This window comes from Actimicrobium antarcticum (assembly GCF_039536745.1).
In the GTDB taxonomy this organism is placed as follows: Bacteria; Pseudomonadota; Gammaproteobacteria; order Burkholderiales; family Burkholderiaceae_D; genus Actimicrobium; species Actimicrobium antarcticum.
On the sequence record NZ_BAAAZE010000011.1, the window covers coordinates 1 to 57671 of the forward strand.

Annotated in this window: 48 protein-coding genes, 3 tRNA genes and 1 pseudogene (1 of these 52 running past the window's edge); 21 read left to right on the forward strand and 31 right to left on the reverse strand. The window is 55.4% G+C overall.

The window, feature by feature from the left end; all coding sequences use genetic code 11:
• Positions 1-99 precede the first annotated feature (99 nt).
• The 10 genes from ABD720_RS14080 to ABD720_RS14125 form a co-directional block, all read right to left on the reverse strand.
• Positions 100-2049, reverse strand: a complete 1950-nt coding sequence (locus ABD720_RS14080) for a SurA N-terminal domain-containing protein (protein ID WP_344763991.1) — start codon at positions 2047-2049, stop codon at positions 100-102.
• 89 nt (positions 2050-2138) lie between these two features.
• Positions 2139-2215: transfer RNA gene (locus ABD720_RS14085), tRNA-Asp, on the reverse strand.
• 49 nt (positions 2216-2264) lie between these two features.
• Positions 2265-2340 (reverse strand) — tRNA-Val (locus ABD720_RS14090).
• 253 nt (positions 2341-2593) lie between these two features.
• Positions 2594-5005 (reverse strand): endopeptidase La, encoded by a 2412-nt coding sequence (gene lon / locus ABD720_RS14095; RefSeq protein WP_344763993.1) that lies wholly within the window; start codon positions 5003-5005, stop codon positions 2594-2596.
• 248 nt (positions 5006-5253) lie between these two features.
• Positions 5254-6522 (reverse strand): ATP-dependent Clp protease ATP-binding subunit ClpX, encoded by a 1269-nt coding sequence (gene clpX, locus ABD720_RS14100; protein ID WP_344763994.1) that lies wholly within the window; start codon positions 6520-6522, stop codon positions 5254-5256.
• A gap of 182 nt (positions 6523-6704) precedes the next feature.
• Complete coding sequence (gene clpP, locus ABD720_RS14105; protein WP_344763995.1) at positions 6705-7331, reverse strand: ATP-dependent Clp endopeptidase proteolytic subunit ClpP; 627 nt, start codon at positions 7329-7331, stop codon at positions 6705-6707.
• Positions 7332-7361: 30 nt separating this feature from the next.
• Entirely contained in the window at positions 7362-8714 is a 1353-nt protein-coding gene (gene tig / locus ABD720_RS14110) for a trigger factor (protein WP_344763996.1), read from the reverse strand.
• Between the two features lie 32 nt (positions 8715-8746).
• A tRNA-Leu gene (locus ABD720_RS14115) sits at positions 8747-8833 on the reverse strand.
• Between the two features lie 174 nt (positions 8834-9007).
• A complete protein-coding gene (locus ABD720_RS14120) occupies positions 9008-12097 on the reverse strand; it encodes an efflux RND transporter permease subunit (protein WP_344763998.1) in 3090 nt (1029 codons plus the stop codon).
• Complete coding sequence (locus tag ABD720_RS14125) at positions 12094-13266, reverse strand: efflux RND transporter periplasmic adaptor subunit (protein ID WP_344763999.1); 1173 nt, start codon at positions 13264-13266, stop codon at positions 12094-12096. The genes ABD720_RS14120 and ABD720_RS14125 overlap by 4 nt, the downstream gene beginning before the upstream one ends.
• Before the next feature lie 223 nt (positions 13267-13489).
• Here ABD720_RS14125 and hpnC point away from each other — a divergent pair, with 223 nt between their 5' ends.
• The 10 genes from hpnC to ABD720_RS14175 all read left to right on the forward strand — a co-directional run bounded on the left by hpnC (position 13490) and on the right by ABD720_RS14175 (position 26438).
• Entirely contained in the window at positions 13490-14320 is an 831-nt protein-coding gene (hpnC, locus tag ABD720_RS14130; protein ID WP_344764000.1) for a squalene synthase HpnC, read from the forward strand.
• A 166-nt stretch (positions 14321-14486) separates the two neighbouring features.
• Complete coding sequence (hpnD, locus tag ABD720_RS14135) at positions 14487-15320, forward strand: presqualene diphosphate synthase HpnD (protein WP_344764001.1); 834 nt, start codon at positions 14487-14489, stop codon at positions 15318-15320.
• Positions 15321-15329: 9 nt separating this feature from the next.
• Positions 15330-16649, forward strand: a complete 1320-nt coding sequence (gene hpnE, locus ABD720_RS14140; RefSeq protein ID WP_344764003.1) for a hydroxysqualene dehydroxylase HpnE — start codon at positions 15330-15332, stop codon at positions 16647-16649.
• Between the two features lie 650 nt (positions 16650-17299).
• Positions 17300-18574, forward strand: coding sequence for a glycosyltransferase family 2 protein (locus ABD720_RS14145; protein WP_425547981.1), 1275 nt, complete (start codon positions 17300-17302; stop codon positions 18572-18574).
• Positions 18574-19611 carry a bactofilin family protein gene (locus ABD720_RS14150; RefSeq protein WP_344764004.1) on the forward strand — a complete coding sequence of 346 codons (1038 nt, stop codon included), beginning with the start codon at positions 18574-18576 and terminating at the stop codon, positions 19609-19611. Before ABD720_RS14145 ends, ABD720_RS14150 begins: the two co-directional genes overlap by 1 nt.
• A complete protein-coding gene (locus tag ABD720_RS14155; RefSeq protein WP_344764006.1) occupies positions 19599-20594 on the forward strand; it encodes a hypothetical protein in 996 nt (331 codons plus the stop codon). Before ABD720_RS14150 ends, ABD720_RS14155 begins: the two co-directional genes overlap by 13 nt.
• A 444-nt stretch (positions 20595-21038) precedes the next feature.
• Entirely contained in the window at positions 21039-22355 is a 1317-nt protein-coding gene (gene wecB, locus ABD720_RS14160; protein ID WP_344764008.1) for a non-hydrolyzing UDP-N-acetylglucosamine 2-epimerase, read from the forward strand.
• Complete coding sequence (locus ABD720_RS14165) at positions 22345-23178, forward strand: YaiO family outer membrane beta-barrel protein (RefSeq protein WP_344764010.1); 834 nt, start codon at positions 22345-22347, stop codon at positions 23176-23178. Before wecB ends, ABD720_RS14165 begins: the two co-directional genes overlap by 11 nt.
• Before the next feature lie 4 nt (positions 23179-23182).
• Positions 23183-24022, forward strand: coding sequence for a hypothetical protein (locus tag ABD720_RS14170; RefSeq protein WP_344764012.1), 840 nt, complete (start codon positions 23183-23185; stop codon positions 24020-24022).
• Between the two features lie 550 nt (positions 24023-24572).
• Complete coding sequence (locus ABD720_RS14175; protein ID WP_344764014.1) at positions 24573-26438, forward strand: polysaccharide deacetylase family protein; 1866 nt, start codon at positions 24573-24575, stop codon at positions 26436-26438.
• 43 nt (positions 26439-26481) lie between these two features.
• Here ABD720_RS14175 and radA read toward each other — a convergent pair whose 3' ends face one another.
• Positions 26482-27864, reverse strand: a complete 1383-nt coding sequence (radA, locus tag ABD720_RS14180; RefSeq protein ID WP_344764015.1) for a DNA repair protein RadA — start codon at positions 27862-27864, stop codon at positions 26482-26484.
• A gap of 53 nt (positions 27865-27917) precedes the next feature.
• Positions 27918-28994 (reverse strand): alanine racemase, encoded by a 1077-nt coding sequence (gene alr / locus ABD720_RS14185; RefSeq protein ID WP_344764017.1) that lies wholly within the window; start codon positions 28992-28994, stop codon positions 27918-27920.
• Between the two features lie 157 nt (positions 28995-29151).
• Here alr and lplT point away from each other — a divergent pair, with 157 nt between their 5' ends.
• Positions 29152-30414 carry a lysophospholipid transporter LplT gene (gene lplT, locus ABD720_RS14190; RefSeq protein ID WP_344764019.1) on the forward strand — a complete coding sequence of 421 codons (1263 nt, stop codon included), beginning with the start codon at positions 29152-29154 and terminating at the stop codon, positions 30412-30414.
• Positions 30415-30436: 22 nt separating this feature from the next.
• Here the strand turns inward: lplT and ABD720_RS14195 are convergent, their stop codons facing one another.
• From ABD720_RS14195 to tsaB, 4 genes are read right to left on the reverse strand one after another with little or no spacing between them, the layout of a single operon-like run.
• Positions 30437-31426, reverse strand: a complete 990-nt coding sequence (locus ABD720_RS14195; protein WP_344764021.1) for a DUF1853 family protein — start codon at positions 31424-31426, stop codon at positions 30437-30439.
• Positions 31392-32327: a uracil-DNA glycosylase gene (locus ABD720_RS14200; RefSeq protein WP_344764023.1), complete on the reverse strand. Its 936-nt coding sequence runs from the start codon at positions 32325-32327 to the stop codon at positions 31392-31394. The genes ABD720_RS14195 and ABD720_RS14200 overlap by 35 nt, the downstream gene beginning before the upstream one ends.
• Positions 32328-32337: 10 nt before the next feature.
• Positions 32338-32766 (reverse strand): ribosomal protein S18-alanine N-acetyltransferase, encoded by a 429-nt coding sequence (gene rimI / locus ABD720_RS14205; RefSeq protein WP_425547982.1) that lies wholly within the window; start codon positions 32764-32766, stop codon positions 32338-32340.
• Positions 32767-32825: 59 nt separating this feature from the next.
• Positions 32826-33581, reverse strand: a complete 756-nt coding sequence (gene tsaB / locus ABD720_RS14210; protein WP_344764027.1) for a tRNA (adenosine(37)-N6)-threonylcarbamoyltransferase complex dimerization subunit type 1 TsaB — start codon at positions 33579-33581, stop codon at positions 32826-32828.
• Positions 33582-33705: 124 nt separating this feature from the next.
• Between tsaB and ABD720_RS14215 the strand changes: the two genes are divergently transcribed.
• On the forward strand, positions 33706-34125 hold the full coding sequence (locus ABD720_RS14215) for a thioredoxin family protein (RefSeq protein WP_344764029.1): 420 nt from the start codon (positions 33706-33708) through the stop codon (positions 34123-34125).
• A 23-nt stretch (positions 34126-34148) separates the two neighbouring features.
• Here the strand turns inward: ABD720_RS14215 and ABD720_RS14220 are convergent, their stop codons facing one another.
• Positions 34149-36407 carry a xanthine dehydrogenase family protein molybdopterin-binding subunit gene (locus ABD720_RS14220; protein WP_344764032.1) on the reverse strand — a complete coding sequence of 753 codons (2259 nt, stop codon included), beginning with the start codon at positions 36405-36407 and terminating at the stop codon, positions 34149-34151.
• A 116-nt stretch (positions 36408-36523) separates the two neighbouring features.
• Between ABD720_RS14220 and ABD720_RS14225 the strand changes: the two genes are divergently transcribed.
• The gene (locus ABD720_RS14225; protein ID WP_344764036.1) at positions 36524-37030 is read left to right on the forward strand and encodes a DUF1993 domain-containing protein; all 507 of its coding nucleotides are present in this window, start codon (positions 36524-36526) and stop codon (positions 37028-37030) included.
• 20 nt (positions 37031-37050) lie between these two features.
• On the opposite strand, the gene ABD720_RS14230 is transcribed toward ABD720_RS14225, so the two are convergent.
• Positions 37051-38028, reverse strand: coding sequence for a CapA family protein (locus ABD720_RS14230; protein ID WP_344764039.1), 978 nt, complete (start codon positions 38026-38028; stop codon positions 37051-37053).
• The gene (locus tag ABD720_RS14235; protein ID WP_344764041.1) at positions 38025-38468 is read right to left on the reverse strand and encodes a hypothetical protein; all 444 of its coding nucleotides are present in this window, start codon (positions 38466-38468) and stop codon (positions 38025-38027) included. Before ABD720_RS14235 ends, ABD720_RS14230 begins: the two co-directional genes overlap by 4 nt.
• 441 nt (positions 38469-38909) lie before the next feature.
• Between ABD720_RS14235 and ABD720_RS14240 the strand changes: the two genes are divergently transcribed.
• Positions 38910-39953, forward strand: coding sequence for a restriction endonuclease (locus ABD720_RS14240; RefSeq protein ID WP_344764043.1), 1044 nt, complete (start codon positions 38910-38912; stop codon positions 39951-39953).
• 30 nt (positions 39954-39983) lie between these two features.
• Positions 39984-40583 (forward strand): MarC family protein, encoded by a 600-nt coding sequence (locus ABD720_RS14245; protein WP_344764045.1) that lies wholly within the window; start codon positions 39984-39986, stop codon positions 40581-40583.
• Here ABD720_RS14245 and nhaR read toward each other — a convergent pair.
• The gene (gene nhaR / locus ABD720_RS14250; RefSeq protein WP_344764047.1) at positions 40565-41491 is read right to left on the reverse strand and encodes a transcriptional activator NhaR; all 927 of its coding nucleotides are present in this window, start codon (positions 41489-41491) and stop codon (positions 40565-40567) included. The two genes, ABD720_RS14245 and nhaR, sit on opposite strands and share 19 nt — an antisense overlap.
• A 124-nt stretch (positions 41492-41615) precedes the next feature.
• On the opposite strand from nhaR, the gene ABD720_RS14255 reads away from it, so the two are divergent.
• The 3 genes from ABD720_RS14255 (at position 41616) to ABD720_RS14265 (ending at position 44184) form a co-directional block, all read left to right on the forward strand.
• Positions 41616-42308: a Bax inhibitor-1/YccA family protein gene (locus ABD720_RS14255; protein ID WP_344764049.1), complete on the forward strand. Its 693-nt coding sequence runs from the start codon at positions 41616-41618 to the stop codon at positions 42306-42308.
• Positions 42309-42349: 41 nt separating this feature from the next.
• Entirely contained in the window at positions 42350-43114 is a 765-nt protein-coding gene (locus tag ABD720_RS14260; RefSeq protein ID WP_344764051.1) for a TerC family protein, read from the forward strand.
• 146 nt (positions 43115-43260) lie between these two features.
• The gene (locus tag ABD720_RS14265; protein WP_344764053.1) at positions 43261-44184 is read left to right on the forward strand and encodes a LysR family transcriptional regulator; all 924 of its coding nucleotides are present in this window, start codon (positions 43261-43263) and stop codon (positions 44182-44184) included.
• An 89-nt stretch (positions 44185-44273) separates the two neighbouring features.
• Here ABD720_RS14265 and ABD720_RS14270 read toward each other — a convergent pair whose 3' ends face one another.
• The 5 genes from ABD720_RS14270 to ABD720_RS14290 all read right to left on the reverse strand — a co-directional run bounded on the left by ABD720_RS14270 (position 44274) and on the right by ABD720_RS14290 (position 50189).
• The gene (locus ABD720_RS14270) at positions 44274-45002 is read right to left on the reverse strand and encodes an ABC transporter ATP-binding protein (protein WP_344764055.1); all 729 of its coding nucleotides are present in this window, start codon (positions 45000-45002) and stop codon (positions 44274-44276) included.
• 1 nt (position 45003) lies between these two features.
• Positions 45004-46974 (reverse strand): branched-chain amino acid ABC transporter ATP-binding protein/permease, encoded by a 1971-nt coding sequence (locus ABD720_RS14275; protein ID WP_344764057.1) that lies wholly within the window; start codon positions 46972-46974, stop codon positions 45004-45006.
• Between the two features lie 2 nt (positions 46975-46976).
• A complete protein-coding gene (locus ABD720_RS14280; RefSeq protein WP_344764059.1) occupies positions 46977-47867 on the reverse strand; it encodes a branched-chain amino acid ABC transporter permease in 891 nt (296 codons plus the stop codon).
• Positions 47868-48116: 249 nt separating this feature from the next.
• Positions 48117-49274 (reverse strand): ABC transporter substrate-binding protein, encoded by a 1158-nt coding sequence (locus tag ABD720_RS14285; RefSeq protein WP_344764061.1) that lies wholly within the window; start codon positions 49272-49274, stop codon positions 48117-48119.
• A gap of 711 nt (positions 49275-49985) precedes the next feature.
• The gene (locus tag ABD720_RS14290) at positions 49986-50189 is read right to left on the reverse strand and encodes a cold-shock protein (protein WP_009665193.1); all 204 of its coding nucleotides are present in this window, start codon (positions 50187-50189) and stop codon (positions 49986-49988) included.
• A gap of 599 nt (positions 50190-50788) precedes the next feature.
• On the opposite strand from ABD720_RS14290, the gene ABD720_RS14295 reads away from it, so the two are divergent.
• On the forward strand, positions 50789-51799 hold the full coding sequence (locus ABD720_RS14295) for an AI-2E family transporter (protein ID WP_344764063.1): 1011 nt from the start codon (positions 50789-50791) through the stop codon (positions 51797-51799).
• Between the two features lie 56 nt (positions 51800-51855).
• Here the strand turns inward: ABD720_RS14295 and ABD720_RS14300 are convergent, their stop codons facing one another.
• From ABD720_RS14300 to ABD720_RS14310, 3 genes are all read right to left on the reverse strand, one after another.
• Complete coding sequence (locus ABD720_RS14300) at positions 51856-52047, reverse strand: Thivi_2564 family membrane protein (RefSeq protein WP_344764065.1); 192 nt, start codon at positions 52045-52047, stop codon at positions 51856-51858.
• Between the two features lie 930 nt (positions 52048-52977).
• Positions 52978-53397, reverse strand: a complete 420-nt coding sequence (locus ABD720_RS14305; protein ID WP_344764067.1) for a DoxX family protein — start codon at positions 53395-53397, stop codon at positions 52978-52980.
• Positions 53398-53836: 439 nt separating this feature from the next.
• Positions 53837-54622, reverse strand: coding sequence for a dioxygenase family protein (locus ABD720_RS14310; RefSeq protein ID WP_344764068.1), 786 nt, complete (start codon positions 54620-54622; stop codon positions 53837-53839).
• A gap of 170 nt (positions 54623-54792) precedes the next feature.
• Here ABD720_RS14310 and ABD720_RS14315 point away from each other — a divergent pair, with 170 nt between their 5' ends.
• On the forward strand, positions 54793-55689 hold the full coding sequence (locus tag ABD720_RS14315) for a LysR family transcriptional regulator (protein ID WP_344764070.1): 897 nt from the start codon (positions 54793-54795) through the stop codon (positions 55687-55689).
• On the opposite strand, the gene ABD720_RS14320 is transcribed toward ABD720_RS14315, so the two are convergent.
• Complete coding sequence (locus tag ABD720_RS14320) at positions 55690-56598, reverse strand: AEC family transporter (RefSeq protein WP_344764072.1); 909 nt, start codon at positions 56596-56598, stop codon at positions 55690-55692.
• A 153-nt stretch (positions 56599-56751) separates the two neighbouring features.
• On the opposite strand from ABD720_RS14320, the pseudogene ABD720_RS19350 reads away from it, so the two are divergent.
• Positions 56752-57027, forward strand: a pseudogene (locus ABD720_RS19350) (IS21 family transposase); the annotation flags it as partial.
• A gap of 370 nt (positions 57028-57397) precedes the next feature.
• Here the strand turns inward: ABD720_RS19350 and ABD720_RS19355 are convergent.
• Both ABD720_RS19355 and ABD720_RS14335 read right to left on the reverse strand, forming a co-directional pair.
• Positions 57398-57574, reverse strand: coding sequence for a hypothetical protein (locus ABD720_RS19355; protein WP_425547980.1), 177 nt, complete (start codon positions 57572-57574; stop codon positions 57398-57400).
• 85 nt (positions 57575-57659) lie between these two features.
• Positions 57660-57671, reverse strand: partial view of an alpha/beta fold hydrolase gene (locus ABD720_RS14335; RefSeq protein ID WP_344764073.1) — the 3' portion only. The gene runs 999 nt beyond the window's last position; only the last 12 of its 1011 coding nucleotides appear in the window; the start codon falls outside the window, past its right edge — the gene reads right to left on this strand; its stop codon occupies positions 57660-57662.

Here is a 57671-nt window from a genome sequence, read left to right on the forward strand (position 1 = left end):
GTCAAAGCAAAGCCAGTACGCTATGTCGTTCGCGTCTTGAAGAAGGCGCTTATCTGAACGGCATTACCGCTCGGAGCGGCTTTTTTAATGGGGAACGAATTATTTCGCTGCGGTGTCTGTCGGCGCCAGATCATCGGCGGCGGTGCGGGCTTTGACCACCGGCTTCAGTATCTTCACTTTGGCTTTTTGCTTCAACACATCGATGTAGGCAAGCATTTCCTGTTGTGCCAGCGCATTGGCAATCTGGTCTTGCTCGGCCTTGCGACGCGCAGGATCGGTTTTGTCAGACTGCGCCACTTTGCTGATGCGGTAGATTGCATAACCCTGGTTGCCCAGGTCGGCACTGGCAATTGCCGGAAGCTTGCGGATATCTGCCTTCATCACGTTCTCGAAGCCGTTGCGATTGATCCCATCATTCTTGGTCCGCGACACCACTTTGGCAGCACCAAAACCAGCGACATCGTCAGCAGCTTTCAATGCCACCAGTTTCGCTTCGCCAGCTTTCTTTGCCAGCAAGGCAGATTCTTCGGCGATCACGCGTTCGCGCACAATGGATTCGACGTCGGCAAATGGCCGCTTGGCCACCGGTTTGTATTCCAGGATACGACCTGCAATCAAGGTGCTCGGTGCAACTTCGACGGCTTCGGTATTGCGCTTGTTTTTCAGTGCATCATCGGCGAACAGCGCCTTCAGAAATTTCGCATTGTTATACCGTGCATCGGGTGGTGCCAGCGGATTTGGCAGACGGGTCAAATTCGACACGGTTTCAATTTTCAGTTTGAGCTTGTCGGCGACTGGCTTGAGGCTATCTGCTTGCTCGTAGACCGTGTTCGTAAAGAGCTCGGCGACTTCCGAGTATTGCTTCGCGGCTTTCTGCTTCTTGATGTCGGCAACAATTTCCGGTTTGACTTCATCCAGCGTCTTGATGGTCTCCGGCTTGATCGCGGTGACTTCAATGATATGGAAACCAAAGTCGGTTTCAATCAGATCACTAATCTCGTTGGCCTTGAGTTTGAACACGGCATCCTCGAAAGGCTTGGTCATCATTCCCTTGCCAAAGAAATCGAGGTCGCCGCCTTTATCTGCGGTCCCGGTATCGTCCGAGCTGGCTTTGGCGATCTTTGCAAAATCTGCTGGTGTCTTGCGCACTTGCGACAGCAACTGGTCGGCCTTTACCTTGGCTGCTGCTTTGTCGGCTGCCGAGGCGTCTTTTTTCAGGCTCACCAGTATGTGACGGGCACGGCGCTGTTCTTCGATACCGAAGCGCTTCTTGTTTTGCTCGTAAAAGTCAGCCGCTTCTTTGTCGGTCACGACAATTTGTGCCGCCAGCAAATCGCTGTTGAGAACGACATATTCGGCTTTGGCCTGCTCGGGAACTTCAAACTGGCGTGAATTCTTGTCGTAGTAGGCTTTCAACATGTCTGCTGTCGGCTTGACCTGCGCAGCGTAGTCGGCCGGTTTGAACAGCAACTCCTGCACCGTACGTTCCTGCTCGTTGATGTCGGACAGGCGCGTGGCTACAGTTTTCGGCGCGAAAGCGGTGGACTGGACTGCGGCGTTCAACTGCTGGACGGCCATGTCTTGCCGTAACCGTTGTTCGTACATGGCAGGTGTCATGCCCTGGATCGCCAGCAATGAACGATAGCGTTCGCCGTCAAATTTGCCATCGGGACCAACGAGGCCTTCGATACTGGTAATGCTTTTCTGTAACGCGGCGTCTGCAACGCTCAGGTTCTTGCGCGCCGCTTCAACCGACAAGGCGCGCTGTGCAATCAGGTTATCCAGAATGCCCTGACGGGCGTCAGGCGTATCAAACATTTTCGGATCGAACTGGGCACCGAACATTTGCTTGAAGCGCTCCATTTGTTCGCGCTGTGCGGCTTCGTATTCTGGCTGGGTGATGGCCTGGCCACCAACTTTGGCGACCACGTTTTCAGCATCGCCAAAACTTTTATAACTGCCCAGACCAACCAGTGCAAACGACGGGACAATGATCAACAGCAGCAAAAACTGCATGAGGCGCTTATGAGTACGAACGAATTCAAACATGGTCAACCATTCAGAGACAAGTTGCGACTAATTCTATCGCAGGACACATATGAAAAAAGGCGAACTCGCGTTCGCCTTTTTGGATGTTTTGGCGGAGTGGACGGGACTCGAACCCGCGACCCCCGGCGTGACAGGCCGGTATTCTAACCAGCTGAACTACCACTCCTGATTACTGTGCTGCTTACCACGTGCTTCAAATACTGCCGATGGCTGCCTGGTGGGTGCTGAGAGGCTCGAACTCCCGACCTACGCCTTGTAAGGGCGCCGCTCTACCAACTGAGCTAAGCACCCAAATGAAGTTCGCTTAGCAAACCAACCGCATTTTTTGGCGTTTGTCACCACGCCAAGACTCGACATTTTAGCGTATCACTGACCGCTTTGCCAACCATAAATGTCGCGAATTTTCGATGGACGACATGAATCAGCAGATTCGCTACATTCAGGACAATCAAATTGCACACAATTTAATTTGCAGTATGACGTTGCATAAAAAAACGCTCTTTCGAGCGCTTTTTTTGTAGAGCTATTTGCAGCTGAACCAACGTCAGTGCGTCAGGATGGAAGGATCAACCGGATCCTTCTTTTGTGCAGCAACGGCGCTCAGCGCAGCTTCTTCATCGGTCAGCGGCACGGGCATTCTTTCCAGTGCGATTTCAAGTGCTTTATCGATCCAGCGCACCGGAACGATTTCGAGCTTGTTTTTCACATTGTCCGGAATCTCCGCCAGATCTTTCACATTCTGCTCGGGAATCATGACTATCTTGATACCGCCGCGATGCGCCGCCAACAGCTTTTCTTTCAAGCCGCCGATCGGCAACACTTCGCCGCGCAACGTGATCTCGCCCGTCATCGCCACGTCTGCCCGCACCGGAATTCCGGTGAACGAGGACACCATCGCAATCGTCATCGCCACACCGGCCGACGGACCATCTTTTGGTGTCGCGCCTTCGGGCACGTGAATATGGATATCGTTCTTCTCGAAGGCATCGAGCTTGATACCGAGGTTCTTGGCACGGCTGCGTACCACCGTGCGCGCCGCCTCGATCGATTCCTTCATCACATCGCCCAGCGTACCGGTACGAATGATCTGCCCTTTGCCCGCCATCGTGACGGCCTCGATGGTGAGCAAATCACCACCGACTTCGGTCCAGGCAAGACCGACTACCTGACCGATCTGGTTTTCCTTTTCTGCGACGCCGAAGTCGTAGCGGCGCACACCAAGGAACTTGTCGATGTTCTTGCCGGTGACGGCCACTTTCTTTTCCTGTTTCTTCAACAGGAGCATCTTGACGACCTTGCGGCAAATTTTCGAAATTTCACGCTCAAGCGCACGCACACCGGCTTCCCGGGTGTAGTAGCGAATGATGTCGCGAATCGCCGACTCGGCGATGCTGATCTCGCCTTCCAGCAAACCATTGTTCTTGATTTGCTTGGGCAACAGGTAGCGTTGCGCGATGCTGGTCTTTTCGTCTTCGGTATAACCGGACAGCCGAATCACTTCCATCCGGTCGAGCAGTGCCGGCGGAATGTTGTACGAATTCGACGTCGCCACGAACATCACGTCTGACAGGTCGAAATCGACTTCAACGTAGTGGTCGGAAAATGTGTGGTTCTGTTCCGGATCGAGCACTTCCAGCAACGCCGATGACGGATCACCGCGGAAATCCATGCCGAGCTTGTCGATTTCGTCGAGCAGGAACAGCGGATTACGGACACCGGTTTTCGCGAGGCTTTGCAAAATCTTGCCTGGCATCGAGCCGATGTACGTCCGGCGATGTCCGCGAATTTCTGCTTCATCCCGAACGCCACCCAATGCCATGCGAACGAACTTGCGATTCGTCGCGCGGGCAATGGACTGACCCAACGATGTCTTGCCTACGCCCGGAGGGCCGACGAAACACAGGATCGGCGCCTTCAGTTTATCGACCCGTTGTTGTACGGCGAGGTATTCCAGAATGCGTTCCTTGACCTTGTCGAGACCGAAGTGGTCGTCTTCGAGTACTTTTTCGGCATTGGTCAGGTCATTATTGACCTTGGATTTTTTCTTCCATGGCAGTCCGACCAGCGTATCGATGTAGTTGCGCACCACGGTCGCTTCGGCCGACATGGGTGACATCAGCTTGAGTTTCTTGAGTTCGCTTTGTGCCTTGGCCAATGCCTCTTTCGGCATTTTTGCAGCGACGATTTTCTTCTCGAGTTCTTCGAGATCGGCACCCTCTTCACCTTCGCCTAGTTCTTTCTGGATCGCCTTGACCTGCTCGTTCAGATAGTACTCACGCTGCGACTTTTCCATCTGGCGCTTGACGCGACCACGGATGCGCTTTTCGACCTGCAAGATGTCGAGCTCACCTTCGAGCTGGCCAAGCAAATGCTCATGGCGCTTCGCGACATTGAAAATTTCCAGGATGACCTGTTTCTGTTCCAGCTTCAGCGGCAGGTGCGCGGCAATGGTGTCTGCCAGTCGCCCGGCGTCGTCGATCCCTGCCAGCGATGTCAGAATTTCAGGTGGGATTTTTTTGTTCAGTTTGACGTACTGATCGAACTGTTGAACGATCGCACGGCGCATCGCTTCGACTTCGGACTCATCACCTGGCTCGGACTCGACAGGAGTCACGTCAGCAATGAAGTGGGAATCGAGTTCGCTGATGTGGTGTATGCGGGCGCGCTGCGCACCTTCGACCAGCACCTTGACGGTACCATCGGGCAGCTTCAGCATTTGCAGGATATTGGCAATGCAACCAATTTCATAAATATCATCGGCCGAGGGCTCATCTTTCGCAGCAGCTTTTTGTGCTGCAAGCATGATGCTCTTGCCTTGTTCCATCGCGGCTTCAAGCGCCTTGATGGATTTTGGCCGGCCAACAAAGAGCGGTATGACCATGTGCGGGAATACTACGACATCGCGCAACGGCAATAGCGGCAACTGAGTATGTTCAGTAAAAGTAGAAGTCGTCATGGCGAGCCTTATCAAAATCGTGTAATTGATGTTGGCGCGAGAACGGAAAACACAAGGCCGTTCCAGAACAAAAATCAGTGTCCAGGGAAAGACCGGGATGACTGCTTGCCTCGGCACAGTCTGCGAACAGGGTCGCCGACGGTGCCTCGGTGAGCATGAAACTGATCTGCGTCGGTTTCATATTACTTGGCGCGGCGTCAAAAGCAGATGGCAGAGCGGTATCACCATCTGCAATCAATCGATAAGATTTACTTAGCCCCGGAAACTTTCGGCTGCTCGTGATAAATCATCAATGGTTTGACGCCATGTGTGATGGTGTTTTCATCAATCACCACCTTGCAGACATTTTGCTGATTCGGCAGCTCGTACATCACGTCGAGCAGTGCATGCTCAAGAATCGAACGCAATCCGCGTGCTCCGGTCTTGCGTTGCAGGGCTTTGCGTGCGATCGCGTGTAGTGCTGCCGGACGCACTTCCAGTTCCGCGCCTTCCATTTGCAAGAGTCGCGCATATTGCTTGATCAAGGCGTTCTTCGGCTCCAGCAAGATCTGAATCATCGCGTCTTCGGTCAGCTCGCTCAGCGTCGCCACGACTGGCAGACGTCCCACCAACTCGGGAATCAAACCGAATTTGACCAGATCTTCCGGTTCGGTTTCGAGCAGCATGTCGCTGGCTGAACGCTCGCCCTGGCTTTTGACACTAGCCGAGAAACCAATCCCGCCCTTTTCGGAGCGATTGCTGATAATTTTCGCCAGACCATCGAATGCGCCACCGCAAATGAACATGATGTTGGTCGTATCGATCTGCACGAAATCCTGGTTCGGATGCTTGCGGCCGCCTTGTGGCGGGACCGATGCCATCGTGCCTTCGATCAGCTTCAGCAGCGCCTGCTGTACGCCTTCGCCAGAGACATCGCGCGTGATCGACGGATTGTCCGACTTCCGGGAAATCTTGTCGATTTCATCGATGTAGACGATGCCTTTTTGCGCCTTCTCGACATCGTAGTTGCAAGCCTGCAGCAGTTTCTGGATGATGTTTTCGACGTCTTCACCGACATACCCTGCTTCGGTCAATGTCGTCGCGTCCGCAATCACGAATGGCACATTCAACGTCCGCGCCAGTGTTTGTGCCAGCAGCGTTTTACCGGAGCCGGTAGGACCAACCAGCAAGATATTGCTCTTGGCTAGTTCGACATCATCTTTCTTGCCGAGATGGCGAAGACGTTTGTAATGATTGTAGACAGCCACGGACAGGATGCGCTTGGCGGTATCTTGTCCGATCACGTATTGCCCCAGCAACTCGCAAATCTCTTGCGGTGTAGGCAGCTCCGATTTCGGACCGGCAACCGATTCCACGGTCGACGCTTCGTCGCGAATGATGTCGTTGCACAGATCGATACACTCGTCGCAGATGAACACCGACGGACCGGCAATCAGCTTCTTGACTTCGTGCTGGCTCTTTCCGCAAAAGGAGCAATACAGCAATTTTTCGCTGGTAGAAGATTTTTTATCGGACATGGGGGATTGGTCTGGTGAAGTTTGTTTGATCTTACCCGCGAATTCAAAATCCGTCACGGCAGGTGGTAATAATTCCGTCGATCGGCATACATGCGTAGCGTCAAAACAAAACGCCCGAACGGGCTAACGTCCGGGCGCTTTTTGCTCCGACTTGGGCGTATCGCGTGCTGACTCGCTGAATGTTACTCGCGCGTGGTCAGTACCTTGTCGATCATGCCGTATTTTTCAGCTTCATCTGCCGACATGAAGTTGTCACGCTCGGTGTCCTTGCGGATTTCCTCGATAGTACGTCCGGTTTTTTCAGCAAGGATACCGTTCAGACGTTCACGCAAATACAGGATTTCTTTGGCCTGGATTTCAATATCGGTCGCCTGGCCCTGTGCACCACCGGAAGGCTGGTGAATCATGATGCGGGAATTCGGCAACGAAAAACGCTTTCCCTTGGCACCTGCTGCCAACAGGAACGCGCCCATCGACGCGGCCAGTCCGGTACATAGGGTTGACACGTTCGGCTTGATAAACTGCATGGTATCGAAAATTGCCATACCAGCCGATACCGAGCCGCCAGGAGAGTTGATATACAACGAAATATCCTTGTCCGGATTTTCGCTCTCCAGGAACAGCAGTTGCGCGACGATCACGTTGGCCACGCTATCGTTGACCGGGCCAACGAGAAAAATGACACGTTCTTTCAACAAGCGCGAATAAATGTCATATGCCCGCTCACCGCGCCCGCTTTGCTCAATCACCATCGGCACCATGCCAAGCATCTGGGTATCCAGAGCGGGGTTTCTCATCATCATTGTCATCTGCTTTCCTTTGGAGAGCACACAGCCGTTTTAAGCTTGTGCGTTGTTGCCCATCAATTCATCGAATGCAACGGATTTCTCCGTGACTTTCGATTTTCCCAAGACGTAATTGACGACGTTTTCTTCCAATACAAGGGCTTCAACTTCGGCCAGACGCTGACGGTCGCTAAAATAGTACTTCAGCACTTGTTGCGGGTCTTCGTAGCTCTGTGCGAAATCTTCGACTTGCGCTTTGACCTGCTCAGCGGTGGCTTGCAAGCTGTTGGTCTTGACGACTTCGGCGAGGATCAATCCAAGGCGAACGCGACGCTCGGCCTGGGCTGTGAACAGTTCCGGCGGGAACGGCATGCTTTTCACGTCCATGCCGCGCTGCTGCATATCCTGGCGGGTCATGTCGACCAGACGCTCGACATCTTGCTCGACCAACGCTTTTGGCACATCCAGTTCAGCCGACTTGATCAGCGCATCCATCACGCTGTCTTTGGTCTTGGCTTTGGTGCGGCCACCAACTTCACGTTCGAGATTGGTTTTGATATCGGCGCGCATCTTGGCCAGATCGCCATCTTCCACACCCAGCGTCATTGCGAATTCAGCGTCGACTTCAGGCATGTGCGCCCATTCGAGTTTTTTCAGCGTGATCGTGAATTCGGCGGTTTTTCCAGCGACATCCTTGCCGTGATAATCAGCAGGGAAAGCCAGCGGGAATGTCTTGGACTCACCGACTTTCAGGCCGGTGATGGCCGCTTCGAATTCCGGCAGCATGCGGTTTTCACCCAGCACGAATGCGTAGTCATCGGCTTTGCCACCCTGGAACTCGACGCCATCGATCGAGCCCGTGAAGTCCACAGTGACGCGGTTTTCTGGCTGTGCGGTCTGATCGGCACCGCCGTCGCCGTGCGCGCCCTGCTCGCCCTTGACGTGGAAGTGTGCGCGTTGTTTGCGCAGGATGGCGATGGTCTTGTCGATTTCAACGTCGGTCACTGCGGTGACGGTTTTTTCGACTTCAGCGGTAGCCAGATCGCCGATCTTTACTTCCGGATAGATTTCGAATGTGGCATCGAATGTCACGGAACCTTCAACGGCGCCTTCGCCATTGGCTTTTGGTTCGATACGCGGATAGCCGGCAACACGCAGATTGTTTTCGTTGGCAGCGTCATTGAATGCGCGGCCGACCTTGTCGTTCAGTACTTCGGTTTCCACCTGGTAGCCGTATTGGGCAGCGACCATCTTCATTGGCACCTTGCCAGGACGGAAGCCGGGAGCTTTTGCGGTTTTGGCACGCGCCTTCAGGCGTTTTTCTACTTCTGCCTGGACATCCGCCAATGGGACCGTAATGGTGATGCGGCGCTCAAGTTTTTCGAGGGTTTCGACAGCAGTTGCCATGTGAATCGTCCAAATAATAATAAAGAATTCTGTGGTGCGAGGAGGGGGACTCGAACCCCCACACCATTACTGGCGTCAGGACCTAAACCTGGTGCGTCTACCAATTTCGCCATCCTCGCGGGAATGTGCGCCTGCCAAAAGCAAAGGGCGACCCTCACATGAAAATCGGTCGCCCTGCACTGCCTTCGCCAGAGGCCGTTCAACTTCAACGCCCGATTTTACTGGATTTTTTTACACCTCGCCGTGATTTTTGGCCCATGTCGGCAGATGCGCACCAGTTCGTACGCGTCAAATCAACTCGGCACCGGTTTTTTTACTCTGAACCATGCAGCATAGAGCGCCGGCAGGAACAACAAGGTCAATGCCGTTGCCACGATCAGTCCGCCCATGATGGCCACGGCCATCGGACCCCAGAACACCGAGCGAGATAGCGGAATCATCGCCAGCACTGCAGCTGCCGCGGTCAGGATAATTGGTCTGCAACGTCGCACCGCCGACTCGACGATCGCATCCCATGGTGCCGAGCCTGCAGCGATGTCCTGCTCGATCTGATCGATCAGGATGACCGAGTTGCGGATAATCATGCCGAACAGTGCAATCACACCGAGCTGGGCAACAAAACCGAACGGACGGTGCAGCAGCAGCAGTGCCATCGCCGCGCCGGCCACACCCAACGGTCCGGTCAGAAATACCAGCAGTGAGCGCGAGAAACTGTGCAGCTGGAGCATCAGCAACGTGAAGATAATGAAGATCACCAGCGGCACGTTGGCTGCAATCGACTCCTGTGCCTTGCCACTGTCTGCTGCAGCGCCGGCCAATTCGATCTTGTAGCCCGCTGGCAGCGCGGCACGCAAGGCGTCGAGCTTCGGATTGATCTGACCCGACACGGTCGGCCCCTGAATGCCATCGCTGACATCGGATTGCACCGTGATCGCCCATTCCCGGCCTTCGCGCCAGATCACGCCCGGCTCCCAGACAAATTGGGCTTTGGCGAGTTGCGACAACGGTACCGATTTGCCACTGGCAGTCGGTATGTTGGCCTGATCCAGTGCCGAGATGGTCGAACGCTCATCCACGGGTTGGCGAATCGCGATGTCGATGAGGCGATTACCATCACGGAACTGGCCGATCGTGGAGCCGGTCAATATCGTATTGGCAGCCCGCATGACCGCCTGGGATGTCACGCCAACGGCACGCAATTTTTCCTGGTCGAGGTCAATACGCAAGACCTTCACCGACTCGTTCCAGTTATCGTTGACTCCGATCGCATTCGGATTGGTGCGCATGATTTCCTTCACTTGGTCAGCGATGGCACGCACCTTGGTGACTTCGGTCCCGGTGACCCGGAACTGCACCGGGTACGGTACCGGCGGACCGTTAGGCAACAACTTGACGCGACCACGCACCTCCGGGAAATCGCTCTTGAAAATCGCCACGATTTTGAGGCGCAACGCTTCCCGGGCTTTCAGGTCTTTGGCCAGCACGACGATTTGCGAGACGTTTGTTTGCGGGAAAATCTGATCCAGCGGCAAGTAGAAACGCGGACTTCCGGTGCCCACGTAGCTGGTCACGCTGTCGACGCCGTCCTGCTTCTGAATGAATGCCTCGAACTTTTTGGCCTGCGCTTCGGTCGCCTTGAACGCCGAGCCTTCGGGTAGCCACAGTTCGACCATCAGCTCCGGCCGACTGGAGTCCGGAAAGAACTGCTGCTCGATGAATTTGAATCCGAACACGCCTAGCCCGAACGCACCCAGCGTCAGCAGGATCGTGATCTTGCGCCATTCGACACACCAGTTGACGGTCTTGCGAAAGCGGTTGTAGAACGGCGAATTGAACAGTTCGTGATGGGCATCGGCACCCGTTGCAGGCTTGACCTTGAGCAGCACGTAACCAATGTACGGTGTAAATATGACCGCAACCAGCCATGAAATAATCAGCGCCAGCGCATTCACCGAAAACATCGAAAACGTATATTCACCTGCCGCAGATTTCGCGAGCCCGATCGGCAGGAAACCTGCTGCCGTAATCAATGTTCCGGTCAGCATCGGCATCGCCGTCGAGGTATAGGCGAAGGTGGCCGCGTCGAAGCGCGAGAAACCTTCTTCCATTTTTCGCACCATCATTTCAACGGCAATGATGGCGTCGTCGACCAGCAAACCCAGTGCGATGATCAGTGCACCCAGTGAAATCTTGTGCAGGTCGATATCCAGTATGCGCATGAACAGGAACGTGATTGCCAGTACCAGCGGAATGGTCAGGCCCACTACCAGGCCAGGGCGCATGTCGAGCCGGAACGGTTTGGTATGCAATCCGAGCGCAAGAAAGCTCACCGCCAGCACAATCAATACCGCCTCGACCAGCGTATGCAGGAATTCACTGACTGATGAAATGACGGCCTTCGGCTGATCGGCGACGCGCGACAGTTCCACGCCGACAGGCAATTTGGCCTTGACCGCTGCAAGGGTGGTGTCAAGACTCTTGCCCAGCTCAATGATGTTGCCGCCCTTCTCCATTGAGATGCCGAGCCCGATCACTTCCTTGCCGTTGTAACGCATCTTGTCCTGCGGCGGATCACGGTATTCACGGCGTACCGTGGCAAAGTCTCCGAGCTTGAACGTGGTGCCATTGGCGCGCAGGTCGAGATTTTCGAGATCCTTTACTGTCATCAGTGCGCCGGTCACACGAACCTGCAGGTTGTCGGTCGGAGTGACCAGGACACCTGTTCCCTCAACCGAGTTCTGTGCGGCCAGCTGGGCAATGACGCTGTCAAAGCTGATGCCCAACTGGGCGAACTTTTTCTGGGAAAACTCGATGTTGATGCGCTCATCCTGCACGCCAAACAGTTCAACTTTTGCGACCGATTTCACGCGCAACAATTGCTGTCGCACGAAGTCGGCATAGTCTTTCACTTCGGCATAGGTAAACCCTTCACCAGAGAGCGCAATGATCGACCCGTAAGTGTCACCGAACTCGTCATTGAAAAAAGGCCCATTGACGCCTGCCGGCAAAGTGGCACGGATGTCGCCGATTTTTTTTCGTACCTGGTACCAGGCGCCGGCGGTCTCTTTGGGTGGCGTGGATTCGCGCAGCTGCAGGATGATCAGTGTTTCGCCAGGCTTGGAATAGCTGCGAATCTTGTCAATGTACGGTGTTTCCTGCAGCTTTTTTTCCAGCTTGTCGGTGACTTGTTCCGCCATTTGCAAGGCAGTGGCACCTGGCCAGGCGGCGCGCACCACCATCGCCCTGAAAGTGAATGGCGGGTCTTCGTCCTGACCAAGACGGCCATAACTGAGCATGCCACCAATGAGCAGCACCGCCATCAGGTAACGCGTTAGCGGGATATGTTCCAGCGCCCAGCGTGACAGATTGAAACCGCCCTTCATTTTGCGGCTCCGGCGCCTGTCGTGCTGTTGGCCGGACTCGTGCTGGTGCCCGCTGCACCGCTATTGCCACGCAAGGCCGCATCACGTACTGCCAGATCATCATCAAGAATCGTGACCTTCTGGCCAGGCTTGAGCAAATTCGCACCGGCGATCACGATGGTCTGTCCGGCCGTCACTCCGCCCGCCAGCAAAATATCATTCCCGGACGGCATGGCGACCTGCACCGGTGCCAGTTTGACTGCGCCGTTGTCTATTACCCAGACGGCGCTTCCCGCTTGCTGCCTCACCAGTGCGGTCAGCGGCACGCGGATCATGGCATTCGGAATCGTGCTGGTGAACGCGACATAAGCCGTCATGCCGAGCTTGATATCGGCTGAATCCGTCGGCAAAGCAATCTTGGCAGTGAATGTACGCGAGACCGGATCGGCAACCGGCGACACTTCACGCAAGGTTCCTGCAATGACCTTGGTCGGGTCAGCCCACAGATGCACGCGGATGTCACTGACCTTGCGGAGTAACTCGACTTGCCCTTCCGGAATACCGATGACGACGTCCTTGTCACGACTTTGGGCCACCCGCACGACCGTGGTGCCCGACGCCACGACCTGGCCTGCTTCGGCATCGATGCTGGTGACGACACCGTCGACATCCGACACCAGCGTTGCATACCCGGTCTGATTCGATTGGTTGCGGGAAGCCGCCGTCGTCTGGTCGACGCCGGACTGGGCCGCCTGGTAAGCGGTTTGTTTGGCGTCGAGCACCGCTTGGCTGACGAAGTTTTTGGCGCGCAATTCTTCGTACCGCTGGAGTTCTGCCTTGGCCAGATCACGATTGCTCTGGGCCGTTTTCAGCGCAGCGCCAGCTTGAATTTGTGCCAGTTGCAGATCCTGCGGATCCAGCTGCATCAATACCTGACCACGCTTGACCAGCGAACTCACCTCGACCTTGCGCGAAATAATCTTGCCACCAACCCGGAAGCCCAGGCGTGATTCGATACGCGGGCGCACATCACCAGAGAACTCCGCCACGGTATTGACATTACCGGCACTGAGTGTGAGGGCACGTACCGGTCGGATGTCTTCCACTTTTTCAACCGGCTTGGAACATGCTGCCAGCAGGACAAGCGCGAGGGTCAACACGATAGAGGTTGAGACGGCAGATTTCAGCATTGCGGCAGAAGAACCAGAAGAAGCAGAATTCAAGCGGGAGGCCAAAGCGGTTTCCTTTACTATTCGGACAGAAAAAAAGGCAGACTAGGTGCCAACCCGGGACGCGCTACGCGCAAGCTGCGTCAGAGCGGCGCAAATTACTGACTTCCCGGTTATTAATTATAAAAGCACACCTCGAATTTTCATATGCATTTTTACCAAGCAACTTTGCGAGTAATGCCGGATGGCTGTCGATCACTACGAAAATTTCCCTGTCGCGTCAATACTGCTGCCGGCGCGCCTGCGCCCGCCCGTGGAGGCGATCTATGCATTTGCCCGCAGTGCCGACGACCTGGCCGATGAAGGCGATGCCGGCCCCGATGAGCGCCTGACTGCTCTCGCTGGCTACGAACAGGAACTCGATCTGATCGTAGCCGGTGGCGAATCCGACAACAGGATGTTTCGCAAACTGAAGGCGGTCGTCATCGACTGGCATTTGCCCGTCACGCCGTTACGCGACCTGCTCTCGGCGTTCAGGCAGGATGTGGTGACGACGCGCTATGCCGACTTCAGAACCTTGCTCGACTATTGCCGGCGCTCTGCCAATCCGGTCGGCACATTGATGTTGCATTTATACGGTGCAGCCGATGAACGCAATCTTGTGCAATCCGACGCCATCTGCTCGGCACTGCAATTGATCAACTTCTGGCAGGACGTCGCCGTGGACTGGAAAAAATCGCGCATTTACTTGCCGCTGGAAGACATGGCGCGCTTCGGCGTCGGCGAGATGCATCTGGACGCGCAACGCGTCGATACGGCGTGGCGTGAACTGATGGCCTTTGAAGTAACACGCGCCCGGGCCATGCTGCTGGCAGGCGCTCCGCTTGCCCTGCGGTTGCCGGGCCGGATAGGCTGGGAGTTACGGTTGATCGTTCAGGGTGGATTGCGGATTCTGGAGATGATCGAAGAGGTTGGCTACGACGTCTTCAGGCAGCGACCGCAGCTCGGCAAACTCGACTGGCTGCGACTGGTGTGGCGGGCATTACGCATGAAGTCGCACCCCAACGGGCCGTAGAAACCGGTCAAGTCGACCGGTTGGCATGCGCATCTGACGCACCACCCGGTCTTGCACGCTCGCAGTCATCAGCGTTTATCTATCGACTTGGCGTGTCGTAGTGATTGTCGGTATTGTCACACTCGGCTAGCATAGCGGCTTCGATTCTTGCCTGGCACCATTCTCCATGTCTCCTGACGATTACTGCCAACAGAAGGCTGCGCAAAGCGGCTCCAGTTTTTATTACAGCTTCCTGTTCCTTCCGCCAGAACGCCGGCGCGCCATCACGGCGCTATATGCGTTCTGCCGCGAAGTCGACGACACCGTCGATGAATGCACGGATATTGGCATCGCCAGGACCAAGCTGTCCTGGTGGCGCAGCGAGATCGGCGCAATGCTGGCAGGGACACCGACGCATCCGGTGACGCTGGCATTGCAACCGCACATGGTGCCGTACAAGCTCGATGGCCAGCATTTACTGGCAATTATCGACGGCATGGAAATGGACCTCGATCAAACCCGCTATCTCGATTACATCGGCCTGCAGCGGTATTGCTGGCATGTGGCAGGGGTCGTCGGCATTCTGTCGGCCAGTATTTTTGGTTATCAGGACAAGCAGACGCTGGCCTACGCAGAGAAGCTGGGACTGGCCTTCCAGTTGACCAATATCATCCGCGACGTCGGTGAAGATGCGCGGATCGGCAGGATCTATTTACCCGTCAATGAGCTGCAGCAATTTGGCGTGACTGCAGCCGATCTGCTCAATGCCAGGCACAACGACAAATTTGAAAACCTGATGCGATTTCAGGTGCGTCGCGCACAGGATGCCTATGAGGAAGCTTTCGCTTCTCTGCCGCAGGTGGACCGTCGCGCCCAGCGCCCTGGCCTGATCATGGCGGCCATTTACCGTGCCCTGCTGACCGAGATCGAACGGGACGGTTTTCATGTACTGAGCCAGCGCATCTCGCTCACGCCAATCCGCAAGCTCTGGCTGGCGTGGCGCACCTACATCCGCGGCTGAGACATACCGATGGCCATCCACACTGCAGTCATCGGCTCGGGCTGGGCTGGCTGCGCCGCTGCAGTAACGCTGGCTGCTGGCGGACAGCAAGTCACACTGATAGACGCCGCACGGACTCCGGGCGGACGCGCCCGACAAGTGATGATCCATGACCAGGCGCTGGACAATGGCCAGCACATTTTGCTTGGCGCCTATCGGGAGTCGCTGCGCCTGATGCAAGTGGTCGGCATCGACCTTGCCTCGTCGCTGCTGCGAATGCCGCTACAGATGCGCTACCCGCCTGGTTGCGGAATGGACTTCGTCGCACCTCGACTTCCGGCTCCCTTGCATCTGATCGTGGCATTGTGGCGCGCCACCGGCCTGATCCGTGCGGACAAACTGGCGTTGATGCGATTCACTTCGGCGGCACGATGGATGGATTGGCAACTCGATACGGACTGCAGTGTGACCGAGTTGCTTGAGCGTTTCGAGCAGACCGAGCGATTGGTCCAATTAATGTGGCGACCGCTATGCATTGCCGCACTCAACACGCCACCTGAACGGGCGTCGGCACAAGTATTCCTGAATGTCCTGAAAGACAGTCTGGGCGCACGTCGCGCGGCCTCGGACATGCTATTGCCACGCTGCGATCTGAGTACGCTATTTCCGAAGCAGGCCGCACAGTTTGTCTTGCGACACGACGGCAAGGTAATGATGGGCGTGAGGGCGCATGCGATTGGCAAATGCAATGATGGCTGGAAGATCAGCTTCGCGTCCGACCAGCACGACGACGCAAAATTTGATCACGTGGTCATCGCCACCGACATCGATGCAGCTCGCGCGCTAATGAAACCCCACACAGACGTCACGGCGCTAAGCAACTTTACCCACGAACCCATCACCACTTGTTATCTGCAATATCCACCCGACTGCCAGCTGGACTTGCCGTTCTATGCGCTCGTTGATGACCCAAGCGTGCAGCATTGGGGGCAGTTCGTATTTGATCGCGGACAACTCAATGCTGACCAGGCCGGTCTGCTGGCGGTCGTTATCAGTGCGTCCAGCCTCGCCATCGAAACAGGTCACGCCGAGCTGACAACCGCACTGGCAACACAACTGGCCGACGTGCTGAAACGTCCCGATCTGGCAACTCCGCTCTGGACCAAAGTCATTACCGAAAAACGTGCAACTTTCAGCTGCACTCCCGGCTTGCCACGCCCCTCCATCCTCACCGCACTGCAGGGTGTCATCCTCGCCGGTGACTACACCGCAAGCCCGTATCCCGCCACGCTGGAGTCAGCGGTTCGCAGCGGCATCGCAGCGGCCAGGCTGCTGCTCGAACTGCACTAGCCAGACCACCGCTTTCGGCATTGCCCAGTGCTCCGGCACCCGAAATGCCATCGCAGCACTCTCCACACCTGCTCCAACAGCAATTCAACGCGCCAACTTTGCTGCGGATTTCTCGCGCGCGATTCTAGCTGGATTCGCAAGGAATTAGGTCGTACACAACTTGCTTAAGTTTCAACTTCACTTGTTTCTTGTCAAGGAATTTAGCCGCACGCCGAATACACTTTTCCCAAGTTTTGGCCATGCATCAAAGCAGATGCGTAGCGGTCACGACTTACTTTTCATAGAAAACAAAATTGGGATAAGTGATAAAAATGCGTCTTTGCTCGAAACGACCTATTGCCTTTTTCACAAAGGCATTGCATTGGCTAGTGCTGATGCTCGGCATCCTGCTGTACCACCCTGCGCAAGCACAAACACACGTCCAACCTTCACGTGCGATGACGCAATCGCATACGATCCCTAATGAAGACACCACATCCGGCAAACAATTCATTGCCGTCGCGGATAACTCCGGCACGTCCGGCAATCCCGGCAATTTCAGTCGGGCCAAACCCCTCGACCTGAATCGCTCGCAAAGCGGCAATTCAACATTGGACGTCATCGATAACCTTCCACCCAGAACGATCGGTGTGAGTGACGTCATGCCTGTCATGAACGATCGGCCGTTGGTGTCAATGATGGCAGTAGTCCTGTTCGTGATCGTCGTCATCATGATGATTTACGGTGTGCGGCATTTTGCTTTCACGATCAGTCGGCTGTTCGGCAGGCAACGCCATCCGTACATCGATATCGAGGATGCCAACTGGCCCATGATTACCGTGTTCATCGCCGCACACAACGAAGAGAAAGTCATCGCCGGCTGCATTGAGGCACTGCTTGATACCAACTACCCGAAAAATCGACTAAAAATAGTTCCGGTCAACGACCGCTCTCTTGATCGCACCAGGGAAATCATCGACGACTATGTCGCCCGCTTTCCCGGACGCATCACGCCGTTTCACAGACTCACCGGCAAAGGGGGGAAATCTGCCGCACTGAAAGACGCCCTTCCCTATATCGAAGGCGATATCGTCATCATCTTCGATGCCGATTATGTTCCGGGTCGCGGCTTGCTCAAGCAACTGGTAGCGCCATTTTTTGACCCCGAGGTTGGCGCCGTGATGGGTCGTGTCGTGCCCATGAATACCGGTGCAAACCTGCTCACCCGCATGCTAGATCTCGAACGATCGGGCGGATATCAGGTCGACCAGCAAGCGCGAATGAACCTGAAACTGCTACCCCAGTACGGCGGCACGGTAGGCGGAGTGCGTTGCTCCGCTGTCAATGCAGTCGGTGGCTGGCACGACGACATCCTTGCCGAAGATACGGACATTACCTACCGGCTCATGCTCAATGGCTGGAAAACGGTCTACACCAATCGCTCCGAATGTTACGAAGAAGTTCCTGAAGACTGGGCAATTCGCATCAAGCAGGTAAAGCGTTGGTCCAAGGGACATAACCAGGTCATGGTGCGTTACTGGTTCCAGTTCCTGACCAGTCCCTATCTCAGTTTGCGTGAGCGTATCGACGGCATGTTGCTACTGCTCGTATTCATTGTTCCGCTGCTGCTGCTGACAGGGTGGTTCATCGTACTCGCGCTGTACTTTGCCAATGCGGGCTCCCTGCTCAATCGACTGATCCCTGCATTTGCGTTGATGGCGTTCAGTACGATGGGAAACTTCGCAGCATTCTTCGAAATTGCCATTGCAGTCCTGCTCGACGGCAACCGCAAACGCATTCGATTGCTACCCTTCAATCTGCTGTGTTTCTTCATCAGTCTGCTTGCCATTTCACACGCCTCCTGGAGTTTGTTTGTCGACTGGATATTCAAACGAGAAATGGTGTGGGACAAAACCGTACGCTATCGCCAACCGCCGGTGCCATGATGATGAATCCCACCCTCACACTGGTTCTGTTCTGCCTGCTGTGCCTTGCGATACTGTCATTGCCGTTCATACCGGCTGTCAACGAATGGCGCTCGCCTGCGGACTGCTCGCCATTGCCGATTGCAAGGCAATATGCCAATGAAATCGATTTTTTTTCGCGCAAGTTTCGCAACGATGTGGTTGCGCATATAGCACTTGACCAGGCTTCACCGACAAAGTTCGACTATGTCCCGGAATCCGCGGATCAAATGAACTGGCTGGACGGCTTGCATCCGATTATTGGACGGCAGCCCATCAGATCGGGATCCTCGATTCGATGCAACCGCCCACTCTATGTAGACGGGGACCTGGAATGCGGTCGCGACAGCAGCTTCGTAGCCATGCTGTGCGGCGGCGGAATTCAGCTCGGGCCATACAGCGAGGTGCTTGAATGGGCACATGCTGACGGCCTCATACAACTTGATACCGCCTGCGTGGCCTTGCGTCGACTTTCATCCAATATTGCTGTTGAACTCGCGGCGCAATGCTGTTTTGAAAGAATTAGTGCCCCCGTGATCCGCTTTGGACACCGAGGAAATGATGTTCCGGCGCCCGAAGCATTCGGCTATTTCCCCGCCGACCTGGGCACCTTGCCTGGTGCAATTCGGCGCACTGATTCACTGACATTAATCAAGGGTGACTGCACGTTACCTGCAGGGCACATCTACAAAGGCTCACTCGTGGTCACGGGTCGGTTAATCATCGGAAACCACACAACAGTCATAGGGGACATCAAAGTGAGAGAAGGCATCATCGTCGGGAACGCTGCCCGCATCATCGGTTCGCTGATTTGCGAAGAGCGCATCTATCTGCTGGATCACACAGAGGTGGCCGGACCGCTCATCTCTGAAACTGACATTGTCCTCGGCGCAGGGGCAGTCATTGGTCGCATCGACGCTCCGACGACCATCAGTGCAGAAAACATCATTGCAAAATCAGGAGCCGTCTCTCACGGCTCCATCTGGGCCAGAAATGTGGGGTTCGTTTGGGCATCCTGAATCGACCTCTACTTACGGCAATTGCAGCAATCGTAGCGGGCCTGCTATTGGCAGCCCCTGTACAGGCAGCACCAATGCCGAAGCTCGATCCGAAAGGATTTGTCGACGAATCCGGTGCCATCACGATCCTGGAAACCGGCAATATCATTGATCCCTACTTCACGCTTCAAGCGCTGTTGCTTGCGCGTGAGAATGGGTTGGATATTTCACCTCATGCCGAAAAATGGGCTGAATGGCTCATCGCCAGACAGCGGCCGGATGGCAGTTTTGATCGTTTTTGTCGTACTGGCCCGGTCTGGCTAGGATGCAAGTCGGCCGATGCCGATGACGCCTTGCTGGCGATCTGGATGAAGTTTCTGCGCACGATGCCAAAACAACTGAAAGAAAAGCCGAGCTGGCGCAAAAGCTACGACGCCTCTTCAAAAGCGCTTGGCCAACTCTACGACCCCCAACGCGGTGTCTATCTTGTTTCACCCGTCTTCCAGCACGGGCTCTTCATGGACAATCTGGAAGTCTGGTCGTACAAGACCATACGCGGTGGCGTACCGCAAAATATCGAAGCACGTGAATTTGCGAGAGCAATCCGCACCACATTCTGGGATGCAAAAGGACAGCGTTTTCTGGTGTCGACACAGCCTGAACAAAAATCGTTAAGCCATACCTTTTACCCCGAACACGTTGCACAAATTTTCCCGCTGCTGTTCGATTTCCCGCTGCTACCAACAGATGCATCCACCTACTATCGGCAGTGGATGAAAGACCACCGGGCAACCTGGCTACACCAGGTCAAATCCGACTATGCCTGGGGTTTGCTGGCGTTTCTGGCCTGGAAGCAGCGTGACAATGAATCTGCACAGTGCTGGTTGCGTGAAGCGCTTCCATACCAGCAGACGGGTCACTGGACGTTCACAGATGAAGTCGTCGCGCAGCTTTTGCAGGCCAAAGGAGTTATACCTGCAGCAGCAAAGGCCGCCTGTTCGTAACAAATCGTCGTACCAATAACAGGATCAGGCAATCGTGCAAATTCCGTCACTGGAGAACACGATTGCCGACATCTCGCTAAGAGCGGAATCAAACCTCCGCTACGTTGTCGGCCGATTTCTCTCAAAAAATCTCAATGAATCTATGTAGTGAATTACGTCTTTCATGTGTGTGAAGCTGCTTATTTTTACGACCCAGCGCGCCATTCCTGTTGGCAAGAATTTGGGATTTTTGACGTGCTCGTCCAGCATGACCATTTACGCTGAAAAACTGTTCCTGACTGAGTGCCGCAAAACTCCGCAAAGTTCAATTTATGTTGCCTGCAAATTCGATGTTAGCGCACAACGAACACCAATAAATAGCCGATCTGATATGCCCTGTACAGGCCAAGGAAAATGAGCGAATGACATTTGTCAAACAGGCCAAAAATCCCCGATGCTATAAAAGTGACGGCATTCAACAAAGCGAATTTGCGATCGAATGCTGCACCGGAAATCACGCTATTGCTCATCGAGCCCACAGGTTCCAGGCGTGATATCACCACCGACAACCTATCACCAGATTTCACTCAACACATGCGCAAACAGACCTTTCTCACATGTCTTGGCACCCGTCCCGAGATTATCAAAATGGCTCCGGTCTACAAAGCCCTGCAAGCACAAGGAAACCGCGTGCAAATCATCCATACCGGCCAACACGAGGCCGTCGCACACGAGCTCTATCGTTTCTTCGAGATGCCGCCCGACCTCGTAATCGACCTGCAACGAAAATCATCCACACTGGCGCATCTAACGTCGGCACTCACTGACGGTCTGGAAGCTGCCATGCGCACATTGCAGCCAGATGTCGTCATGGTCCAGGGCGATACGACATCGGCGTTCATTGGTGCCTTGATCGGTTACTACGACGACATACCGGTTGCCCACATTGAGGCAGGATTGCGGACCCATGAGCGGGACCCTTTTCCTGAAGAAAAAAACCGTGAAATGATCGGCCGACTAGCCCGCTGGCACTTCCCTCCCACCGACCAGGCACGCCGCAATCTGCTAGCCGAAAACATCCCCCCCGATCAGATTCATCAGGTCGGCAATACCGTCATTGATGCAGCGCTCTGGACACGTGACCGTTTGCACAAAACCTTTGGCCAGGACAACCCGGCACTTCCCTCAGTTGCGCAGGTCTTCCTAAAAAAACATGCTGATGATCGCTTGATCCTGATCACCGCCCATCGCAGAGAAAACTGGGGTCAGCCTATTCGGCAGATTGCCCAGGCCGCCGCGGCAATCCTGACAGACCATCCCGATACTGTAGTCATCTGGCCAGTGCATCCCAATCCGGCAGTACGTCTGGACGTAGAAAATGAAATTGCAAAATTACCGCAGTCAGTGCAGCGGCGTTTTTGCCTGACAGCTCCGCTGGAGTATCCCGCTTTGATTGATTTGCTGGTGCGCTGTCATTTCACCTTGACCGATTCGGGCGGGATTCAGGAAGAAGCGTCAGCCTTCGCAAAGCCGGTGCTTGTTGCACGCAATAGCACCGAGCGCCAGGAACTGGTGGACGTGGGTGGCGCTCGTCTGGTTGGTACCGATATCGACCAGATCCGTTTTCATGCGGGCCTTCTTCTCAGCAACGCCGACATCTACCGCCAGATGCAAGTCACGCAAAGCCCTTTTGGAGACGGACTGTCCGCTCAACGCATTGCCGCCATTCTCTCATCCAGCAACGCATTAACCACCCACGACGGAGCTTCGCTTGCCAACTAGCCGCCCCCCCTCTTTCCAGATGATAGGCTTGCTGCTCAGCGCGGTAACGATCCTGGTCGCTCCCGCCCACGCAGAGACGAACCAGACCGCGCCACCGGATATCCTGTTACGAACGCCAGTACGCAATGTTGAAGTAACGACTGGAACACAGCAACTTACGGGAGGCTATTCCGCCTGGCGCAACTTGACTGTGCGAGGTGTTCTCGAAAAAGACAATCAGGTTTTTCAGGGTGAAATTTCGTCCAAGCGCGAATACGATACCTCCGGCGTTTTCTTTGGTCTGACCGATACCGTTACTATTAATGATGATTGGTTCACCAGCGCCTCGATCGGTGCTGGCGATGGGGCCTTTTATCTGCCTCGAATACGCCTCGATGGTTTTCTCTACAAAAAGTGGCTACCCAAGAAGAATTTTATTACCTCCATCGGACTCGGCTACTACAACGCGCCCGACGGCCATGTCGATCGCAGCCTCAGTCTGGGCGGTGCTTATTATTTCGCACAACCGCTGGTAGTCGAGGCAGGTGTGCGATTCAATCGCAGCAGCCCTGGCAGCGTGTACACCCGCCAACAATACATCGCCACGAACTATAGTCCGGACAATCGCAATACATGGTCGGGCCGGGTAGCTTGGGGTAGCGAAGGCTACCTGCCACTAGCGGCGAACACCAATCTGGTTGACTTCAACAGTCAGGAAGCCAGTTTATCCTGGCGGCATCGACTCGATAGACACTGGGGCATCAGTATCAGCGTTAACCATTATCGCAACCCGACCTATGAGCGCAGCGGCGCTGATATCGGTTTCTCTCGCCAGTTCGACTGACCCCATGCAATCTCAAAAAGAACAACCGTCGCAAATGATGAGATTGCGTGATGCTGCCTTCGATGCAGCCGCCGTCGCCATCAGGGACGCTCGTAAACGCCACGCCGGAGCGCATCAGCACCGCGCGCTGCACAGGGTCACCGCCACACCGTATCTGATTGCCCAGGCGATACTGTTGCCGCTGTTGTTTTGCGCTGTACTGCTGTTCGCAGAACCGTATCTGATGGGATTCTGGCGAGACTGTATTGTGTTCTGGCTCACACGCCTAGACGTTCCGCTGCATGTCCTGCATCAGACATCAACTATCGATGGTTTGCACTTTGAGTGGAGTAATTCAGCAGCGGGCACCTACATGCCCAGCTTTACAATGATGCTCGGGTCAGCTCTAGTGACCCTGCTGGTATTTTTCTTCACTGGCAGTATGAGTAACAAATCCCTCCCACTCAAATATTTGATACGCATTGTCTGTGTCGTTCAGGGTATTGCCCTGCTATTTTTCTGGTTTGCACCATCGCAATTTCCCTACACGATTCCCGATCACATGCGCAATATCATCAGCATCGGTTACATGCTGATGCTGGCCATTCCCGTGATGCTCGCAATCGGGTACTACCTGCTGCATCTTAGTCTGCCGATCAAGATCATTCATACGGTATTCATTTTGAGTTATTTCATGCTGATGATTCCGCACAAGGTCGTGCTGCATACGTTGATCTTGTACAAAATGTCTCTGCTATACATGCCGGTTCTCTATATATGCCTGGGCGCGGTCTTCGATGTCTTGTTGTTCGTTGCGCTGTACTCATGGGCAGTGAGCATGTTGCCATCGAACGGAACCGATTGATTTAGCGCCACGCTTGATACCAACTTATATCCAATCCAACAATGTATCTAACTGGCACCTTTACCTTTCTGATAGTGCACTCCTGACCCACGGTAAGGTCATAAAAAAACGCACTGTGACTTAGTCGATTGAGCATTCGCAAACCGGCGCTCCTTGCAGATGATTACATTGACTCTGGATTGACGAGGCCTGAATCGATCTCAGTCTTGCAACATATTGATCAACCTGGTGCCACTCTGAAATTCGGAAAAAATGTCGGATATTTCTTTCATTCCTGTTTAAGGATGATCCAACTGATGGTTACACACTGGATCAGCGGCGCGTCCAGCGCGCGACAGTGTGTGTAGGACCGAATGAGGCGACTACTTTTCTGATGGAATCCGCCGCACTGGAATTTCGTGATGATCATTTACTGACATTGCATCAATGTAAATACAAGCTGACCCTTCCGAGAACCGGTCATGCCTATGTCTTGTATAACACTGCAATCGCTGGCTGATCTGCATTTTCCAGACATACCCAATGTTAGATTGAAGCAAGGATGTGACGTTTGAGACTCACCAAAAAAGCCCAGGCGCTAATCGCTGTGGGATTAGTGGTCGGCTGCCTGTTTGGCTATGCAGTATTTTCATCCCTGGATCAAAAGCGCACTCTGGCACTGCTGGTAGCCGACGGAACCAGTGACGACGTGGCACGTATATGGACGCAGGCTGCATTGGAAGAAGGCGTGCAGCTGGAGGTGGTCAGCGCCAGTCAGTTTTTACGGGCTCGCCACTCCGAGCAGAACCGTTACGCTGGCATCGTTGTGCCCGACACAATCCACCAGCGTGCCTCAAACTACCTAACGGACACACTCAGGTCTTACGTCAAGAACGGCGGAAAATTGATGCTCGTATTCGACGCCTTGACCTACGATCTCAATGGCGCCTATTCTGAATCCAGTGCCCGCTTGTCTGATGTAATCGGTGTCGACTACGCCATGTACGAAAAATTTGGCAAGGAAGTCGTACGGACGCGTCCGGTGATCGGCACGGCAGACTCCGTCATGCAGATCGGTATCCCTCCAGGACGCACAGAGATACAACAGCCGGTTACCCTCGGGACGACGAAATTTGATCGCTGGATGACGACCTACCGCTACAAGGAATTGCAGTACCCGCTATTTCAGACAGGAACGGTGGCAGAAGGCACCAAGGTCATATTGCTGACACCCGAGTCACAAGTCGTGGCGGCAAAACATACCTATGGCAAAGGCAATGCCCTGTTTGTCAATTTACCACTGGGTCTACTTAAGAACAGCACCGACGGTTTGTTGCTGCATTCTTTTTTGCGGTATTTTTCGGACGAGTTCGTCGGCTTGCCTCGACTCTTGTCTGCACCAGATGGTATCGGCGGCTTGATCCTGAATATCCATGTCGATAACGGCTCCGCGATTAAAAGCCTGGACACCTTGCAAAAAATGGGCATTTTCGAGCAGGGCCCATACTCGATACACTTCACCGCCGGCCCGGACGTCAACCAGATCGGCGACGGCTTTGGCATGGATGCTGCACACAACAAAATTACGCAGAAGTGGATACGCTATTTGCAGGCACGTGGCCACGCAATAGGAAATCACGGAGGCTGGATTCATAACTATTTCGGCACGAACATCAATGAATCCAATCGTACCGACTATGAAAAATTTCTGGTCCTGAATAACGACACGATGCAGGCAGTGACAGGCAAAGCAATCACGGAATATTCGGCGCCGATCGGCAATCAGCCTGACTGGGTGACCAACTGGATAGGCAAGCATGGTATGGAAACGTACTACACGACATCCAATCTCGGCATGGGTCCCACCCGCAAGTTTCGTGATGGTGTGCTCGTAGACAAGCTCACTTGGTCTATCCCCATCACGCCGTTCGGTCGCATTGCCTCGTTTGAAGAAGCCATGTTCGCCAAGCAACCTGCCGGACCGATGTCCGAATGGCTTGTTGCGCTCACCAATTTCGTGGCGGACAACAAGACCATACGGCAGATTTATTGTCATCCGATTGGCGTACCCTATTACAGAGAGTCGATGAATTCGCTGTTATACACAGCAAGAATCCTCAATGAGCGTCACCAGTTCAAATGGCGCACCATGACCGAGGTAGCGCGTTTCATGACACGTCGGGAAGGCGTTCAATGGCAGCTGACAGAACAGACCGGCAGGCTCGAATTGGATGCGCGACATACATCGTCCCTGGCAGAGATGACATGGCGCATTCCGGCCCGCCTCTGTGGTGACTTACGCATCACCCACGGCACCGGGAGCCTGACGCGGGAGCGCAGTGGCTGGCAGGTCACGGCTGGTAATGTACGCAGGCTGACCATCTCCTGCACCCAACCAACAGAAGAAAAAAAGCAGTCGACCGTGGCGCAACATTGAGGGAAACAGTCACCGCGGAGAGCTAAATCGCCGTAGAGACTCTTTACAACGACGCATCCCGAATTTTTTCCAGTGCCTCATCGATCCGTTCCACGGCGATGATGGTCAGACCTTCGACCTTGCCTTTTGGCGCGTTGGCTTTTGGAATCATGGCAATCGAAAAACCCAGTTTGGCGGCCTCGCGCAAACGTTCTTGCCCACGCGGCGCAGGTCGTATTTCTCCAGCCAGGCCCACCTCGCCAAACACCACCAGCCCGCGCGGCAACGGCTTGTTGCGCAGCGAGGATTGAATCGCCAGCATCACGGCAAGGTCGGCGGCCGGTTCGGTGATTTTGACCCCGCCGACAGCGTTAATAAAAACGTCCTGATCGAACGCTGCCACACCTGCATGACGATGCAGCACGGCCAGCAGCATCGCCAGCCGATTCTGATCCAGGCCAACCGACAACCGGCGCGCGTTTGGTGCGTGTGACGTATCGACCAGCGCCTGGATTTCGACCAGTAGCGGTCGAGTCCCCTCCTGCGTCACCATCACGCAGGAACCCGGCACCTGATTGTCATGTTGCGACAAAAATAGTGCAGACGGATTCGAAACGCCCTTCAACCCCTTTTCGGTCATCGCAAAGACACCCAGTTCGTTGACCGCGCCAAAGCGATTCTTGACTGCACGCACCAACCGGAAACTCGAATGGGTATCCCCCTCGAAATACAGCACCGTATCGACAATATGTTCCAGCACGCGTGGGCCGGCCAGAGCGCCCTCCTTCGTCACATGCCCCACCATGATGATGGTCACGCCGGTCTGCTTGGCGGTACGCGTAAGTTGTGCCGCGCATTCACGCACTTGCGCCACTGAACCCGGTGCCGAACTCAATGCATCGGAGTACACCGTCTGGATCGAGTCGATCACTGCCACATCGGGTTTATGCTCGGCCAGTGTGTACAGGATTTTTTCAAGCTGGATTTCAGCCTGCAGCTGCAAGTCTTTGGCATCCACGGCGAGGCGCTTGGCACGCAGCGCGATCTGGGCGCCGGACTCTTCGCCACTGACGTACAGCACTTTTTTGCTGCGCGACAGATTGGCCAGTGCCTGCAACAGCAAGGTGGATTTTCCGATGCCGGGATCACCACCAATCAGAACCACGCCGCCAGGTACCAGACCGCCGCCCAGCACGCGATCGAATTCTTCGATGCCAGTGCCAAAACGTGGTACCTCCACCGCTTCGATATCTGCCAGCGACAGCACTGGCGCAGTCTGGGCCAGGCTGACATGCGGCTGTTGCTGTGACAGGCGATTGACACCGGCAATATCGACCAGCGTCTCGATCAGGGTATTCCATTGGCCGCAGGACGGACATTGCCCGGTCCATTTGTTACTGATGCCACCGCATTCGCTGCAGGTGAAATTCGTTTTTGCTTTTGCCATTGGGTCCGTAAAAAAGTGAAAATCCAGCGCAATCAAACGTCTTTCAACGAAACTTAGCGCTCAGTCATGCGCACGCGCGGCGCAATCGCACACATCAATTCATAGCCGATGGTTCCGGCCGCTTGCGCCACTTCATCGATCGGCAATGCATCACCCCACAAGGTCACGCAACTTCCATGATGTGCCGTCGCAATCGGCGTCAAGTCCACCGTCAGCATGTCCATCGACACATTGCCTATCAATCTGGTCCGTACGCCATCGACCAGCACCGGCGTGCCCGTGGGTGCGTGGCGCGGATAGCCATCGGCGTAACCGCAGGCAACCACGCCTATCGTCATCGGTGCATCTGCGACGAAACGACTGCCGTAACCCACCGCTTCACCGGGGAGGATGTGCTGGATGCCGATCAACTCGCTTTGCAGCGTCATTGCCGAGCGCAATCCCAATCGGGCGGCGGGCTTCGCACTTGGGGTCGCGCCGTACAGCATGATGCCGGGCCGAACCTGGTTGGATACCAGGTCATGGTGCTGCAACAGCGCGGCAGAATTGGCCAGGCTCACGGGTGCATCGATTCCCAAACTGCCGATATGGAAACGGCGCAGTTGTTCTGCCATTGGCAATGCAGGCGGATCACTCTGATCCGCATTGGCGAAATGCGTCATCAGGGAAATCGATCCCACGGAACGATGTGAGCGCAGCCGCTGGTAAGCGGCTGCAAAATCCACCGGCATGAAACCAAGCCGGTTCATGCCGCTGTTCATTTTAAGATGCACATTGATCGGCGCCTCAAACCGGGTTTGCTCCAGCCATCCGATCTGCTGCGAACTATGGATGGCGACCTCGACACCATGCAACGCCGCCAGTTTGAAATCGATCGCATCGAAACAGCCTTCCAACAGTAGGATTGGCTTGGTCCAGCCGAGCTCGCGCAAACGCACCGCGGCGTCCGGTTCGACCAGGGCCAATCCATCCGCAGCAGCAAATCCGCGCATACCGCGCTCCAGACCATGACCGTACGCATTGGCTTTGACCACTGCCCACAAATGGGCTGCCGGAGCTTGCTGGCGGGCGACGTGGAGGTTGTGCTGCAAGGCAGCAATGTCAATGATTGCAACAAGAGGTCTTGGCATAAATTCACAAAAAAAGAGAGGTCCAACACGGGTTTGATAGTCCCCTTGCATTTTACCGGAGCGGACGTGCCGAACACTGTCGCAAATTCAGAGATCGCGGATATTTTCATGGTATAAAGCAAGCCGGTCTCACCTCGACAGCCCCTATAGAATGCGAATGAATCGCGGTTTTTACACAATCATGGCAGCCCAGTTTTTTTCTTCGCTAGCCGACAACGCGTTACTGATTGCCGCGATCGCACTTCTGACCGAAATGCATTCACCGCAGTGGATGACACCGTTACTCAAGTTATTTTTTGCGCTGTCCTACATTTTGCTGGCCGCCTTTGTCGGCGCGTTCGCCGATGCGTTGCCCAAGGGTCGGGTGATGTTCATCACCAATCTGGTCAAGATCGTTGGTTGCAGCCTAATGTTTTTCAAAGTGCATCCGCTGTTGTCGTATGCGGTGGTGGGCCTGGGTGCTGCCGCCTATTCACCGGCCAAGTACGGCATCCTGACCGAGTTGCTGCCGGCCGAAAAACTGGTGGCAGCCAATGGCTGGATCGAAGGACTGACGATCGCCTCGATCATTCTTGGCACCGTATTGGGTGGCTCGCTGGTGAATCCGAGCATCGCCGCTGCCTTGCTGCAATTCGACATGCCCATGGTCGATACCGGCGTCGACACACCGATCGAAGCGGCCCTGTCGGTCATTTCACTGTCGTACTTTCTTGGCGCGCTGTTCAACCTGAAAATCCCTGACACCGGTGCGCGCTATGCGCATCAGGAGCGCAACCCATTGCGGCTGGTGACGGACTTTGCGCGATGCTACACGACGCTCTGGAAAGACAAGCTGGGCCAGATTTCCCTGGGCGTGACCACCTTGTTCTGGGGTGCTGGTGCGACCCTGCAATTCATCGTCCTCAAGTGGGCCGAGAAATCACTGCACATCCCGCTCGACAAAGCGGCCATTCTGCAAGGCGTGGTCGCCATCGGCGTTGCCATCGGCGCCATCGCTGCCGCCCGCTTCGTGCCACTCAAAAAATCGCTGTCAGTGATGCCGCTCGGAGTCGCGATGGGCCTCGTGGTGGTCTCGATGACGATGGTCCATACGGTGTGGATCGCCTATCCGTTGCTGATTCTGATCGGCGCTTTGTCGGGCTATTTTGTGGTGCCGATGAATGCGCTGTTACAGCATCGCGGGCATGTGTTGATGAGTGCGGGTCACTCGATTGCGGTACAAAATTTCAACGAAAACCTGTCGGTCCTGGGCATGCTGGTGCTGTACGCCTTGATGATCAAACTGAACGTGAATGTCAACATCGTCATCGTCATGTTTGGGCTGTTCGTTTCCAGCATGATGCTGGTCGTGATGCGCAAACACAAACGCAATCAGCAAGAATTTGATTCGCTGTCACTGATCGGCGAACACAAGCACTGAGTGGCGTTGTTCGCTAGTGACTTTAGCTGGATATAAACGAGCGCTGCGCACGTTGTCCGGTGCGCTCGCGCCAGTCATCCGGGACAATAAAACCGCGCGCAGTTTCCTGCATCGACCCGGCACGTGATTCCTCCTGCACGGCACTGCTTGCCGGCTGCAGCAGCGATACCAGTACCGGCATCGGATTCTCCACAAAATGCTGTTGCAGCCCTTGCAGCATGGCCTCTTTATCCAGAGTCTGATCGGCGTCCACTTGCAGCGGCGCCAGCCAGGACAAACGCGGCAACAGCACGAACCCGCTCGCATCCAGTTGCACCGCGTCCGCCATCGAACACCAGAATCCCCGGCAGTGATCCGCAGTCAATCCGAGCGCGGGTCCGGGTTGATCCTCACCGTGATAGAACAGCCAACCCTTGACCAGCGCCTGGGCACGATCGATCGGCCCCGCCAAGTGCACCTGCGCAGCCGGATGCTGGCCGAGTGACAGCTGGCGATCCAGTATCTTGCGCATCTTGGTCAGCAGCGTATCGGCCCGGTTCGGCCCGACAAAATAATCACCATCCGCGCTGCCCTCCAGCAAATACAGTTTGGTGGCAAATTCCCAATGCACCAGCGCATCGCCATCGCGCAGCAGGTAATCGAATTCGCCGATGGTCTCGTTTCCGGCACGCACCTGAACGCCATGGGCGAGCAAATTTTCCTGACAGCCAAAATAGAACGCCAGCAATTTTTCGGCATAGCGACCGAGCCGCTCGTAGGGCCGCAATGCGAGGAATGCATGCAGCGGCTCAGGCGACTGATCGAGCTGGCACAACCACGTCTGCAGGTCCGACGACGGGACCAGTGTCGCGATCTTGTTCTGCCATTGCGGCGCGGCCGGATCAAGCAGATCGGGCGCATCGAGGAGCCATGCCAGAGCCCGCACGTGCGGGTCGCGCAGCATCGACCAGCGCGCATGGAAGCGCTGCTGAAAACGGTCAGACGGCAAGATCGCCAAAGTTGGCGTAGGCATCGGCGGCCATGCACAGATCACGCCATGATTTGGCTTTGTCGACTGGCTTGCGCAATAAATAGGCCGGATGGTAGGTCGCCACCACAGGCACATTGCCGTAGTGATGGAGCTGTTCGCGCAGGGCGGCAACCGATGTCTTCGGGTCACCACCCAGCAAGGTCAGCGCTGCCACCTTGCCGAGCGCAACGATGGTGACGGGTTTCAATAAAGCGATCTGGCGTTCCAGATACGGCTTGCAGGCCGCACTTTCTTCCGCAGTTGGCGCGCGGTCCTTGCCATCGCTATCAATCGGCCGGCACTTCACCACGTTGGCGATGAAGGTGTTTTCTCCACGCTTGAGCGCCATCGCCAGCAGCATGTTGTCGAGCAACTTGCCGGCGGGGCCGACAAACGGTTCGCCCTGTTTGTCCTCGTTGCGACCCGGACCTTCACCCACGAACAGCCAGCGCGCTTTTTCATCACCGACACCAAAGACGGCGTTGGTACGCGTCTGGCACAGGTGGCAGCGGGTACAACTGGCAACCGCTGTTTTCAGTTCCGGCCATGTCATGTCGGCGATACCGTCGTCGGCAATGTGCGTGACTACAGCCGTGGCAATTATTGGCAAAGAAGCGGACACAGAAGTTGGCACAGAAGCGGGCACAGGATCAGCAAGGAACGCTGGCGTGGGAACATCATCCCAGGCCGATGCGGCCTTGACCTGCGCGCTGGCAGGCAGATCTCGCGCGACCGGTGCGGCAGCGACCAAAACGATCTCCTCCACAATCGCAGCTGCAACGTGTTCAACCGCAGGCGGCGCCTCGGCCGTAACGGCGCCATCGCGACGCACCCACACCGGCCCGATACCGAGCTCTTGCAGGAATATGGCGCGTCGCTCGCTGTTCGCAGCGGGAGCATTCATGGTAATGACCTCATAGAACAAACCGCATCACGATGGCATCCTCGCGTCGGCCGTCGGCCGCCGGATAATAATTCTTGCGCTGACCGATATGCACAAAACCGTAACGCAGATACACCGCCATTGCCCGCTGATTCGATGGCCGTACTTCCAGCAACACCGATGTCATCTGCTGCTCGCGTGCCAGCAGCGTCACCTGATCCAGCAGGAAGCGCCCGACGCCGCGCCCATGCGCATCACTACGTACCGAAATATTGAGCAAATGCGCTTCGTCCACCGACAGCATCACCAGAAAATAACCCAGTAACACACCACTGCTTTCACGCAGCACGCCACCCTGATAACCGCTCTTGATCGAGTCAATGAAATTGCCACGGGACCAGGGATGCGGATAGACCACATTTTCGATTGCCACGATATCGGTGACATCGGTGTCGGTCATGCGTTCGATGGATAGGGCAGCGGTGTCGATACGCCCCAGGGAGGTCTGTACTGCCGCAGTCACGCTGCGACCTGCTGACGTTTTTGCAATCGTTCGGCGGTGGTCAGTGCCACGTTGTTGCGCAGGTAAATCGGCTGAGCATCGGCTGCTGCAACCGCGCCGCCAGCAGCCAGAATTACCCGCGCGAGTGTGGCGACTTGCGCTGCGTGGGGCATCAGGTCAGCGCGGGCATTGGCCATGAAATCTTGCCCGGCAAACTGCGCCGCATAGGCTGCCAAGCCATTGCCGCACGCGCTCACCAGACCCTCCGGCACAACCCCGGCAGGTGCCGACAACCTTGGTGCAATCACTGTCTGGCGCGTCGGCAGGAACTGGTATTGGGCCCAATACACTTCGCCCATCCGCGCATCCAGCACCGCCAGAACGGACGCAGCACCCGTCGCTTCGTGGCAGGCCAGCGCCAGCGCCTCCAGCGTACTGACCGCGACCGCAGGCCGGTCGGCGCCGTACGCCAATCCCTGCGCGGCGCCGCAAGCGGTACGCACACCCGTAAATGATCCCGGTCCGGCGCCAAAGGCAATCGCGGCACAATCCGCCAATGTCAGGCCGGCATCCTGCAGCAGTTGCTGGATCATGGGCAGCAAGGTCTGGGAATGGGTTTGCGTCCCGGCAGATTGCAGACTGTGTAATTGATCGTCGTGCAACAGCGCGACGGAGGCGATTTCCGACGAGGTGTCGATGGCGAGCAGTGTGGACGAGGGTGTCGCTGAAGGTGTCGCTGAAAGCGTCGATGGCAGTGCAGATGGAATAGGCATGGCCACATTTTACCGCGTGGGTCGCGGTTGGCGACAGCAATCGGTCACAGGATGCTGCCGTCAAAAATCCCGTGCGTCTCCGACATGCATTACGATGACGCCTTCACCCGATCCGAAGTGCTCCATGTCCATTCTCAACCTGAACGCCGACAACCAATCCGAACTGAAAGGCTGGCTGGCAACCGACGACTTGCTGGTCGCCTGCCTGTGTGCAGCGTGGTGCGATGTGTGCCGCGACTATCGGGCACAATTCGAGGCGCTGGCAGAGCGTCATCGCGACAAGCATTTTCTGTGGATCGATATCGAAGACCAGGCCGACCTGCTGGGCGATTTCGATGTGGAGAATTTCCCGACACTGCTGATACAGCGCGGCGCGCAAGTGGCGTTTTTTGGCAGCGTCCAGCCCGGCTTGCAACTCGCGGATCGGCTGGTACAGGCGCAGTCGGCCCGCTCGATCGCGGAGCTGGCGGTCATGACCAATCCCGAACATCGCCAGCTCCAGCACTTCCACCTGGCACGCCGCCTTGAAGAGGGCGCGGACTGATCAGCAGCCGCGCTGCGACGGCCTCAGATCAAGCGTAACGGCAGACTGCGCAAGCGGCGTCCCGTCAGGGTGAACACGGCATTGGCCACCGCTGGCGCAATCGGCGGCACGCCGGGTTCGCCGATGCCTTCCGGTGCCTCGGCGCTCTTGATGATAATGGTGTCCACCAGCGGTGCCTCATGCATCCGCAAGACCGGATAGTTGCTGAAATTATCCTGTTCCACCTTGCCTCCCTGCAGCGTGATTTCACCGTACAGCGCCGCGCTCAGGCCGAACACCACCGCCGATTCCATCTGCTGCGCAATGATGTTCGGATTGACGGCGATACCGCAGTCGACCGCGCACACTACCCGGTGTACGTGTATCGAACCGGCCTTGACCGAGACCTCCGCCACTTCGGCAACGATGCTGCCGAACGACTGATGCAGCGCGACACCGTGGGCACGACCGGCACCGGGACTGCCGGCTTTGTCAACGGCGGCATTGAGTACGGCGAGATGACGCGGATGGTTTTTCAGTAGCTCGCGCCGGAACGTGATCGGGTCCTTGCCGGCTGCCAGCGCCAGTTCATCGATAAAACTTTCCGTAAAAAACGCGTTGTGCGAATGACCGACCGAGCGCCAGTAGCCCAGCGGCACCGGTGTCGGCGCAATCACATGCGCAATATGCTGGTTCGCGAATTCGTAGGGCATATCGAACTCGCCCTCGGCGGTGGTCTTGTCGGGCCCGCCGCCGGGCAGGCCGAAGGTGCGCTGCAGGACCTGATGCGTGATCGAGCCGGAGGCGGACTTGTTGTCATAGCCAATCACGGTGCCAGCGGCATCCAGTGCGGCCGTGAAACGCGCCAGTGCCGCCGGTCGATACACGTCGTGGGTGATGTCTTCTTCACGACTCCAGATCACTTGTACCGGCGCGCCATTGGCTGCCATGGCAATCGCCACCGCCTGCGTGACCATGTCGACTTCCAGACGCCGACCGAAACCGCCACCGAGATACGTGACATGCAAACTGACTTTGTCTTTGCTGACTTTGGCGACGCTGGCGGCAGCACCAACCGCAACACTGGGCACCTGCGTCGATGCCCACAACGTGACTTTGCCATCGCGGACCTGAGCGGTGCAGTTGATGGGCTCCAGCGCGGCATGTGCCAGGAACGGTGCGCGATATTCGGCCTTGATGGTCTTGGCAGCCTGCTGCGCCAGCGCCGGGTCGCCACTGCTGAAATACGTAAAACCAGCTTCGCTATCGAGCTTTGCGTTCAAGTCCTTGAAGACATCGGCGGTGCTCAGTGTGGCATTCGGTCCGGCATGCCAGGTCAGCGGCAATGCCGCGATTGCCCGGTTGGCCTGCCAGTAGGTCTTCGCGATGACTGCCACGCCAGCCACGCCACCGGCCTGTTTTGAAAAATCGACCACCTGCAATACGCCGGGCATCGCCCGGATGGCATTCTCGACAAACTGGTCGACGCTGCCACCAATGACCGGCGACATCCGCACCGCCGCATACACCAGACCGGCCGGCCGTACATCCATGCCGAATACGGCGCTGCCGTCGACCTTGGTCGCCGAATCGCGTCGTGGCTGCGGCGTGCCGATCAGCTTGAACTCGGGAGGTTGCTTGAGCCGGATCGCGGCCGGCTTGCTGTTGACGGCCGCTGCGGCCAGTTCCCCATACGTCGCGTGCTTGCCATTGGCATGGCTGACCACGCCGGCATCGGTCATGCATTCGGACGCAGGCACATTCCACTGCTGCGCGGCGGCACCGATCAGCATCGCCCGTGCAGTGGCGCCCGCTTCACGCATCGGCCCCCAGGCATCCTTGATGCTCGACGAGCCACCGGTGACCATCAGCCCGAGTTCACGTGCCACCCTGGCGGTGGCCCATTGCGCAGACCGTTTGACGACGCCGTGGTCATCCGGATGGAACGGCAGGCCGTCCACCAGCATGGCAATATTCCCGAAAATCTTGTCGATCGGCGCCTGCACGATACGCACCATCGACAGGGGCACATCGAGTTCTTCGGCCACCAGCATCGGTAGCGCTGTATGCACGCCCTGCCCCATTTCGCTGCGCGGCATTGCCACTGTCACGGTACCGTCACGGGCAATCTTGACCCAGCCATTGAGGGCGATTTCTCCTTCGATGGTGGGCATCGGGTCGCTGCCGATCAGGCGCTGGCGCGGCGGCAGCAAGCCCCATCCCACCGTCAGCGCACCGGTCACGCCGAGCGCGCCGAGGAGGAAGTGACGGCGGGATTTTTTCGGGGGCTGGTTACTCGGCATGGCATCTCCTGGAACAATGAATTTTCTGTGCTGCATCCTACCGCACCTGCCTGCGGTCTGCGGAACGCACCTTGGCGCATTGCGCTATGATCCGAACACTTTTCCAGGAGCCTCCAATGACTATTTCCATGTACGCCGCGTCGGTGCCCGTCTTCAAACAAATGCTCGGCAGCCTGAGCGCGCTTCTCGACAAGGCCGAGAACCACACCACCGAGAAAAAAATCGATCCGAACGCGCTGCTGCAAGCGCGACTGTTTCCGGACATGTTTGCCCTGACCCGGCAAATTCTGATTGCTGCGGATTTCGCCAAAGGCAGCTGTGCGCGGCTGGCTGGCGTCGACGTGCCGAAATATGACGATACCGAGCAAACCTTCGCGGACCTGAAGGCCCGCATCGCAAAGACCGTGGCCTTCATCGATACGCTGACACCAGAACAGATCAATGGCAGCGAAGAGCGCGACATCTCCACTAGCGCCGGGCCGAACAGCAAGAACTTCAAGGGCCAGCCGTATTTGCTGCATTACGCGTTGCCGCAGTTCTTCTTTCACGCCACCACCGCGTACGCAATCCTGCGCCATAACGGTGTTGAGATCGGCAAGCGCGATTTCATCGGCAAGTTCTGATACTGCAGTAGACCTTCGCGTTACTTCAGAGTACAGGCCGTCGCTTCGGCCTGCCCTCGTTCCCAGCACATGCCGCCCAACTGCGGCGCCGGACGCGGTGTACCTTCCCGGTCCATCTTCGCCGATACGGTGCGCCAGCCACGCACCCCCTGTCGATCGAGCTCCATGCGCAGCAACCAGCCCGTCTTGTTGGCCGGGTCGCTGAAACCATCGAACACGAAATTCCCCAAACTGTAAATAATCGGCTTGCCCTGATACTGCTCGACATTCTGAATCACATGCGGATGCCCGCCCACGATGGCATCGGCACCGGCATCGATCATCAACCGGGCCAACGCACGCTGGCGCTGGCTGGCGGCGGGTTCATGCTCCCAGCCCCAGTGCATCACCGGAATCACCAGGTCAGCGTGATACTCGCTGCGTGCCAGACCGATATCGCGACGGACATGCTCGTCTTCGCTCCAGGCGATACCGGGTTTATCGGTGTCGGCCTCGAAACTGCGCGGGAAAAATTCGTTATAGCCGAGCAGCGCAATCCGCAAGCCATTGCGTTCGATGATCAGCGGTGTGTGTGCCCGCGCCAGATCACGACCGCCACCAAAATACCCAATGCCCTGGCGCTCCAGCAGATCCAGCATTTCCGCAAACGCCACCGGTCCGAAATCGCCTGAATGGTTGTTGGCCAGTGCCACCGCATCGAAGTGACGCTTGAGCACCGGTAGCGTGCGTGGATGGGCGCGAAAGGTGTAGGGCTTGTCGGGCTGCGCCTTGCCTTTGGTGGCGACGACGCATTCCAGATTGCCGATGCGGATATCGGCGGACTGCAGAATTGTTGCGAACGGTGCGAACGGGTCGCGACCACTTTTGATGACCTTGCCCGGCGTGTCATCGAGCATGATGTCGCCGACGAAGGCTATCGACACCACGGGCGCAGCGGCCGATACCGACGCGGACAAGACCAGTCCGGCCAGCAGCGCCAACAGAACAGACGGCTTCATGGCGTCACCTCCAGCAGCATGCATTGGTATTGCAGTTCCCGTTCCAGGTCGGGCGCGTAGATAAAATTACGTCCGGTCAGGGTCGCCGGCGATACCGACACGGCCGGCGTCATATACGTGGCCATGTGCAGCAGCGCGGGTTGGCGCATGGCCTGATCGTAGGTGTACAACTTGATGTAATCGACCTGGCGGGCGTCACCTATCATCACGGCCTTGAAGCGGAACCGGCCATTGATGTCGATGGCCTTGACGCGATACGGGTCGTCGGTTGGCGTCACGTCGAGCATGCGGGTGATACCACCCTGATCGATCTGGCAGCGCAGTACGGGGGCTGCCAACAGTGTGGCCGGGAGCATTACGCCAGCCATGCAGACGGCCAGCAAGACACGCCGGGCCGGGCGCGGGGAATCGGGGCGGTACTGGTCTGTGTGAAAGTTCAAGGTGTCCTCATGGTCCGGAAGTCGTGCGGGCTGCATCCATCATGCCGGTGTCAATCCAGGTGGCAAAGTATCGGGCAATCTCGCGCTGACAACAATCGATGTCGCCAACAGTTGAACGTTTAACCAGGAGACCATCCGGGAAAGCATCTTTGCAGCCCTGCGAGCGCGATCGCTGCTGCCGGTTCCGTCAACCGATGCTGTTATGGGATATTCAACACGGGATTGAGGGAAATGGATGCCGACGTCAGAATAGCGTAACTGCCTCGGCGTGCTGTCAGGCTTTCGTCAAGCCAGGCGTGTGCTGACGAACAAATCAACAATGACGGCGACACTGGCCAAAAATCTCGAATGCGTTGCCAATTGGAAATCTGCCACGCTGATTTCACTCAAAACGTCTCCAGCTATTGGATAATGATTAACCATTCCTCAACAAGGCCCTCCATGTTTCAGCGTCGAAGCGGTAACACGCTGTTTTTTATCGTCACTGTCCTGATGATCCTGCTAGGAATGGGAAATGGCCTGCTCGGCATCATTCTGGACAAAGTCTTTCCTGCCCTTGAGCCAGACGATATTGCGGAAATCGCACCCGCGTTACTGGTGTTGTGGCTGGTTACCCTGATGATCTGGGCCGCGCTACTGGTCGCACGCCTGCGCCGCAAATGGCCGCGGCGCCGCTCCGCCAGACTGCGCAAGCGCGTATCGCCCCGGCAACCGATGGAATCCACCATGCAAGGCCAGTGGAAACAAACCGGCATGAATCGGGCGTGGACCGAGGGCAACAATGACACACGGGAACGTATCGACAGAACCATGAGCAAGTCAGTCGACAAACAGAATGCCGTGACCGCTTCCACGCCTGCCCTTTCAAGACCGCTGGACTTCGACGGACTCAATGCGATCAGTCCCGACATTGCGCTGGCACGCCCCTCGGTCTGGAGTCTGGGTTTGCTGCAGGAGCTGGAATGGCATCGATTCGATCAAGTGTGCGCGAATTTTCTGGAAACGCTCGGTCTGGAAGCCAAGGCATTGGCGCAGGGCCCGGATAGTCAGGTCAGTCTGCAGATAGGGCAACCGGGCGTCGGACAAATGCATGCCATTGCGAAAACCCAGGCAGGCGCGGCAACCGTCGAGGTTGAACGCATACGCATGTTGGTCAGGACGCAAACCGGCTACCAACTGGACAAGGCCTTTTTTCTGAGCGCCAGCAGTTTTAGCCCCCAGGCACTCGCCGCCGGCCGGGACGCCCACTTGGTCCTCATCGATGGAATGGCCATGCTCGCGCAGATTCAGGCAATGCCACCGGCGCCGCGCGAGGCACTGCTGTCGCTGGCCACCCGTGGCGACTATCGCACACCGACCTGCCCCGCTTGCGCCAGCAAAATGGTCATGTGCAGCGGTGACTTCAAGTCATTCTGGCGGTGCTCCGAGTATCCGACCTGCAGAAGCCGCCTGACGCTGGCGGGCGACAGTACCTTGCCCCAATGATTTTTTAATGACTTTTCGATGTAGCTGACCATGACCAATACTTTTTTTCAGGCGTTCATTCTTTTGCTGTTGGTCACTGACCCGTTTGGCAATGTCCCGCTGTTTGTCAGTGCATTGCGCATGGTGCCGCGCGAGCGACGCTGGCGCGTGGTGGTACGCGAATGCCTGATTGCATTTCTGCTGCTATTGCTCTTCATGTTTTTTGGCCGACATTTCCTGGCCGCCTTGCAGCTTTCAGAAATCGCACTGCGCATTGGCGGTGGCGTGATCCTGTTCCTGATTGCATTGCGGATGGTTTTCCCGCAGCCAGGCGGGCTGTTGGGTGACACCGAATCCGATCACGAGCCATTTATTGTTCCGCTGGCCATTCCAGCCCTGGCAGGACCTTCTGCGCTGGCGACGGTCCTGCTGTTTTCTTCGGATAACACCTCGGAGATCTTGCTGCATGTGGCGGCGCTATCGGCCGTCGCCGTGGTCTGGCTAGTGGTGTTGCTGGGCGCAGAACGACTGCAGCAACTGCTTGGCCAGCGCGCCATGCTGGCCTTCGAACGGTTGATGGGCTTGATTCTTACAGCGATGGCCGTCGAAATGCTGCTGGCCGGGATACGCGCCTACGTACGTTCCTTGTGATCGCTGGTGAGGTCCTTGCCGTGAATCGCGGACAGGATCGCTTCGACGGCCGGGTGCTTGATCTTGCGCTCGTTTGAAATCGCATAGAACTGCTCTTTGACGCCGTGCAATGGCCCCACCGGAACAGCGCCGAATTGCGCGGCAACGTCTTCGGCCAGTGCCGACGGCGCGGCAAACAAGCCAAGTCCGTTGCGCCCGAATGTATTGAGCAGCGCATTGTCGTCAAACTCGCCGACCACATCGGCACGCACATCGTGTGCTTCGAGCCAGTGGTCAATGCGACCACGGATCGCGTTGTTCCGGGTCGGGAGCAGTAACGGCGCGCCCTGCAGGCTGCCCGGAAAACCCGACTGGTATTTTACTGCCAGCGCGGGCATGCCAAACAGCATCAATTCACTTTCACCGAGCAGGTGGCTGAACACCCGCAAGACAGTGCCGGAATGCACCGGGCGGTCTGTCAATACCACATCCAGCTTGTGCACCTTGAGTTCGCCGAGCAAGGCTTCGAACCGGTCTTCGTAGCACACCAGCTTGACCCGCTCCGGCAGGGCAAGCGCTGCCGCCAGCAAGCGCGAAGCGATCAATTTGGGGAGCGAATCCGAAATCCCGACCGTCAACCGCATGGTGCGACCGACATCCAGGTCCGCCAGCGCTTCTTCCATTTGCTCGCCCAGCGCAAAGATCTGTTCGGCATACCGCATCGCAATGCGCCCGGCTTCCGTCAGTACCAGACGTCGGCCTTGTGGCGCGAACAGGGATTTTCCGATCGACTTTTCCAGCAAACCCAATTGGGTACTGATGGTCTGGATAGCCACGCCGAGCCGCTCTGCTGCACGCGTGATGCTGTCTTCCTTGGCCACTACCCAGAAATAATAGAGATGACGAAAATTCAGGCCGGTATTTTTCATTGTTCTGCTTTAACGAAGTAAGGATTCCATTATCTTCTCTTTTTACGTTGCTGTTATAGGCTACGCTCAAGACGTCGGTAAATTATTTACTGGCGAGCGAATTTAAAATTGGAAGGGAAATAAAATGAACGATCGCAACTCTTTATTTGGCAACTCGTCCGCGAATTCCACATCGGTCAGTACGGTGATCGATAGTAATGCGCGTCGTGTGCTCCGCAACACCTATTTGCTGCTGGCCGCCTGTCTGACGTTCAGCGCTGTCACGGCCGGCACCACGGCAGCACTCGGCATACCGGGCCCCGGCATCCTGATTACACTGGCGGGCTATTTTGGACTGCTGTTTGCGGTCAATAAATTCCGCGACCAGGGACTTGGCGTGGTCTTGTTGTTTGCACTGACTGGCTTCATGGGATACACGCTGGGACCGATCATCAGCCGCTATCTAAGCATGCCGAATGGCGCCGAAACGGTGATGCTCGCCTTCGGTGGAACCGCATCCATCTTTGTCGCCCTGTCGGCCTATGCGCTGGTGACCAAGCGTGACCTGACGATGATGGGCGGATTCCTGACCATCGGTATTCTGGTGGCGTTTCTGGCGTCCCTTGCTGGCGTATTCCTGCAGATTCCGGCATTGTCACTCACGGTCTCGGCGGCGTTCGTGTTTCTGATGTCAGGGATGATCCTGTACGAAACCAATAACATCGTCCGCGGTGGCGAAACCAACTATGTCATGGCGACACTCAGCCTGTTCGTGTCGATTTTTAACCTCTTTACCAGCTTGCTGCAGATTCTCGGTTTTGTGAACCGTGACGACTAATGCCGGCCGTTTCGGATCATTGATTTAATAAGGAATTTTTAATGCTTGAACTGCTTTCTGACCCGCAAGTGTGGGCTGCCTTTGCCACACTCACTGCGTTGGAACTGGTGCTGGGTATCGACAACATCATTTTCATCGCCATCCTGGTCGACAAGCTGCCACTGGCCCAGCGAGAGTTCGCGCGACGGCTAGGATTATTCCTCGCCATGTTCATGCGTATTGGCTTGCTGATGATCCTCTCGTGGGTAATCGGACTGACCGCGCCGGTCTTTACCGCATTCGGGCAGGCGATTTCCGGCAGGGATCTGATCCTGCTGGGAGGCGGCTTGTTCCTGCTCTGGAAAAGCGTTGGAGAAATCCATCAGGCGCTGGAAGGAGCGGAAGGCGAAGCCTCTTCCGCAGTGAAAGCAACACTACAGGCGGTCATCTTGCAAATCATCGTTGTCGATATTGTCTTTTCGCTCGATTCGATCATCACTGCGGTCGGCATGGTTGACGAGATTGCGGTGATGGTGGCTGCGGTCATTGCATCGGTCGGTTTGATGATGTTTTTTGCTGGTCCGATCGGACGCTTTGTGTCAGCGCATCCGACCATCAAGATGCTGGCGCTGGCGTTCCTGGTGGTCATCGCTGTCGTGCTGATCGCCGAAGGATTCGGACATCATGTACCGCGCGGTTATGTCTACAGCGCAATGGCATTTTCGTTACTGGTCGAGACGCTCAATATCCGGATGCGGCGTAATGCAGCAAAGCCTGTCCGTTTGCATGCCGAATATGTTTCGGAACAACGCAACGAGAAATCCTGATGGCCTGATTGAAGCAGTCTGAAGCGGTACGTCGATTAGTCGGCGTGCCGCTTTTTTTTGTGCAGGTGAACAGATACGTCCGATAAACCAATTAACATTCGGCTCACGTGTTTCCGCCAACGATTACATTCACCTAGCCCAGCACCATGGATCAATTCAAGCAAATTTCTACCTTCGTTGACATTATTGCTAGGGGTAGCCTGTCTGCGGCAGCTCGGGCGGAAGGGATTGCACCGGCGATGATCGGAAGACGCCTTGATGCACTGGAGGAACGCCTCGGCATCAAGCTACTGCAACGCACTACACGAAAGATCGCATTAACACCCGAAGGCGCCAGTTTTCTGGAAGACTGCCAGCGCATCCTGGTTGAACTCGAACAAGCCGAGCTGGCAGTGGCAGCTGGCAGTGCACGTGCAAGCGGACATCTGATGATTTCTGCACCAGCAGGATTCGGAAGGCAGCATGTCGCACCATTGCTTCCGTCCTTTCTGACAGAACATCGCGAGGTGCGTCTGACCCTAAGCCTCAATGACAGAATGGTGGATCTGCTGGGAGAAGGAATCGATGTGGCAATCCGCATTGCCGCGCTGACCGATTCGAATATGGTGGGTGTCAAACTAGCCGAAAACAAGCGTGTCGTCGTCGCCGCACCAGCCTATCTGCAGCGACACGGAACACCACAAGCGCTGGATCAACTGAACAGTCATAACTGCCTGGCATTGAGCAGCGATGGAAGCCAGCGCGGCTGGACTTTCCGGCAAAACGGCAAAAACGTCATGCTCAAGGTAGCGGGTAACATGGTCTGCAATGACGGTGAAGTCTTGCACGACTGGGCACTGAGCGGAAAGGGACTGGCATGGCGTTCAATGTGGGAAGTTGGCAGTGAAATCGAGGCTGGAAAACTCGTCACTGTGCTCGATGAATTCGCCGCTCCAGGTAATGATATTTATGCGGTCTTTGCGCAGCGTCGCCACTTGCCGTTACGCATCAGGGCGTTCATCGACTTCTTGCGACACGCGTATCTGAAGCCTGATTACTGGCGTAAAAATGCGGTTAACCCTGCCGAATAAACGAAAAAAAGCCCGCATCACCGTATTGTTTCCAACACGTATGACGCGGGCCTCGACAGAACCGTGCGGGATTACCCCGCATTCTGATTTTAGTGCTGTTGACCGCCGCCCAGATACGCTGCCTGAACGGCAGGATCGTTTTTCAGCTTGTCTGCAGGACCATGCACTGAAATGCGTCCGTTTTCCATGACGTAACCATAGTCGGCCACGTTCAGTGCCGCTGCTGCGAACTGCTCCACAAGCAGCATCGTGACGCCTTCCTGTTTCAGGCGCAGGATGATCCGAAACACTTCCTCGACCAGAATAGGCGCAAGCCCCATCGACGGCTCATCCAGCAGGATCACTTCCGGGTTCAGCATCACGGCACGTGCCATGGCCAGCATCTGCTGCTCGCCACCAGAAAGCGTACCGGCCAACTGGTGCTGGCGCTCTTTCAGGCGCGGGAACAGCTCCAGCGCTTTTTCAAGATCATGCTTGACGTCACCACGAGGGCGGGACCCGGTGTAGCGAGGGAACGCACCCAGCAACAAATTATCGGTCACACTCATGGTCGAAAAAACCCGGCGCCCTTCCGGCGAATGCGCCAGACCGGCGCGGGCGATGCTGTGCGATTCAAGACCAGTGACATCCTTGCCAGCCAGAGTTACCGTACCCGCCTTCGGTTTGATCATGCCGGAGATGGCGCGCATCGTCGTCGTTTTACCGGCACCGTTTGAGCCGATCAGCGTGACCACTTTGCCTTTCGGTACATCAAGTGAAATCCCGTGCAGGACTTCCACTTTGCCGTAGGCTGCATGTAGGTTAGAGATAGTTAGCATGTCAGTTTCCCGCAAGAGTTGGCGTAGGCGCGGCAGCAGATTCTTCAGCGACGCTACCACCCAAATAAGCTTCAATCACTTTCGGATCTGCCTGTACTGCAGCGGGCTTTCCTTCAGCAATCTTTTGACCGAAGTCGAGCACCGTCACGGTATCTGAAATCGACATCACGACGTCCATGTGATGTTCGATCAAGATAATCGTGATGCCGTACTGTTTGATCTTGCGAATGATCGCGACCAGTTCCTTGATATCAGGCGCAGTCAGGCCTGCAGCTGGTTCATCAAGTAGCAACAACTGCGGATTCAGCCCAAGCGCTCGACCGATTTCAAGGACACGCTGTTTGCCATAAGGCAAATTGCGCGCTTCTTCATCGGCCAGCGCTGACAATCCGGCAAACTGCAAAATGCCGGCTGCCCGTTCACGCGCCCTGCCTTCTTCACGTTGATAGCGCGAAGTGTTCAGCATGACGTCGAGTATGTTACTGGTGAACGTGTTGTGCAATCCCACCAGTACGTTCTCGATTGCGGTCATTTCACCGAATAACTGCACATTCTGGAACGTCCGTGCCACGCCACCCAATGCAATCGAGGATGGCGTCTGGCCGGAAATCACCTTGCCATTGAATTCGACTGTACCAGCTGTCGGCTTGTAGATACCAGTCAGCACGTTCATCATGGTGCTCTTGCCAGAACCATTCGGTCCGATCAAGCCGTGTACGGTGCCTTTGGCGATAGTCAGGTCCACCTGGTTCAGCGCTTTCAGTCCACCAAACTGCATCAGCACGCTTTTCGCGGCAAGCAGTGTCGAACCGATACCTGCCGTACTAGGTGCCACTGCCCACGCTTTAGATTCATCGCCCTTCATGCCTGCATTGGAACCGTCGCGGACCGAACCCTTGACGAACAAGCCACGCAAGAAACCGATAATGCCGTCTTGCAGGTAGTACACAACGAACAAGGTCATCAAGCCGAACACGGTCAAGCGCCAATCGGTAATGTTTTCAAGGCGGTACGAGAAAATCGCCATTCCGACGGTCGCAATCACAGGAACCGCAACGTCACGAATCGTATTGCGTCCCTTGGCAAGCATGAATCCAGCACCCAGCACGCCCACCACAGCCGCTACGGTAGCAATCTTGCGGAAGAGTTCGATGTCGGCCAGCAAGCTAGGCAGCATCACAACGATCAACGCACCCAAGATCGGGCCCGTACGGGTTTTGCGACCGCCCATGATGACCGCCAGCAGGAACAGAATAGTCAACTCGAAGTTATAAGTATTCGGTGAAATATACTCTTCCGAATAGGCGTACAAACTACCGGCAAGACCAGCCAGCGCAGCGCTGATCACGAATGCATACACCTTGTAGCGATACACGGAGACGCCCATGCAATCGGAAGCAATCGGGCTGTCACGCAGTGCCTGGAAGGCACGCCCAAGGTGCGACTTCATGATCCGGTGCACCACAATCAATGACACCACCATCAACACGGCAACCAGGTAGAAAAATTCGACTTCGGTGACTTTGTGGCCAAAGAAAATTGGTTTGGCAACTTTCAAACCGAGTGGTCCTTCTGTCAGGAATGTCATTTCGTTGATCAGGATCTGGATGATGGTACCGAAAGCCAGCGTGACCATCGCAAGATAAGGCCCTGTGACGCGTAGTGCCGGTAACGCAAGTATCGCGCCGAACAACGCGGTCACGGCAATACTGGCAGGTGCAGCAACCAGAATAGGCAGACCGAATTTCAGATACAGCACGCCTGTGGTGTAGGAACCAATGCCGAACAGGCCCGCATGGCCGAGCGATACTTGCCCGGTATAGCCGACAACGATATCAAGGCCAAAAAGCAAAATGGCGTAGATCAGAATGGTTTCTGCAAGGTGAATGTAATACGGGTTGTGGAACACCAGCGGAAAGGCCGCCAGTGCAGCGATACCGATAACGGAAGCGACGAGTGTTTTCTTATCCATGGTCATACTTTCTTGATCGCTGCTTTACCGAACAGTCCTGCTGGCTTGATTGCTAGTACGAGCAACAACAACACCAAACCCGGAACTTCTTTGTAGCCAGTCGAAATATAGAAACCGGTCGTGGTCTCGGCAATACCGAGAATCAAACCACCGACGATTACTCCCATGCCGGAGGTCAGGCCACCAATAATGGCAACTGCGAATGCCTTCAAACCGAGCGCCGTACCCATCGTCGAACCGGTCAAGGTCAACGGTGCAATCAGCACGCCTGCCAGCGCGGCCGTGGCTGAGGATAGCGCGTAAGAAAAGGTAATTACGCGCGCTGTATTAATCCCCATCAGGCCGGCTGCATCACGGTCATTGGAGGTAGCGACAACTGCTTTGCCATAGATCGATTTGCGATTGAATACCTCGACGGCCAGCATCATCGCCAGCGCACCAAGCACGACGACGACCTGCATAGGTTGCACATTGGCGCCCATTACCTGGAATGGGGTCGCAGTCAATGGCGTTGGGAAAGTAAGGTCGTCCTTACCCCAGATATTTTCGGCGACGTTTTTAAAAATAATGGCGAGAGCGATGGTTGACATGATCCAGCCAAATTCCGACTTGATCTTGATCGCCGGGCGCACACCGATCCACTCGACAAACACACCTTGCATCGCGCCGAAAACGATCACTACCGGGATCATCAGCCAGTAGTTGAGATAGGGACCACCATGAACGTTGCCAACCAGGCTCAGGCCGACCAGCGCACCGAGCATCAGCGCCTCACCCTGTCCGAAATTCAGTGTTCCCGAAGTGGCGAACGTCAATTGATAACCGAAAGCGATCACCGCGTAGATCATGCCTAGCGCGACACCGCTCAATACAAGTTGAAGCAGGATTTCCATAATTTCCACCTGTGAAATGGCTACGTTTGCAGCGGATTTCAATTATTACGAAAGCCTATCCCGATTGAGATAAAGGACTCCGGATCCCATATTCACACAGTTGTGAGTACGACACTACTCAACACATCGAACAGGATGAAGTCGTTCAAATAAATCGGGATAGGCTCTCGATGCTGGCCCCGCTTACGCGGTGCCAGCAATTGCGAACAACGCGATCACACCGTTTTCACGACATGACGTCGGCTGGTCTTATTTGGCCAGCATTACACGGCCACCTTTGACTTCGCCAAAAACAGGGATACCCATTTTGATGGCTTCATGATCGTCTTTGGTGTACGGCTTGCTGTAGGAAGTCACCACGCCATCGACTTTTTCATTCAGATTTTCCAGCGCTTCACGCACTTTCGGACCATCTGTAGTTCCAGCTTGCTTGATTGCGGCAGCCAGAATGTAGATCGAGTCATACCCTTGCGCAGCGGACACTGGCGACGGAATACGGCCACCTGGCGGGCTGTAAGTTTTGACGTAGCCATCGATGAAAGCTTTGCGCTTTGGCGTTGTCGCATCTTGAATGAATGTTTGCGGCATCAAGGTACCGTCACCGTTCTTGCCAGCGTTATCGATAAAGTTCGCCATTGACAATGTCCAACTACCGATGAGCGGCACCTTCCAGCCAAGTTTTTCCATACCGTTGGCGATCTGTGCCAGCTCAGGTCCGATACCGTAGGTCAAAACAGCCTGGGCACCAGCTTGCTTGGCCTTCAACAGTTGGGCCGTCATATCGACGTCCTTGATGTTGTACTTTTCAATCGCGACAGCTTTCAGGCCTTTCTTGTCTAGCGCTTTCTCCAGGTCTTCGCGTCCGAGTTGGCCGTAGTTGGTCGAGTCAGCAAGAATGGCAAGCTTGGTAAATTTGTGTTTGGTGACCGCTTCTTCAACAATCATCGCAGATTGGATCGCGTCATTGGCTGAAGTGCGGAAGATGTAATTTTCAGGTTGGTCAGCGAACTGCTTTGTGATGATTGTACCGGTGGCTACGTTGTTCATCACTGGGATTTTGGCTTCCTGGTAGAAGCGCTGGGATGCCAATGCGACACCGGTGTTAATAAAACCGACGGTAGCGACCACTTTTTCTTTGTTGATCAGCTCTTGGGCAACCTGAACACCGCGCTCGTTTTTGGCTTCTTCGTCACGCTCGATCAGTTGGATCTGACGTCCCAGCAATCCGCCCTTGGCGTTAATTTCAGTAACGGCAAGCTTGACGCCGTCACGCATGGAAACGCCCATCGGTGCAGAACCGCCGGTGAAGGGACCAGATACACCGATCTTGATCGGCTCAGCCGCGATACCTGCAACTGACCAGGTCAGGATCGCAGAAGCTACCAGTGCTTTGATTTTGTATGTCATGTCATCCTCTATGTTTATTAAATGCGAAACGATTTAGGCAAGCTTTTTGTACGTAGTGTGTCCGCTGTCGGATTGTATGAGCCACTTCCTGCACGGGCAACATAAACCTCGTGTTGCGACGCACCATACAATACTTAAGTAAAACTACTCAGTACCGTTGATTCAACGGGCTTAAATTGGTAAACAAGCACAATCCTCGGCGAAAAGTCTAGCCTTCATGCCGCTTTCGCAAGGTTCCTCTACGTATGCTTTGAAAAACAATCGGGCTGATCAACAACATCGACACGAACATTTTTCACAATGAGATGAATTTCTTTCAAGTAAATTCTCGCAATAGATCTTTGAGAAAACGCTTAGTGTCGATTCAGGGATGGATTGTGAGCTTTGTTTAAGACCAAGAACTGAAGGTGTACGGAACATCAAAAGTGTTTTACGCCACATGTACAACTTAAGTGTTTCGCCACGTTAATTTTTTGATTTTGGATGGTTTGTGGTGCGCCGACTAACCCGAGCACAGAAATCAGCAATCACAAATCCCTTTCATCGACCTGGTTGATTGCCATGTAGTCAAGAAGAAAAATGGTCATCTCTCACTCAAGTTGTCTATCCACCCATACTGCAACATGGATTTCACCGAGCGTGGACAACTAAAATCGAGACGAAAAAAAACCCCGGCGAACCGAGGTTTTTCAATGCGCTTGATTCAGGCTATTAGATAGGCTGAATGTTCGAAGCTTGCTTGCCTTTAGGGCCAGCAGTAACTTCGAAGGAAACGCGTTGGTTTTCTTGCAGAGATTTGAAACCGCTCGACTGGATAGCCGAGAAGTGAGCGAACAAGTCTTCGCCGCCTTCGTCAGGTGTGATAAAGCCAAAACCCTTCGAATCATTGAACCATTTTACGATGCCAGTTGCCATTACAATTCCTATTTCAGTTAAGTTGGGCTGATGCCCGTTAGATCGTTTCAACCAAGACAGGAAGAACAGACTGATACTGTGCTACAAGCTCGAATCTCAACGATGGTTCGATTATAGCGGATAAAAATAGAAAATCCACAACTGCTTTCATCTAATTGTTGAGTCCCTCTGCGGGAGGTCTCGACACCATGATTTTGCCCAGAGCTAGAAATGTTTCCATTAGAAAAAACAAGCGACTACCATTACGCAAGCATCTCAGTGTCGCTGCCGGAACCCGAGGCGAATCCGATGCGGATAGGTCTTTGTGGCTGTTAAAAATATCAACAGGCACACCCAAGCGCTACGCTGTGGGAAAAGAGCACATTGGGGGTTGCCTACCGTGCAATCGCCAACGTGCAGGCGGAAAGCGCATTTTTTTGTATTATCAAGAATGCTGGGCAGTGGTCAGTCTGGTTACCAGGAATTCCATGAATCCCGGCTAAATCGCCTGTCACATTGCAGTAGCCTCGCCTCCTTCCGAGCACTACCTCTAACGCTGCTAAACGGCGCAGAGCTGTCGTTATGCGTTAAATTCACACCTTTAATTTCATCGGCATTCCATGCGTGATTTGAACAAACAGAACCTCATCACTATTTCGTCCTACGTTATTTCCGTAGTGGTCTTACTGATCATCTTGCTCAAGGGACTTTTGGCCGCTCTGTTTTCGGGATTGCTGGTCTACTCTCTGGTGCACCTGATGACGCCTTTGCTGGGCAAAAGAATCAGCAACACGCGGGCACGGATGGTCGCTGTCTCAGGGATAGGTATGCTTACTGTTCTGATGCTCTGCCTGATCACCTGGGGCTCCATCACTTTCTTCAAAAGTGATGCGGGCAGCCTGCCGGTGCTTCTGCAAAAAATGGCGGACCTGATTGAAAAATCCCGGGATCAGATTCCCCAATGGTTGAGTGATTATTTGCCCGAAAGTGCAGACGCACTACGCATGATGATCACCGGATGGCTACGTACGCATGCGCTGGAAGCGAAACTTATTGGACAGGAAGCCGGCCGGACTCTTGCGCACATTCTGGTCGGCATGATCATCGGTGCAATGGCTGCCCTGTACGACAGCACGCCCCAAACCTACAAACCATTGGCGTCTGCGTTGCGTGAACGGGTGCGTAACCTGGGTGATGCATTCAGATGCATCGTCTTCGCCCAGGTCCGTATCGCAGCAATCAACGCTATCCTGATCAGCATTTATTTGCTGTTCATTCTGCCGTTGCTGGGGATTCAGTTACCGCTCTCGAAAAGCCTGATCGCGCTCACCTTCTTTGCAGGCTTGTTGCCAGTCGTCGGCAATCTGATCTCAAATACGCTACTGGTTGTCATCGGCCTTGCCCACTCATTGCATACTGCGATCGGCTCGCTGGTGTTCATGATCCTGATCCACAAATTCGAATATTTCCTGAATGCGAAAATCATTGGTCGTCACATCGACGCGCGCTCCTGGGAACTGCTGGTTGCGATCCTGATGATGGAGGCCGTATTTGGCATCCCCGGCATCATCGCCGCGCCGGTACTGTATGCCTATGTGAAGAGAGAATTACGGGAAGTTGGTTTGGTATGAAAAAGCCTGGCGCGATGGCCAGGCTTGACTGTGAAGCATGGCCTGGTAGCCGTCCCCTAAAACCTGATCTGTGGAAAATATCCACCTGGCAGAATCCCCACGACTGATAGCACCATCAGGATCAACAGGATGATGAACAGAACGCGCACGATCTGACCTACAGGTGATGGCAGTGGCAGCATGCCGACGAGCCACCAGATGAGACCGAAGACAATAAGATAAACGATGAGGCTAATGATCAAATTCATTTTTGCTAACTCCTGGTCGGATAATTTTTAAAGTACTGCTTGCTTGACGATGACTTCAGTACCATCGAAAAAAAACGCCCTTCGGGGCGCTTTTTACTTGCTGCATGGTACAAATCGTTTCGAAAAAAAATGCATCGATCAATTGATGCATATTTCCTCTCAAACTTTATTTAGGTACGACAATGACCGTGTCACCGGTCTTGCCAGCATCGCCTGTTGCACCTGTGGCACCTGTGGCACCAGTTGCGCCGGTAGAACCCTTGTTACCGTCGTAGCCGGTCGCTCCTGTGGCGCCCGTAGCACCGGTGGCACCTGTTTCGCCTGCACCCGTAGCTCCGGTGGAGCCCGTAGAACCGACGGATCCGGTTGCACCAGTTGCGCCGGCAGGGCCAGGTACTGCTACTGGGACGGGCACAACGACAGGCGATGCTGGGCGCTCACATGCTGTCAATGCAACGGAACCAATCAGGGCTAACAGCAAAATGGAATATTTCATGGAATACCTCTCAATATAAAAAAACAACAAACGTTCATCGGTGTACCAAAAACTCGTTTTATTAGTCGCTTCGTGCCGGGCGTTAGCCTGATGGCGGCTCTGCGGTCAAGATGCGGGCACGTCTTGGGGGGTCACGTAGTAATCAATAGTTCGCAAATTGATATGTTCGATGAATTTCACCCGTTTCGGCCTGGACAGAGAATGCTCTGGAAGCTCGCACCACTCCGTACGCTAGCGAACATTGATTAAAATTCAAGTCAAAAGTTGAAGACAAAGTCGTAAGCAAACGTTTCGATAGGCGAAAAAAACCCGCGATACCTCCAAAGCATGCGCGGGTTGTGACATCAAAAAACAGTCGGCAGGAAAGTTAGTCAGGACAGTAGAGGACCGCCATAGGAATCCCTTACCCGAATCGGGCCGCGGAGGAGGTTAAATTAATTCCATCGTCCTGTCACACCACCCAGGCTGTAGCGACCAGCTCCCTGCAATGCGACAACAATCGCGCTGAACAGGTACAAGCCCTGCAGCTCAAGCGCCCAGCCGCCCGTCTGTGACAGCGTAAAAAATTGTGATGTATGCACAAGAAGCAGGGCCACGATCATGTTGATCACAACGATCGATGCGGCGGCCCTGGTCCAGATACCGAACAGGATCAGCAATGGCGCCACGACTTCTCCGACGTACACCAGATAGCCGAGCGATTCGGGCAAACCAAACCTGGTCAGCAATCCGGCGACAAAGCCGACACCGCCAATCAATTTCGAGACTCCGTGGAAGAGCAGGAAGACGGCAAGTGCGGTGCGTAAAACAAGTTTGCCGACGTCATTGGACGTGTTCGTGGTGATGGTATGCATAAAATTCTCCAAGGTGGTGTAGTGACGTTAAGTTGTCGAGTAGCTGGTGCGACGTATCAATTCATTGAACTCTTTACGCATTTTTTGCGGTTGACGACTCAAAGATCGAACCACAAAATCATTTTTTCTTCGCCTCGTTCAGCACGTGTTCTGCATCTGAATAGCAGTAATCCAGCTGCAGGCCGAAGCTACGTGCCGTGTGCCCCCCCTGTTTCTGCCTATGAGGTCAGTGCACCACGCACGCACACGGCTGAATCTGCACCTCTATCTCTCGAAGTATCAACAAATTTTTCGAGAAAATTCTCCCGTCGGCAGCCTGATGCCAGCCACTTTACGAGGCGCCGTCATGCCGACTCTGACAGCCGTGGTTCCACTGTGGCGAAAGTCGGCTGTCAGGGTGTCTGCCTGCTGATACGAATCTGGGGAGATGGTGCACTGCTCATGCAAAGGCATAAATATCCATCGCCAGGATGCCGTACTGGTAGCTGGTATGGACACGATCGGCAACTGCATCACTACCAGCCGCGCCCATCGCTACGAAAAGCGGCAGCAAATGCTCCTCCGTTGGATGATTGCGTTCAGCGAAAGGGGCCTGCCGACGGTAATCGCGCAATGCACCACGCGCATTTTGACGCAACATGTCTAGCATCCAGCCATCGAAATCGCTTACCCAGGAAGGTACTTGTGCATCGATACCCTGACCACGGAACTCAACCAGGTTATGCGTCATTGAGCCTGATCCAATGATCAGCACACCAGCGTCACGCAGCGCTGTCAGCGCGCTACCAAGACGCTCATGATCAGTTGGCGTGGCGCCACGTAACACGGATAGCTGGAAGACAGGTATGTCCGCTTCGGGATACATCAGTCGCATTGGTACCCAGGCTCCATGATCCAGCCCGCGATCGGGACTGCGACTGACGGTATAACCAGCCTGCTCCAGCAATACCGCCGTCTGCCCGGCAACCTCCGGCGAGCCCGGCGCCGGATACTCGATAGCAAACAACTCGGCAGGAAAACCGCCAAAGTCATGGATCGTCTCTGGGTTAAGGGACAAACTGACGGCCGGGGAACCCATGGTTTCCCAATGAGCGGACGCCATGAGGATCGCGCGCGGACGTGGCAGTGACTGGCCCAATGCTTGCAAGAACTTTCGGGCAGGGCTATCTGTCACTGCCAGCATCGGCGAGCCATGCGAAATGAATAACGTCGGCAATCTGCTCAAAGCGTCTCCTTGAAAATAAGGTGGTGAACGCAAACCACACTGACGGACTCGCGTTGCCGTTGCTTAGCGACGAAGTGTCACCGAGCTGGCCTCACTATATTCAACTATTCCTGATTGATAAAGCTGGTCTCATTTGTTAGATTGACTCACATTTATTGACAATGAAATGTATGGACCTATTAGCCAGTATCAAAATGTTTGTCGCGGTTGTCGACGCAGGTAGCTTTGCGGGAGCAGCTAACCGACTGGATATCTCGCGAGCGATGGCATCGAAGCATGTTCTGAATCTCGAGGATCATCTCGGCACGCGCTTGTTGAACCGCACTACCAGGCGATCGAGCGTTACAGAATCCGGTGCCGTGTTCTATGAGCGCAGCGTACAAATCATTGCGGATATCCACGAGGCCGAACAGATTGCCGGGAATATGGCTACCACCCCACGTGGCTCCCTGAAAATCACGATGCCGCTGGCATATGGGCTGCATCGTATGGGGTCAGTCATTGCGGAATATGTGCGACTTTACCCACAGGTGAAGCTGAATATTTCGCTGAGCGATCGGACAATCGATCTGGTTGAAGACGGTTTCGATTTGGCGATTCGCATCGGAACATTACCTGAATCGGGATTGATTGCGCGCAAGCTGGGTGTAGAACGCAGTCTCGTTTGCGCGTCACCGTCGTACCTGAAGCTGCATGGCACGCCGCAGAGTCCGAGCGACCTTGCTGGTCATGCCTGCCTCGGTTACTCGCTGACCAACAGCGGCGATGAATGGCGATTCGAGGAGCAAGGACAGACCGTGGCGATCCGCTGCAACGGTCCGATCAAGGCTGATAACGGGGACATGCTGCGTCTTGCCGCCCTGAGCGGAGCCGGTCTGATTTTCCAGCCGTTGTTCATCGTCGCGGAAGACTTGCGCGCTGGGCGTCTAGTGCAAGTTCTGCAGGAAGTTGTTTCTCGCGAATTAGGAATTTATGCCATCTATCCAAGTCGCAAACATCTGTCTGCCAAGGTACGAACATTTGTCGATTTCGTGGTGACGCAGTTGGCAAAGTCCGCAATTGAGTAGTCAGCGCAAGCCCATCCACAAGCCCAGCGGCACAAACGCCAGTGATGCCAGATTCCCCAGCATCACGATGGATGCCACTTTGTCTGGTTCCTGCTGATAGCGTTCTGCCACCATGAAGCAGAATACAGCGGGAGGCAACGAGGCAAACAGGAACAACTGACCGCGCTGTGGTGGTGTCAGGTTGAGCACCTGATCGAGACCCCAGGCGACAAATAGTCCGGTAATCGGACAAACGATGGCGCCAACCAGACCGATATGCCAGCTCTTAAAGCTGATATCGAGCATTCGCACACCCAGCGCAAAAAGCATGATGGGGATGCTGGCATCACCCAGCATTTTCATGCTCTGGAACAGAACATCCGGAATGGGAATATGTGTCAGTGCAAACAGTATTCCGATCACCATGGCGAGGATCATCGGATTTTTCAAAAACGCCCAGTGCGTAACTGTCCGATTGCCGCGCCCCGATTCGATGATCTTGATTCCGATCGTGAAATAAATCACGTTACACGCCATGAACATCGCCACCGCAGCAGACAGTCCGGCAGAACCAAATGCCAGCACCGCTAGTGGCAGCCCCATGTTGCCGCAATTGTTGTACATCATCGGCGGCAGGAAGCTGCGTGGGTCATAACGAAAGAAACGGGCAACCGGCCATGCCAGCAGACCCGAACCAAGTGAGATGATCGCGCCTCCCAAAATCAGGCTGGCATTGTGGGCGAGATCAAAATCTCGAGCAGCCAAGGCAGTGAAGACGAGCAGGGGCGACAGCAGGTCCATGCTGACCGTGTTGACAGCAGTTATATCCGATCTTACTGCAGGACCACGCAAGCGGCCGTAGGCATAACCGATGGCGATGATGAAAAAGACCGGGAGGATAATGCCCAGAATGCGTTCGAATATGTCCATTAAAAATTCTTTCCGGGTTTTAGCTGTTCCGACGGCTGGAATGCTAACGGATGTCAGCAGCCGATGTAATCGGACATAAATTGCAGCGATTGAAATCTGATACACCGATTTGATTGGAGATGATGGTGGCGATGGTGGCTTTTATGAGCTGCCTTGAAACCAAACGAAGTGTATGTGGAAGTTCAATGCTTGAACAAACACGGACTGAGCTTGCGCAAGATTGCTGCCGAGGTCGGTTGCGCGGTCAATACGGTGCGGCGTCACCTGGCGTTGGAAACCGTGCCGAAATACGAGGGCAAGGTCAAGCGCCAGACCAAGCTAAGCAGCCATGAAACGTACCTGCGTGAGCGGCAGAACGCCGCGCAACCGGACTGGATTCCGGCCACGGTGCTGTATCGGGAGATTGTCGAACATGGCTATCAGGGCGGATAGCGTTAATGGCGTGCGTTCATGCGAGCCTGCGCCGGCCGTTTTCTGTGCCGCTGGACAGTCGCCTAGCGCAAATCGCACAGCAGCTCGACGTCCTCACGCGAACATCGCCGTTGCACACTGGCTGGCGCAGGTGGCCAACGTCCGTCTGTACGGCACGGCACGACGCAGGAGCAACCCGCCGAACGACTGCACGAGGAGATAAAACACTTGCGACCGCTGGCGACACCGTGCCGCGGCGATATCGCCGCTGCCCGGCCGCAGGCCAGGGAGCTGGCGCCACCGGCACTCGGATCGCGGCCAGCGGTTGTCGTAGCGCACCCTCTGAACTGGTACCGATGCAACACCCGCTGGCGGTGTGCCGACCGCGTCATTGATGCTCAAACACGTTCGCCTGCAAGGCTTGATCGACGGCAACCGGCAACAGCAAATGGATATGGTCCGTGCCATCGATGCGAATGGATTCCATCCGGTTTTCGATCGTCATTTCGGTCTGACCGAGATCGCCGATGCATTCCGCGATCAGGCCAGCGGCGCACTTCGGCAAGATCTGCCTGGGATTTTAAAGTGCGATTCTGTCTGTGATGCCGGCGGCGCTACGGCGGCTGGAAAGCCAACGCAAAACTGCGCACCTAATCGCGCAG

What these genes read in the sequence shown, in the direction of transcription:
- ABD720_RS14170 (WP_344764012.1), top strand. Translation starts at nt 23,183, where the DNA reads ATGCAATCTCAAAAAGAACAACCGTCGCAAATGATGAGATTGCGTGAT.
- ABD720_RS14195 (WP_344764021.1), bottom strand. Translation starts at nt 31,426, where the DNA reads ATGCCTACGCCAACTTTGGCGATCTTGCCGTCTGACCGTTTTCAGCAG.
- ABD720_RS14320 (WP_344764072.1), bottom strand. Translation starts at nt 56,598, where the DNA reads ATGGACATATTCGAACGCATTCTGGGCATTATCCTCCCGGTCTTTTTC.
- ABD720_RS14080 (WP_344763991.1), bottom strand. Translation starts at nt 2,049, where the DNA reads ATGTTTGAATTCGTTCGTACTCATAAGCGCCTCATGCAGTTTTTGCTG.
- ABD720_RS14200 (WP_344764023.1), bottom strand. Translation starts at nt 32,327, where the DNA reads ATGAATGCTCCCGCTGCGAACAGCGAGCGACGCGCCATATTCCTGCAA.
- radA (WP_344764015.1), bottom strand. Translation starts at nt 27,864, where the DNA reads ATGGCAAAAGCAAAAACGAATTTCACCTGCAGCGAATGCGGTGGCATC.
- hpnD (WP_344764001.1), top strand. Translation starts at nt 14,487, where the DNA reads ATGTCTCCTGACGATTACTGCCAACAGAAGGCTGCGCAAAGCGGCTCC.
- lon (WP_344763993.1), bottom strand. Translation starts at nt 5,005, where the DNA reads ATGACGACTTCTACTTTTACTGAACATACTCAGTTGCCGCTATTGCCG.
- clpX (WP_344763994.1), bottom strand. Translation starts at nt 6,522, where the DNA reads ATGTCCGATAAAAAATCTTCTACCAGCGAAAAATTGCTGTATTGCTCC.
- lplT (WP_344764019.1), top strand. Translation starts at nt 29,152, where the DNA reads ATGAATCGCGGTTTTTACACAATCATGGCAGCCCAGTTTTTTTCTTCG.
- ABD720_RS14255 (WP_344764049.1), top strand. Translation starts at nt 41,616, where the DNA reads ATGAACGATCGCAACTCTTTATTTGGCAACTCGTCCGCGAATTCCACA.
- tsaB (WP_344764027.1), bottom strand. Translation starts at nt 33,581, where the DNA reads ATGCCTATTCCATCTGCACTGCCATCGACGCTTTCAGCGACACCTTCA.
- ABD720_RS14240 (WP_344764043.1), top strand. Translation starts at nt 38,910, where the DNA reads ATGTTTCAGCGTCGAAGCGGTAACACGCTGTTTTTTATCGTCACTGTC.
- ABD720_RS14315 (WP_344764070.1), top strand. Translation starts at nt 54,793, where the DNA reads ATGGACCTATTAGCCAGTATCAAAATGTTTGTCGCGGTTGTCGACGCA.
- ABD720_RS14300 (WP_344764065.1), bottom strand. Translation starts at nt 52,047, where the DNA reads ATGAATTTGATCATTAGCCTCATCGTTTATCTTATTGTCTTCGGTCTC.
- ABD720_RS14280 (WP_344764059.1), bottom strand. Translation starts at nt 47,867, where the DNA reads ATGGAAATCCTGCTTCAACTTGTATTGAGCGGTGTCGCGCTAGGCATG.
- ABD720_RS14215 (WP_344764029.1), top strand. Translation starts at nt 33,706, where the DNA reads ATGTCCATTCTCAACCTGAACGCCGACAACCAATCCGAACTGAAAGGC.
- alr (WP_344764017.1), bottom strand. Translation starts at nt 28,994, where the DNA reads ATGCCAAGACCTCTTGTTGCAATCATTGACATTGCTGCCTTGCAGCAC.
- ABD720_RS14285 (WP_344764061.1), bottom strand. Translation starts at nt 49,274, where the DNA reads ATGACATACAAAATCAAAGCACTGGTAGCTTCTGCGATCCTGACCTGG.
- ABD720_RS14150 (WP_344764004.1), top strand. Translation starts at nt 18,574, where the DNA reads ATGATGAATCCCACCCTCACACTGGTTCTGTTCTGCCTGCTGTGCCTT.
- ABD720_RS14260 (WP_344764051.1), top strand. Translation starts at nt 42,350, where the DNA reads ATGCTTGAACTGCTTTCTGACCCGCAAGTGTGGGCTGCCTTTGCCACA.
- ABD720_RS14225 (WP_344764036.1), top strand. Translation starts at nt 36,524, where the DNA reads ATGACTATTTCCATGTACGCCGCGTCGGTGCCCGTCTTCAAACAAATG.
- nhaR (WP_344764047.1), bottom strand. Translation starts at nt 41,491, where the DNA reads ATGAAAAATACCGGCCTGAATTTTCGTCATCTCTATTATTTCTGGGTA.
- ABD720_RS14220 (WP_344764032.1), bottom strand. Translation starts at nt 36,407, where the DNA reads ATGCCGAGTAACCAGCCCCCGAAAAAATCCCGCCGTCACTTCCTCCTC.
- ABD720_RS14305 (WP_344764067.1), bottom strand. Translation starts at nt 53,397, where the DNA reads ATGCATACCATCACCACGAACACGTCCAATGACGTCGGCAAACTTGTT.
- ABD720_RS14145 (WP_425547981.1), top strand. Translation starts at nt 17,300, where the DNA reads ATGAACGATCGGCCGTTGGTGTCAATGATGGCAGTAGTCCTGTTCGTG.
- ABD720_RS14230 (WP_344764039.1), bottom strand. Translation starts at nt 38,028, where the DNA reads ATGAAGCCGTCTGTTCTGTTGGCGCTGCTGGCCGGACTGGTCTTGTCC.
- ABD720_RS14295 (WP_344764063.1), top strand. Translation starts at nt 50,789, where the DNA reads ATGCGTGATTTGAACAAACAGAACCTCATCACTATTTCGTCCTACGTT.
- clpP (WP_344763995.1), bottom strand. Translation starts at nt 7,331, where the DNA reads ATGACAATGATGATGAGAAACCCCGCTCTGGATACCCAGATGCTTGGC.
- ABD720_RS14120 (WP_344763998.1), bottom strand. Translation starts at nt 12,097, where the DNA reads ATGAAGGGCGGTTTCAATCTGTCACGCTGGGCGCTGGAACATATCCCG.
- ABD720_RS14245 (WP_344764045.1), top strand. Translation starts at nt 39,984, where the DNA reads ATGACCAATACTTTTTTTCAGGCGTTCATTCTTTTGCTGTTGGTCACT.
- ABD720_RS14265 (WP_344764053.1), top strand. Translation starts at nt 43,261, where the DNA reads ATGGATCAATTCAAGCAAATTTCTACCTTCGTTGACATTATTGCTAGG.
- hpnC (WP_344764000.1), top strand. Translation starts at nt 13,490, where the DNA reads ATGGCTGTCGATCACTACGAAAATTTCCCTGTCGCGTCAATACTGCTG.
- rimI (WP_425547982.1), bottom strand. Translation starts at nt 32,766, where the DNA reads ATGACCGACACCGATGTCACCGATATCGTGGCAATCGAAAATGTGGTC.
- hpnE (WP_344764003.1), top strand. Translation starts at nt 15,330, where the DNA reads ATGGCCATCCACACTGCAGTCATCGGCTCGGGCTGGGCTGGCTGCGCC.
- ABD720_RS14275 (WP_344764057.1), bottom strand. Translation starts at nt 46,974, where the DNA reads ATGGATAAGAAAACACTCGTCGCTTCCGTTATCGGTATCGCTGCACTG.
- ABD720_RS14125 (WP_344763999.1), bottom strand. Translation starts at nt 13,266, where the DNA reads ATGCTGAAATCTGCCGTCTCAACCTCTATCGTGTTGACCCTCGCGCTT.
- tig (WP_344763996.1), bottom strand. Translation starts at nt 8,714, where the DNA reads ATGGCAACTGCTGTCGAAACCCTCGAAAAACTTGAGCGCCGCATCACC.
- ABD720_RS14290 (WP_009665193.1), bottom strand. Translation starts at nt 50,189, where the DNA reads ATGGCAACTGGCATCGTAAAATGGTTCAATGATTCGAAGGGTTTTGGC.
- ABD720_RS14270 (WP_344764055.1), bottom strand. Translation starts at nt 45,002, where the DNA reads ATGCTAACTATCTCTAACCTACATGCAGCCTACGGCAAAGTGGAAGTC.